This window comes from Streptomyces sp. NTD91 (assembly GCF_059510455.1).
Genome location: NZ_JCAJZW010000041.1, coordinates 1 through 55,646 on the forward strand (window position 1 = coordinate 1; position 55,646 = coordinate 55,646).

The following is a 55,646-nucleotide window of genomic DNA, read 5'->3' on the forward strand; positions in this document are numbered from 1 at the left end:
GGCGCCCGGCGAGGACTGAGGGGTTTCGTTCGGATCAGCCCGGGTCCCACCTGATCCGAACGAAACCCCCCTCGGCGCAACGGCGGCACAAGGGCGCCCGGTGTCACCACCGGGCGCCCTCCTTTCGTTCGGATTCCCCACGCTCCGCGTCAAAATCTGGTAAAGTGGCTGGTTCAGGGTGTGCCGGGAAGTCTGGTCGGCGACGCCGTCGACGACCGCGCGCGACGGCGTGATCATCGCCGTACCGACCCGGAGGTCCCCGCCGTGGCCGCGCCCAGCACCCGCAGAGCCCCCCGTAAGGCCCTCGGGCGCCTGTCCCTGCCCGAGCGTGCCTTCGTCGCGGACGCGCTGCGGACCGAGACCGTGGGCGGTGTCCTGCTGCTCCTCGCCACCGTGGCGGCGCTGGTCTGGGCGAACCTCCCCGCACTGCACGACAGCTACGAGTCCGTCAGCCACTTCCGCTTCGGCCCGGATGCGCTCGGCCTGCGACTGTCCGTGGCGCACTGGGCCGCCGACGGCCTGCTCGCGGTGTTCTTCTTCGTCGCCGGCATCGAGCTCAAGCGGGAGCTGGTCGCCGGTGATCTGCGCGAGCCCAGCGCGGCCGCCCTGCCCGTGGTGGCCGCGCTGTGCGGGATGGCCGTACCGGCGCTCGTCTACACGGTCACCAACCTCACCGGGCACGGCTCGGAGCAGGGCTGGGCGGTGCCCACCGCCACCGACATCGCGTTCGCGCTCGCCGTCCTCGCGGTCATCGGCACCTCTCTGCCCAGTGCGCTGCGGGCCTTCCTGCTCACCCTCGCGGTGGTCGACGACCTCTTCGCCATCCTGATCATCGCGATCTTCTTCACCGGCCGACTGAACTTCGTCGCACTCGGCGGGGCCGCCGCCGCTCTGATGGTGTTCTGGCTGCTGCTGCGCAAGGGCGTAAAGGGCTGGTACGTGTACCTGCCGCTCGCGGTGGTGATCTGGGCGCTGATGTACAACAGCGGCGTGCACGCCACCATCGCCGGTGTGGCGATGGGCCTGATGCTGCGCTGCACCACTCGGGAGGGTGAGCAGCACTCGCCGGGCGAGCACGTCGAGCACCTGGTGCGGCCCCTGTCCGCCGGGCTCGCCGTGCCGATGTTCGCGCTGTTCAGCGCGGGGGTCGCGATCTCCGGTGGGGCGCTCGGAGACGTGTTCACCACACCGCAGACGCTGGGCGTGGTGCTGGGGCTCGTGCTCGGCAAGACGATCGGCATCTTCGGCGGCGCCTGGCTGACCGTCCGCTTCACCCGCGCCTCCCTCAGCGAGGACCTCGCGTGGGCGGACGTCTTCGCGGTGGCCTGCCTCGCCGGCATCGGCTTCACCGTCTCCCTGCTCATCGGCGAACTCGCCTTCGCCGGCGACGCCGTCCTCACCGACGAGGTCAAGGCGTCCGTCCTCGTCGGCTCGCTCGTCGCGGCGACGTGCGCGGCGGTGCTGCTGAAGATGCGCAACGCCAAGTACCGCAGGCTGTGCGAGGAGGAGGAGCGCGACGAGGACCTCGACGGCATCCCGGACGTCTACGAACGGGACGACCCCGCCCGTCACCTCCGCATGGCCGAGATCCACGAGCGCAAGGCCGCCGAACACCGCCGGATCGCCGCCGAGAAGGCCGCGGCGGCGCGCCACGGGCTTCAGGAAGTACCGGGCGGGGCAGGCGAGGAGGACGACCGTCCGGCATGATCTGACGAGACGGTACAAAACAAGACGGCCACACCGGCGGGCCCGCCGGCCGCGTACGACGGCACGCGCACGACGTCACGACGGCTCGGCACGGGTACGCCACGGCACAACAGACCTCTGAGGGAGAACGCGATGAGCGCACCCGACGGCAGCCCGGTCGGCGCCGAACGCAGCATCGGCCAGCTGTTCGCCTCGGCGACGACCGAATTGTCGGCGCTGGTGCACGACGAGATCGCCCTGGCCAAGGCGCAGCTGAAGCAGGACGTCAAGCGCGGTGCGACCAGCGGCGGCGCGTTCACGGCGGCCCTGGTACTGATCGTCTTCTCGCTCCCGATGCTCAACTTCGCCCTCGCCTACGGCATCCGGACCTGGAGTGGCTGGAACCTGGCGATCTGCTTCGTGCTCTCCTTCGCCGCGAACGTGCTCGTCGCCGGCCTCCTCGCCCTGATCGGCGTGGTGTTCGCGAAGAAGGCCAAGAAGGGCAAGGGCACGCAGAAGGTGGCCGCCTCGATGAAGGAGACGGCGAACGTCCTGCAGCACGCCAAGCCGCACCCGCGCGCGGCACTGCCCGAGGACCGGGCCCCCGCGGCCATCGAGGCTGTGGCACGCTCACAGTCATGACGGAACCCGCCCCCTCGGCCGTACGGATCGAAGGCCCCTGGCTGCACAGGGACGTCGCCGCCAACGGCGCCCGCTTCCACATCGCCGAACTCGGCGACGGTCCGCTGGTGCTGCTGCTGCACGGCTTCCCGCAGTTCTGGTGGGCCTGGCGGCACCAGTTGGTCGCGCTCGCGGACGCGGGCTACCGGGCGGTGGCGATGGACCTGCGGGGCGTCGGTGGCAGCGACCGCACGCCCCGCGGATACGACCCCGCGAACCTCGCGCTCGACGTCACCGGCGTGATCCGCTCGCTCGGGGAGCCGGACGCGGCGGTGGTCGGCCACGACCTGGGCGGCTACCTGGCCTGGACGGCAGCGGCGATGCGGCCCAAGCTCGTCCGGCGGCTCGCCGTGGTGTCCATGCCACATCCCCGGCGCTGGCGGGCGGCGATGCTGCGGGACGCCCGGCAGACGGCCGCCAACTCCTACATCTGGGGCTTCCAGCGGCCGTGGATTCCGGAGCGCCAACTCACCGCGGACGGCGGTGCGCTGGTGGCCCGGCTCATCCGGGACTGGTCCGGGCCGCGGCAGCCGGAGGACAAGGCGCTGGAGACCTACCAGCGCGCCATGTGCATCCCGTCCACCGCGCACTGTGCGATCGAGCCGTACCGCTGGCTGGTGCGCTCGCTGGCCCGCCCGGACGGCATCCAGTTCAACCGCCGGATGAAGCGCCCGGTACGGGTGCCCACGCTGCATCTGCACGGCTCACTGGACCCCGTGACGCGCACGCGCAGCGCGGCCGGTTCGGGTGAGTACGTCGAAGCGCCGTACCGCTGGCGGCTGTTCGACGGCCTCGGTCACTTCCCGCACGAGGAGGACCCGGCGGCGTTCTCCACGGAACTGGTCAACTGGCTGAAGGATCCCGAGCCGGACCGGTGACGAACACCGGAGGGGACACACGCCGGTGAGCGACACCCGGATCCGGCGAAGTTCACCCGTACCGGTGACGTGTGCCGGTGACCGTACGATGCCGGTTCGACGCGAGGAGTATCCGGTTCCTGAACAGTTGTCCCCCGAACGGCCACATGCCCGCCGCATAGGCCAATTGGACGGCGCTCAGGCGGTTATCGACCTTCGGTCAGGGGCACACGTCCGGGTATGGGCTGGACGCACGACTACAGTGACGCACCCCGCAACCGCCGCTCCGCCGGGGGTCTGAGCACGTCGCGGCGCGGCAACGCGCAACTCGCGGAAGGAGACCTCCGCGTGGGCATTCCGCGCATTCTGCGCCGCCGGGCCCGCTGGGTCTCGGTGCGTCTGCGTCACCCGCGCGGCTGAGTCCCCCTCCGGACATTCCCCTCCGGACGCTCCCCTCCTGAGGAGCCGCCTCCCCAGGTCGCCGGGCTCACCGGTCACAGGGCGCAGCTGTCCGTACCCACCTGCTCGTTCGCCGCCCGCCCCTGGGCGATGTCGGGCCGGATCTCGTCCGCCGTGAGGGCGTAACCGGTCTCGGCGTCGTCGAGGGACTTGGCGAACACCACGCCGTAGACCCGGCCGTCGGGGGTGAGCAGCGGGCCACCCGAGTTGCCCTGGCGCACGGTCGTGTAGAGCGAGTAGACGTCGCGGCGCACGGTGCCTCGGTGGTAGATGTCCGGTCCGTTGGCCGTGATGCGCCCGCGCACGCGCGCGGCACGCACGTCGTACGAGCCGTTCTCCGGGAAGCCCGCGACGATCGCCCCGTCCCCGCCGGCCGCGTCCTGGCCGGAGAACCGCAGGGCCTTCGCCTTCAGGTCCGGTACGTCCAGTACGGCGATGTCACGCTTCCAGTCGTACAGGACGACCTTGGCCTCGTACTTGCGGCCCTCGCCGCCTATCTGCACCGTGGGCGCGTCGACGCCGCCGACGACATGCGCGTTGGTCATGACCCTGCGGTCGGCGAACACGAAGCCGGTGCCCTCCAGCACCTTGCCGCAGCTCTGGGCGGTGCCGGTGACCTTGACGATGGAACGCTCGGCGCGCACGGCGACCGGGCTGTTCGCGAGCGCCGGGTCGGGCGGCTGGACGTCCTTGATCGGCTCGTTGGCGAACGGGCTGAAGACCTGCGGGAAGCCGTTCTGCGCGAGGACGGAGGAGAAGTCCGCGAACCAGGTGTCGGCCTGCGCGGGCAGCGCCCGGGAGACGCCGAGGAGCACCTTGGAGCCGCGGACCTCCCGGCCGAGCGTCGGCAGGGTGGTGCCGGCGAGGGCGGAACCGATCAGCCAGGCCACCAGCAGCATGGCGACGACGTTGACCAGGGCGCCGCCGGTGGCGTCCAGGGCGCGGGCCGGGGACCAGGTGATGTACCGGCGCAGCTTGTTGCCGAGATGGGTGGTCAGGGCCTGGCCGACGGAGGCGCAGACGATGACGACGACCACGGCGACCACGGCTGCGGTGGTGCCGACGTCCGCGTTACCGGTCACGGCGTCCCAGATCACGGGCAGCGTGTAGACGGCGACGAGGCCGCCGCCCAGGAACCCGATCACCGACAGGATGCCGACGACGAAGCCCTGGCGGTAGCCGACGACCGCGAACCACACGGCCGCGACCAGCAACAGGATGTCCAGCACGTTCACGGAGGACACCCTGTCATGCGCGCCAGTCCAGCGGGACCTGCTTCTCTCTGTCCCAGGGACGCTCCCAGCCCGCGTAGTGCAGCAGGCGGTCGATCACCCCGGCCGTGAAACCCCAGACCAGAGCCGATTCGACCAGAAATGCCGGGCCCCTGTGGCCGCTGGGGTGCACGGTGGTCGCGCGGTTGGCGGGATCCGTGAGATCCGCCACGGGGACCGTGAACACCCGCGCCGTCTCGTTCGGGTCGACGACGCCGACCGGGCTGGGCTCGCGCCACCAGCCGAGCACCGGCGTGACGACGAAACCGCTGACCGGGATGTACAGGGCGGGCAGCACACCGAAGAGCTGCACGCCGGACGGATCGAGGCCGGTCTCCTCCTGGGCCTCGCGCAGCGCGGCTCTGAGCGGTCCGTCGGTGTGCGGGTCACCGTCCTCGGGGTCGAGCGCGCCGCCCGGGAAGGACGGCTGCCCCGCGTGCGAGCGCAGGGAACCGGCCCGCTCCATCAGCAGCAGCTCCGGGCCGCGCGCGCCCTCGCCGAACAGGATCAGCACGGCCGACTTGCGGCCCGAGCCGTTCTTCGGCGGCAGGAAGCGGCTCAGCTGGAGCGGCTCGACCGTCTCGGCGGCCCGGACCACCGGCGCCAGCCACTGCGGCAGTCCCTCCTGGCTCAACATCACCTGCCCACGCGCCGCCCCACGCGCCACCGCACCGCCCCGCGTCTCACTGGCCCTCGTCATCGCCACCCCCGTCGCTCTGTCCGTCCAACGTCCGAGGACCCCGAGATCGTTCCGTCACGCGGCCCCCAGGGGCGGGGCCGGCCTGCCACCCGCGTCGAGATAGTCCTGCGGGGGCTTGAGCCGCTGGCCGGGGAAGCCGCCCTTCTCGTACTTCAGCAGCTTCTTCGCCTTCTCCGGGTCGGTCTCTCCCTCGCCGTAGGCCGGGCACAGCGGGGCGATCGGGCAGGCGCCGCAGGCGGGCCTGCGGGCGTGGCAGATGCGGCGGCCGTGCCAGATCACGTGGTGGGACAGGTCGGTCCACTCGCTCTTCGGGAACAGCGCGCCGACGGCGGCCTCGATCTTGTCCGGGTCGCTCTCGTCGGTCCACTTCCAGCGCCTGACCAGCCGCTGGAAGTGGGTGTCCACGGTGATTCCGGGCCGGCCGAAGGCGTTGCCGAGCACGACGAACGCGGTCTTGCGGCCGACGCCGGGCAGCTTGACCAGGTCCTCCAGCCTGCCGGGCACCTCGCCGCCGAAGTCCTCCACGAGGGCCTTGGAGAGCCCTGTGACCGACTTGGTCTTGGCGCGGAAGAACCCGCAGGGACGCAGGATCTCCTCGACCTCCTCCGGGTTGGCGGCGGCCAGGTCCTCGGGGGCCGGGTACTTCGCGAAGAGCGCCGGGGTCGTCTGGTTGACCCGCAGGTCGGTCGTCTGGGCCGACAGCACGGTGGCGACCAGCAGCTGGAAGGGGTTCTCGAAGTCCAGCTCGGGGTGGGCGTACGGGTACACCTCGGCGAGCTCGCGGTTGATGCGGCGGGCCCTGCGGACCAGGGCGGTACGGGACTCGTCACCCGGCGGCCGCACGGTGATCTTCTTGGCCGGCGCCGCCTTCGTCACGGCCACGCTCTCCCCGGTCGCCACGACCTTCTTGACCGGGGAGACCTTCTTCGCGGAGGTGGCCTTCTTCGCCGGGGCCGTTCTCTTGGCGGTGGCGGCCTTCTTCGCCGGGGCAGCCTTCCTGCCCTGGGCCGACTCGGCCGAGGCGGTCCTCCTGGCCGGCTTTGCCTTCTCGGCCGCCGTGGACTTCTTGGCCGCCGCCGTCTTCTCGACCGAACCCGAGGTTGCCTTTTTTGCCGTTTTTCCGGTTTTCCCATCACCGCCGGAGCTGTGTTCGCCCACAGCGGAATCGCGACGTACAACCACGCGCTAAGCCCCCTTGGCCTGTGCTCTCACCGGCGATTTGGACACCCGGCCAGCCTAGAGCCCGACACCGACATCCGCCCCGGACCCCGGGGATCGGTCCCCGATTGGACCCCTGACGCTTACCTCGGGACACCTGTGCGGCATCCTTGTGACAGATCACACTGTTTGGACCGTCCGGCAAAATGGGGAACACGGTCCCCTGGCACTCGGGGGAGCAAGATCCCCTGAGCAGGTCGACAAGGAGAGAACTCAGTGGACGACGTTCTGCGGCGCAACCCGCTCTTCGCGGCTCTCGACGACGAGCAGGCCGCGGAGCTTCGCGCCTCCATGAGCGAGGTGACCCTCGCACGCGGCGACTCCCTCTTCCACGAGGGCGATCCCGGCGACCGGCTGTACGTCGTCACCGAGGGCAAGGTCAAGCTGCACCGCACCTCCCCCGACGGCCGCGAGAACATGCTCGCCGTCGTCGGCCCCAGTGAGCTGATCGGCGAGCTGTCGCTGTTCGACCCGGGCCCGCGTACGGCGACCGCGACCGCGCTGACCGAGGTCAAGCTGCTCGGCCTCGGCCACGGCGACCTCCAGCCCTGGCTGAACGCCCGGCCCGAGGTGGCCGGTGCCCTGCTGCGCGCCGTCGCGCGCCGTCTGCGCAAGACCAACGACGCCATGTCCGACCTGGTCTTCTCCGATGTCCCCGGCCGTGTGGCCCGCGCCCTGCTGGACCTGTCGCGCCGCTTCGGCGTGCAGTCCGAGGAGGGCATCCACGTCGTCCACGACCTCACCCAGGAGGAGCTGGCCCAGCTGGTCGGCGCCTCGCGCGAGACCGTGAACAAGGCGCTGGCGGACTTCGCGCAGCGCGGTTGGCTGCGCCTCGAGGCGCGGGCGGTCATCCTGCTGGACGTGGAGAGGCTGGCCAAGCGGTCGCGCTGACGCCCGCCTCCGCCGCACGTCGCCGTCCGACCCCGGGGTCCGCTTCTCGCGAGCGTGCCCCGCTGTCGTCGCCGCCGCCCCGGTGCCGGCGCCGCGCCGAAAATGTGCCGCATCCCGGCCTCACAACGGTCACAGTTGGCCCATGGCTGAGACGATCCGCCGTCCCGGGCTCGACGACCAGGGCTTCATCGCGCGCGAAGGCTCCCTCGCGCGCGTGCCCGGCGTGTTCCGTCCGGTCGTGGCCGCGGCGCGCGACCGGCTGCTGGACGCCTTCGGGCCACGGCTGCACAGCGCCTACCTCTACGGCTCGGTCCCGCGCGGTACCGCGCGCGTGGGCCGCAGCGACCTGGACCTGCTGGTCGCTCTCCGGGACGAGCCGGCCGACGCCGACCGCGACGCCGCAAGGGCGCTCGGTGCGGCCGTCGACCGGGAGTTCGGGCAGATCGACGGCGTCGGCACGCTGCTGTACGGACGGGACCGGCTGCTGAGCGAGCGGGAGCGGTACGACCTTGGGTGGTTCGTGGCCTGTCTGTGCACCCCACTGCTCGGCGAGGACCTCGCCGAGTACCTGCCGCGCTACCGCCCCGACTCCCTGCTCGCCCGCGAGACCAACGGCGACCTGGCGCTGTGGCTGCTCCGCTGGCGGGAGCGGATCGCGGACGCCGAGGACACCGAGGAGGCCCGGCGGCCGCTGGTGCGCTTCATGTCCCGGCACCTCGTCCGCACGGGCTTCACCCTCGTCATGCCCCGCTGGAACGGCTGGACGAGCGACCTGCGCGAGATGGCCGAGGTCTGCGGCTCCTACTACCCCGAGCGGGCCGAACAGCTGCGTACGGCGGCACGGTACGGCCGTGAGCCCGTCGGCGACGCCGGGGTGCTGCGGTCGTACGTGGACGACCTGGGGCCCTGGCTCGCCGGCGAGTACGCGCGCGTGCACGGCGTGAAGGCTCCCAGACCGAGTGGGCCGTGCTAGGGCGTGTTTCGAAAGTAGCGTCGTCCGCCCGGAGGGCGGGGTCCGCGGCGTCTGGTGCGGTGCATCGCAAGGCGGAGGGTCGTCCTCGTACCGGGCGTACGCGGACGATCCCGACAACGCGGCGAGGTGCCGTGCCAGGCGTCGCGGACCAGACGGGACTTTCGAAACACGCCCTAGTGCCGCAACAGGCAACGTTCGCCCCGTCGCGACGCCCGGCCCTTGACGGGCAAACGTTGCCTGCCGCGGCACTAGATCAGCCCGTGCTCGCTCAGGTAGTCCAGCTGGGCCCGTACCGACAGTTCCGCCGCAGGCCACAGGGAGCGGTCCACATCGGCGTAGACGTGGGCGACCACCTCCGTGGGGGTGCGGTAGCCGTCCTCCACCGCCGTCTCCACCTGGGCGAGCCGGTGGGCGCGGTGGGCGAGGTAGAACTCGACGGCGCCCTGGGCGTCCTCCAGGACCGGCCCGTGGCCCGGCAGCACCGTGTGCACGCCGTCGTCCACCGTCAGGGACCGCAGGCGGCGCAGGGAGTCCAGATAGTCGCCCAGGCGGCCGTCGGGGTGTGCCACGACGGTGGTGCCGCGTCCGAGGATGGTGTCACCGGTCAGCACCGCCCGGTCGGCCGGGAGGTGGAAGCACAGCGAGTCCGCGGTGTGCCCGGGCGTCGGTACGACCCGCAGCTCCAGGCCGCCGACGGTGATCACGTCCCCGGCTGCCAGGCCCTCGTCGCCCAGGCGCAGCGCCGGATCGAGGGCACGCACGCGCGTGCCGGTCAGTTCCGCGAAGCGGGCCGCGCCCTCGGCGTGGTCGGGGTGGCCGTGGGTGAGCAGGGTCAGGGCTATGCGCCGGCCCGCCTTCTCGGCGGTGTCCACGACGGTGCGCAGATGGCCGTCGTCCAGTGGGCCCGGGTCGATCACCACGGCGAGATCGGAGTCGGGCTCGGCGACGATCCAGGTGTTGGTGCCGTCCAGGGTCATCGCGGAGGCGTTGGGGGCGAGGACGTTCACGGCCCGTTCGGTGGCCGGGCCGGAGAGCACCTGGCCGCGCGGCTGGCCGGGCAGCGTGCTGGCTTCCGTCATGCGGGGCCTCCGCCCGTCGTCTCGGCGCCCGTCGGAACCGTCGGGATGTGCTTGGTGAACTCCTCGTGCCCCGGCCAGGACAGGACGATCTGGCCGTCCTGGAGGCGGGCGCGGGCCAGCACCGGCGTCATGTCGCGCCCGGGAGCGGCCGCGAGCGTCTCGTCGGCGGAGGCGTACGGGAGCAGCTGGCGCAGGGTGGCGACGGTGGGCGGCATCATGAGCAGCTCGCCCTTGTCGTACCGGGCGGCAGCCTCGGCGGGGCGGATCCACACCGTGCGGTCGGCCTCCGTGGAGGCGTTCCGGGTGCGCTGGCCCCGGGGCAGCGCGGCCACGAAGAACCAGGTGTCGTAGCGGCGGGACTCGAACTCAGGGGTGATCCAGCGGGTCCAGGCGCCCAGCAGGTCGGAGCGCAGCACCAGCCCGCGCCGGTGGAGGAACTCGGCGAAGGACAGCTCGCGCGCGACCAGTGCCGCACGGTCGGCCTCCCAGTCCTGCCCGGTGGTGTCGCCCACGACCGAGTCCGCGTCGGGCCCGGCGAGCAGCACGCCGGCCTCCTCGTACGTCTCTCGTACGGCCGCGCAGACGACGGCCTGGGCGCCGGGCTCGTCGACGCCGAGCCGCTCGGCCCACCACGTGCGCGTGGGACCCGCCCAGCGCACCAGACGGTCGTCGTCGCGCGGGTCGACGCCGCCTCCGGGATACGCGTACGCGCCTCCGGCGAAGGCCATGGAGGCCCGTCTGCGCAGCATGTGGACCGCGGGACCGTCCGGCGTGTCCTTCAGGAGCAGCACCGTGGCCGCGCGCCGGGGGGACACCGGGGTGAGGGTGCCGGCCGCGAGCGCGCGGATGCGGTCGGGCCACTCCGGGGGGTACCACTGACCGTTCGCCATGGCCGGAGGCTATCCCGCGCAGGGCGAATGTTCGAGAGGTGGCCGAGATCAGCGCGGCATGGGCGGGTGCAGCGGCCTCGGTGGTCTACGGGGCGAGTTCCACCTGGATCTCGACCTCGACCGGCGCGTCCAGCGGCAGCACCGCGACACCGACGGCACTGCGCGCGTGCACGCCCTTGTCCCCGAGGACCTCGCCGAGCAGTTCGCTGGCGCCGTTGACGACACCCGGCTGACCGGTGAAGTCGGCCGCGGAGGCGACGAAGCCGACGACCTTCACCACGCGCGCGATGCGGTCCAGGTCGCCGGTGACGGACTTCACCGCGGCGAGCGCGTTCAGCGCGCAGATCCGGGCCAGGTCCTTGGCCTCTTCGGCGGTGACCTCGGCACCCACCTTGCCGGTGACCGGCAGCCTGCCCTCGACCATGGGGAGCTGGCCGGCGGTGTAGACGTAGGCGCCGGACTGCACGGCCGGCTGGTACGCGGCCAACGGCGGTACGACCTCCGGCAGGGTCAGCCCCAGCTCGGCCAGCTTGGCCTCCACCGCGCTCATGCCTGCTTCTCCCGCTTCAGGTAGGCCACGAGCTGCTCGGGGTTGTTGGGCCCGGGCACGACCTGGACGAGTTCCCAGCCGTCCTCGCCCCAGGTGTCCAGGATCTGCTTCGTGGCGTGGACGAGCAGCGGCACGGTGGCGTATTCCCACTTCTTGGTCATGGGGCCGACTGTATCCGCTGTGGCCGGTGGGGCCTGCGGCCGACCGGCGGGGAGGTTGTCCACAGGCCGCGCGGCCGGTTGTGACCCTCGTTATCCACAGCCTCCCGCGTGAGTGTCGAGCGGACTGGTTAGTCTCGAAGATGTGAGCAGGCTCCAGGTCGTCAGCGGCAAGGGCGGGACCGGAAAGACGACGGTCGCCGCCGCACTGGCGCTGGCCCTCGCGACCGAGGGGAAGCGGGCGCTTCTCGTGGAGGTCGAGGGCCGGCAGGGCATCGCCCAGCTCTTCGAGACGGAGGCGTTGCCGTACGAAGAGCGGAAGATCGCGGTCGCTCCGGGCGGTGGCGAGGTGTACGCCCTGGCCATAGACGCCGAACTGGCCCTTCTGGACTACCTCCAGATGTTCTACAAGCTCGGGGGCGCGGGCCGGGCCCTGAAGAAGCTGGGCGCGATCGACTTCGCCACCACGATCGCACCGGGCATCCGGGACGTCCTGCTGACCGGCAAGGCGTGCGAGGCCGTGCGCCGCAAGGACCGCTCCGGCAGGTTCGTGTACGACTACGTCGTCATGGACGCCCCGCCGACGGGCCGCATCACCCGCTTCCTGAACGTGAACGACGAGGTGGCGGGCCTGGCGAAGATCGGTCCGATACACAATCAGGCACAGGCCGTGATGCGGGTGCTGAAGTCGCCGGAGACGGCGGTGCACCTGGTGACGCTGCTGGAGGAGATGCCGGTCCAGGAGACCGCCGACGGCATCGCCGAACTGCGGGCGGCACGGCTGCCGGTGGGCCGCGTCATCGTGAACATGGTGCGGCCCGAGGTGTTGGACGCGGCCGACCTGGAACTCGTACGGACCGTGGACCGTTCCTCCGTCGCACAGGCGCTCTCGGCCGCGGGGCTCGGCGGGGCCCGGCGCGGCGGTAACGCGGAGAAGCTGGTGGACCCGCTGCTGGAGGAGGCGGCGGAGTACGCCGAGCGGTACGCGCTGGAGCAGGAGCAGCGCGCGGTCCTCGGCGAGCTGGGCCTGCCGCTGGGCGAACTGCCCCTGCTCGCCGAGGGCATGGACCTGGCGGGCCTGTACGAACTCGCCACCGAGCTGCGGAAGCAGGGGTTGACATGAGTCCGAACCCGGCCGAGGCATCCGAGACGGCAGTGACGGCCGAGGGACGGGAGAAGCCCCACGGCCTCTCCCCCGCGCGCGTGCTGGACGTCGATCCGCTGCTGGACGACCCCGAGACCCGGATCGTGGTGTGCTGCGGCTCGGGCGGCGTCGGCAAGACGACCACCGCCGCGGCTCTCGGACTCCGGGCGGCCGAGCGGGGCCGCAAGGTGGTCGTGCTCACCATCGACCCGGCCCGTCGGCTGGCCCAGTCGATGGGCATCGACTCCCTCGACAACGTCCCGCGCCGGGTGAAGGGCACCGAGGGCGAGGGCGAACTGCACGCCATGATGCTCGACATGAAGCGCACCTTCGACGAGGTCGTGGAGGCGCACGCGGATCCGGAGCGGGCGGCCGCGATCCTGGCGAATCCCTTCTACCAGTCGCTCTCGGCGGGCTTCGCGGGCACGCAGGAGTACATGGCGATGGAGAAGCTCGGCCAGCTGCGGGCCAGGGACGAGTGGGACCTGATCGTCGTCGACACCCCGCCGTCCCGCTCGGCGCTGGACTTCCTGGACGCGCCGAAGCGCCTGGGCTCCTTCCTGGACGGACGGCTGATCCGCCTGCTGACCGCTCCGGCCAAGCTCGGCGGGCGCGCGGGCATGGCCTTCCTCAACGTCGGCATGTCGATGATGACCGGCACACTCGGCAAGCTGCTGGGCGGCCAGTTGCTGAAGGACGTCCAGACGTTCGTGGCCGCCATGGACACCACCTTCGGCGGCTTCCGTACACGCGCGGACGCCACCTACAAGCTCCTCCAGGCGCCCGGTACGGCGTTTCTGGTGGTCGCGGCGCCGGAGCGGGACGCGCTGCGGGAGGCCGCGTACTTCGTGGAGCGGCTGGCCGCGGAGAAGATGCCGCTGGTGGGCCTGGTGCTGAACCGGGTCCACGGCAGCGGCGCCGGGCGGCTGTCGGCCGAGCGGTCCCTCGCCGCCGCCGAAAATCTTGAGGACCCCCGCATTGTGGATCAGGGGGGCGGGAAAGCTGGACTTCGTAACTCTCCCGACACATACGGCAGTTCGCGATCTCCCGCATCCGAGACCGCAACCGACGCCCCTGCTTCCGACGAAGGCTCCCCCGCCGACACGAAGCGCCCCGTCGACCGGCTCACCGCGGGACTGCTGCGACTGCACGCCGATCGCATGCAGCTGCTCTGGCGCGAGCGGCGCACGCGTGACCGTTTCACCGCCCGTCACCCCGAGGTGGCGGTCGTGGAAGTACCCGCGCTGCCCGGCGACGTACACGACCTCACGGGCCTGCGCGACATCGGTGCCCGTCTGGCAGCGGGTGCGACAGGGCGGACGGAACTGCCGTAGCGCGGGCATGGGCCGATGCCGGGGCGGCCGGCAGGCGGCGGCTGCGCGTGGCTGCCGCCGACGGCTACCGGAGGGCGTGCGGGACGGTTTGCGCGGTCCGGGACGGGCCGGGCGGCCGTGGGCGCCACGGGCTTGCGCGGCGCCGCGTGTGATGAAGTCGTCCGCGCCCCGAGGTAAGTCGTACACGCCGGGGTGATGGCGACACACTCGCGGCGATCGTCTGCGCGCGGTGACGGTCCTGGGTGGGGGGTGGCAGGTGCGGGCGGCGACGCCGGCATGTGCTCGAGCCGTGGTCGCCGCAGACGGCTGGACGAACCCCTCGGCCTCCGGGGCGCCCTTCGCCGCTGTGCGGCCGCGCGCCGCAGCCTGAGCGCAGGCGCAGACCGAACCGCGAGCGGCACTGTCAGTCGACGGTGCGCCGATCAACCGAGCGTTGCAAGGCCGGTCACGACGTCCCCAGGCGTGGGCCAGACCGGCGCTTCTCTCACCTCACCGCGTCGCGCGCCTCGGCGATCGTCCGCTCGGCGTCCCCGGATCCGTTTCTGCCCGGCCCGCTTGCCGTGGCCCACGCCCGAATCTTCACGGTGGCGTGGCCGGGCCGGGGTCCTGTGTCCGGGGAATGTGCCGGAGGGAACGCCCGCAAGTCCCTCAGCTCACGGCCGCGTAGTTCTCGTACACCTCGTCGTTGTCGAGAGGCACGATGCCCGCTCCGCGCTCGTACTCCGAGCGAGCGGTCTCCAGCAGCCTGCGCCAGGAGGTAACGGTGGGCCGACGGCGCAGCAGTGCGCGGCGCTCCCGCTCCGTCATGCCTCCCCACACGCCGAACTCGACGCGGTTGTCCAGCGCGTCGGCGAGGCACTCGGTGCGTACCGGGCATCCGGTGCACACCGCCTTGGCCCTGTTCTGCGCTGCTCCCTGAACGAACAGTTCATCCGGATCGGTAGTGCGGCAGGCAGCCTGCGCACTCCAGTCGGTAACCCAGCCCATACCGGCGCCGTCCTCTCCCGAATCGAGGCTCCCCCACGGCGGCAGCGGCATATTCACCGCCGCCAGTTGAGGACGTTACGGAAGGTGGGCACAGCGCAACACCCCCTTCGGGCCCAATCTTGAATGGCCCGAACGGACTATGGGTTAACGGCAGATCACCCGCGGGAGTGAGCTGACGACATGCGCGACCATCCCGGCAAACCGGGACAGCTGTGGTGCGCCACAACGGGCGCCGGGTGACACACGAGGCGGATTCGGACACGCCGCCCTCGGAGGTCGGCCACGCCCCCGCGTGAGAAAACGGGGTACACCCGGAACGATTCGGGGTCGCCGGACGTATTGATACGTGACCGCACTGCTGTGACAGTTGAGAGCAGCTTAGGCCAAGGCCTGTGTGCGTGTCCGGCGAATGGGAACGCGGGCATCCCGCTTTGCCGTGCTGTGACGCGGCCGCCCTTCGGAACGCTCAGACGTACGGATTAGGCTGCCCCCATGGCAAAGAAGCGCTCGGGTGGTGGTCTGTCGCCAACGCAGCAGGCCGCCAAGTTCCTCGGTGTCAGTGTGCTCGCCGGAGCCGTGATGGCGGGCATCGCGCTGCCCGCGGCCGGCGCGCTGGGCCTTGCCGCCAAGGGGTCGGTCCAGAGCTTCGACGAGATCCCGGCCAACCTCAAGAGCCCTCAGCTCAGTCAGCGCACGACAATCCTGGACAACCAGGGCAATCAGATCGCGAGCGTCTACTCCCGCGACCGTACGGTGGTGAACCTCAAGGACATCTCGCCGTACATGCAGAAGGCGATCGTCGCGATCGAGGACGCGCGCTTCTACCAGCACGGCGCGATCGACCTCAAGGGGGTGCTGCGCGCCCTGAACAAGAACGCGCAGGAAGGCGGCGTCGCCCAGGGCGCCTCCACGCTCACCCAGCAGTTGGTGAAGAACTACTTCATCGAGGAGGCCGGCGACGACCCGACGAAGGTCGCCGAGGCCACCCAGCAGACCCTGGGCCGCAAGATCAAGGAACTGAAGTACGCGATCCAGATCGAGGAGAAGCTCGGCAAGAAGAAGATCCTCGAGAACTACCTGAACATCACCTTCTTCGGCGAGCAGGCCTACGGCGTCGAGGCCGCCTCCCAGCGCTACTTCTCCAAGCACGCCAAGGACCTGAACCTCCAGGAAGCGGCGCTGCTGGCCGGCATAGTGCAGTCCCCGAGCCGGTACGACCCGGTCAACGACGAGGCGGAGGCCCTCAAGCGGCGCAACGTCGTGCTCCAGCGGATGGCGGACGTCGGTGACATCTCGCAGCAGGAGGCCGACCAGGCCAAGGAGAAGCCCCTCGGGCTGCACCCGAGCCAGCCCAAGAACGGCTGCATCACCGCGGTCAAGGGCGCCGGCTTCTTCTGCGACTACGTCCGCGACGTCGTCCTGAACGACCCGGTCTTCGGCAAGACCAAGGAGGCCCGGGCGAAGCTGTGGAACCAGGGCGGTCTGACGATCCGCACGACGCTGGACCCGCAGGCGCAGGAATCGGTGGAAGCGTCCATCAGGCAGCACGTCTACAAGTCCGACCCCGTGGCGACGGCCGCGACCGTCGTCGAGCCCGGCACCGGCAAGATCCTCGCCATGGGCCAGTCCCGCCCGTACGGCTTCGGCAAGGACGAGACGCAGATAAACCTCTCCGTCAACTCGGACATGGGCGGCGGCGCGGGCTACCAGCCCGGTTCGACGTTCAAGCCGATCGTCGCCGCGGCCGCGATCGAGGGCGGCAAGCCCGCGACGCAGCAGTACCCGTCGCCGTACGAGATGACCTACCCGAGTCCCGTGCAGGCGTGCGACGGCAAGGTCTGGCGCAACGACCCGAACAACCCGGCCAAGGTGGCGAACGAGAACCAGTCCGAGCGCGGCCCGATGGGCATGAAGGAGGCGACCGCCAAGTCGGTCAACACCTACTACGTGCAGCTCATCAGCGACATCGGCATCTGCCCGGTCATCGACATGGCCAAGAAGATGGGCGTGCAGCGCGCGGACGGCCGGACGATGGACCAGTCCCCCTCCCTCGCGCTCGGCGCCCAGGAGATGTCGCCGCTGACGATGGCGAACGCGTACGCCACCTTCGCCTCGCGCGGCATGTACTGCACCCCGATCGCCATCGAGTCGATCACTCGGAGGACCGGCACCGAGGAGAAGTCCCTGGACGTGCCGCGCTCGACCTGCTCGCGCGCGATGTCGCAGAAGACGGCGGACACCGTCACCACCCTGCTCAAGGGCGTGGTCGAGGACGGTACGGGCCGGCAGGCCGGTCTCGGCGACCGCCCGAGCGCGGGCAAGACGGGCACGACCGACGAGCGCTTCGCGGCCTGGTTCGTCGGCTTCACCCCGAACATGGCCGGCGCGGTCTGGGTCGGCGACCCGCAGCACAAGCGGCACATGGTCAACATCACGATCGGCGGCGTCCCGCACGACAAGGTCTACGGCGGCGAGGTCCCCGGCCCGATCTGGCGCGACATGATGACCGGCGCGCTGAGCGGCAAGCCCGTCGAGGACTTCCACCTGGTCGACATCCCCGACGCCAAGAACAAGGGGGACGGCCGGGGAAAAGGCCCAGGCGGGGTCAACGGCGGGACAAACGGGGGTAACACGGGATGGATCGGCGGACTGACGGGCGGGGGAACGACAGCCGGCGGCACAACGGGTGACACGACCGGCGGCGCCTTCCCGACCCCGACCATCTCCCTCCCGGGCAACTTCATCCAGGGACAGAGCAACGGCGGGAACAAGGGGACCGGGGGCCGGTGGGGCTAGGGGGTTTCGTTCGGATCAGCCCGGGTCCGCGACGCCGGGCTAGGGGTTTCGCCTCCCGGCCACGTGAGTACGGCGGCGGGGCCGCACCCGGGTTCAGGGTGCGGCCCCGCCGCCGTACGTTCCTGATGTGCGCGGCCGGAGCTCAGCCCTGGAGCAGCTTCTTGACCGCGGCGGCGACGCGACCGCCCTCGGCCTGGCCGGCCACCTTCGGGTTCACGATCTTCATGACGGCGCCCATGGCCTTCGGCCCCTCGGCACCGGCCGCCTTCGCCTCTTCCACGGCCTGGGCGACGATCGCGTTCAGCTCGTCGTCGGACAGTTGCTTGGGCAGGTAGTGGGCGAGCACCTCGCCCTCCGCCTTCTCCCGCTCGGCCTGCTCGGCGCGGCCGCCCTGTGCGAAGGCATCGGCCGCCTCACGGCGCTTCTTCGCCTCGCGGGTGATCACCTTGAGGACCTCGTCGTCGGAGAGTTCCCGCTTCTCCTTGCCCGCGACCTCCTCCTTGGTGATCGCGGCGAGCGTCAGCCGGAGCGTCGAGGAGCGGAGCTCGTCGCGCTCCTTGATCGCGGCGTTGAGGTCGTCGTGCAGCTTCGACTTGAGCGTGGTGGTCATGCCGTCGATTGTCGCAGGTGTGCCGGTGTGAACGCCCGCTGATTTGAAGGAGGCCGGCGATTCGGGAAGGGTCGGCCGGTCTCGCCGTACCGCCGGGGTCTGACACGATGGAGGCATGCGCGCGCGATACGGAGTACCCCTGGGAATCATGGCGGCAGGCGCCGCCGGTCTGGCGTACGCGGCGGGCTTCGAGGTCCGCTCCTTCCGCCTCCGACGGGTGACGGTCCCGGTCCTGCCGCCTGGCATGCGGCCGCTGCGCGTGCTCCAGGTCTCCGACATCCACATGGTGAGCGGCCACCGCAAGAAGCAGCGGTGGCTGCAGTCGCTGGCAGGCCTGCGCCCGGACTTCGTGATCAACACGGGCGACAACCTCTCGGACCCCGAGGGCGTCCCCGACGTCCTCGACGCGCTCGGCCCGCTGATGGAGTTCCCGGGCGCCTACGTCTTCGGCTCCAACGACTACTACGGCCCCCGACTGCGCAACCCCGCCCGCTACTTGCTGGAGAGGACGAGCGGCCGCCACGGCCTGAACGGCAACCCGCCGGCCGTCGGCGTCGTCCACAACCCGTGGGAGGACCTGCGTGACGGTTTCGACGCGGCCGGCTGGCTGAACCTGACGAACACGCGGGGCGTCCTGAAGGTCGAGGGCGCCTCGATCGAGCTGACGGGCCTCGACGACCCGCACATCAAGCGCGACCGCTACGCCCGGGTGGCGGGCGGTCCGTCGAAGACCTACGACTTCTCGATAGGCGTGGTGCACGCACCGTACCTGCGGGTGCTGGACGCGTACACGGCGGACGGCTACCCCCTGATCCTGGCCGGCCACACCCATGGCGGCCAGCTGTGCATTCCCTTCTACGGCGCGCTGGTCACCAACTGCGACCTGGACACGGACCGCGTGAAGGGCCTGTCCGCGCACACGTCGGCCGGCCGAACCTCCTACCTCCACGTCTCGGCGGGCTGCGGCACGAACCGCTACACGCCGGTGCGGTTCGCCTGCCCGCCGGAGGCGACCTTGTTGACGTTGGTGGGGAGGGAATAGGGAACGAGGGGGGACTCAGGGGGCAGGCCTGGACGCCCCGGGCGGGGCCGGAGGCGGGACCTGTACCGGGGCGGACAGAGGCCGGCGCGCGGAGGCCGGGGCCAGGGGCACCGGGCCCTGGGAACCGGACCGGGGAGTCATGAAGACCTCGGGCGACATCGGGGCCGGGACCGGCGGCGGGAGCCAGGCGTTCGGGCCAGGACCGGCGGCCGAAGCCAGGCATTCGGGCCAGGACCGGCGGCCGAAGCCGACCTGGGGACCGGTGCCGTAACCCACCCGGACTAGGCCGGATAGCCGCTCTCCTCGCCCGCTCCTAGCGTGAGGACATGACCGCCTCGATGCCGCCGATACCCCCGCTACCCAGGGAAATCCCCGACCTGCCCGCGGTCCCGGGCCCGCCCCTCCTGGTGCCCTCCCCCGTCCCGGCCACGGCGGTGGTGGCGCCGGTCCGCCGCCCCGTGGTCGCCCTGTTCCGCCTCCTGACCGCCCTGGTCGCCGCAGCCGGCGTGGCCCTGGAACTCCTGCTCGGCGCCCCGTCCCGTGTCCTGAGCTACTTCGGTGTCCAGACCGGCATCCTGCTGGCCGTCGTCATGCTCATGTCGGCGTCGAGGGCCTGGCGTGCCCGCCGCCCCGTTCCCTCGACCGTGGCAGGCGCCACACTCCTCTACGTCGTGGTCTCGGCGCTCACCTACCACCTGCTCCTGGCCCACACGACACCGCCGTTCTCCATGACCGGCGCGACGACGGTCCCGGAGCGCTGGCACGGCTCGTGGGCGACCCTGCAGATCCTGCACACGCTGACGCCGGCGGCAGCCGTCCTGGACTGGCTGCTCCTCACCCCCGCGGCCCGCCTGCACCTGAGCCAGGCGGCCACCTGGCTCCTCTACCCCCTGGCCTACCTGGCCTTCTACCTGATCCGAGCCGCGCTCCTCGCCCCCACGAACCCCGCCCGCTACCTCTATCCCTTCCTGGACGCCGCCACCCACGGCTACCGCAGCACCCTGGCGAACGCCCTCCTCCTGGGCCTCGCCATGTACGCCCTGGCCGTCCTCCTCGTGGCCCTGGACCACACCCGCCCAACCCCGGTCCGCCGCCGCGTCTAAACCGGATTTCGTCTACAGCCACCAGTGGGCTAAAGTAAACGTCGTCGCCGCGAGAGCAGCGACATCGGGGTGTAGCGCAGCTTGGCAGCGCGCTTCGTTCGGGACGAAGAGGTCGTGGGTTCAAATCCCGCCACCCCGACGCCGTAGTACCAGGTCAGGGCCACCTACTAGTCACTAGTAGGTGGCCCTGACGGGTTTCTGGAGATCGTTTGGGAGAAACCTGGGAGAAGATCTTGGTCGGCTTCTCCCAGAGGGTGCCCGGTGAGGCTGCATGGAGTGCGACAGCTGAGGGCACTCGGACCTGCGCGTTCGCGAATCCGGCCCTGTGACTGGCCGGGAACACCATGCCCGCCCGCCTCAACCGCCATTAGGATCACGACACATGGCAGGCCATCACTCAGCGCGTCCTCACGACCACGCTCGCGCGCTCGCCCAGCGAGTGCGGGCTCTGCGGGAAGCCCGTGGGTGGTCGCGGGAGCGGCTCGCCAAGGAAGCCTGCATCAACACCAGGACGCTGGCCCGCCTGGAGGGCGAGGGAGCGATCCAGCCAGGTTTCTTCACCGTCGGCGCGGTCGCAGAGGCCCTTGAGGTCTCCCTGGATGATCTGTTCCGCGAGACCCACGTCACCCCCGGCCTGTGGTCCGCCGGATACGAAGGCCGGGACATCGACTCATTCGTCGCCTCACTCCTCGATAGCCGTATCGATGTAGTGGCGGACGTCCGGCTGACGCCGATCAGCCGCAAGAAAGGCTTCAGCAAGACCCGCCTCGGACAGGCACTTGCCGAGGCCGGCATCGAGTACACCCACCTTCGCGGCCTGGGGAATCCCAAGGAGAACCGGGCGCCGTTCTGGGACGGCCGCTTGGACGTGGGCCGGGCCCGCTTCCGTGATGTGCTGCGGTCCGAGGAGGCGCAGGCCGATCTCGGCCGCCTGGCAGAGCACGCTCAGCAGTCACGGGTCGCGGTGTTGTGCTTCGAGAAGGACGAGAGCCGCTGCCACCGGCAGGTCGTCCTGGAGACGGTCCGCGAGCGGGCCGCCGTGCCCGTGATCCCCCTGGCCTGACTTCACCCCTCGACCCTGCACGCGCCCTTGCCAGTGGCGCATGCCTCTCCTCCAATCGGATCGGGGAGATCTGTGGAGGGGGCAACCATGGGATCGGGGAATCGTCAGCGCGCACGGATCATGATCACGGTCAAGACCTATCCGGAGCTGTCCAACAAATACCGCGAGACAAGCTGCGTGGCAGGCATACGACTGGACCAGGGCGCACCACAGCACGTACGGCTCTTCCCGGTGCCGTTTCGGCTCCTCGCGGAGGAGGCTCAGTTCGCCAAGTACTCGATCATCGAGGTCGACGTCGAGCCGCACGGCAAGCGTGACTCGCGGCCCGAAAGTCTGCGGCCAGACCTCGGCACCCTCAAGATCGTGGGCGAGGTGCCGGCGGACGGCGACTGGAAGCAGCGGTACAAGTACGTCGAGCCGCTCGTCTCGCCGTCCCTGTGCGCGATCAAGAGTGACCAGGAGGAACACGGGACCTCACTCGGCGTGTTCCGGCCCACGGAGGTCAGCTTCCGGCTGACGGCGGCAGACCCCTGGCCTGAGTCCAAGGCCGCGCTGGCCGACCAACTCGACCTATTCGAACAGGACCTGGTCCGGCTTGAGTGGGTACCTCTGGAATTCCGCTACAAGTTCCGCTGCGCGGGCGACGACTGCCCCACGCACGACATGGCGCTGAAGGACTGGGAGGCCGGCGCGTCGTACCGCAAGTTCCTGCGCAAGTACGGCGAGCACGCCGTGCAGGACAAGCTGCGGGAGCGCTGGTACGAGTCGATGTTCACTCCCGACCGTGCCGTCCACTTCTTCGTCGGCAACATCGCGGCCCACCCCAAGACCTTCATGCTGCTGGGCCTGTTCCGCCCGAAGGCGAATGTCGTCGAGTACGTCCAGGAGAGCCTGTTTGGTGACTGACTGGCGCGGCTGACGGCCACCACGCGCCGCCGGATTGCCAAGATCGGCGAGCAGGCTGCGTAAGCGTCGCTCGATAGCGTCCCGGACCGGTCGGACGGCTTCGACACCCTGACCAGCAGGGTCGTCGAGCTGCCAATCCAGGTACCGCTGCTGGAGCCGATGGGGCAGTGGCCGTCAGGACGGTCGGGAAGCAGCCCCGCCTTCACGTTTCAGGTGTTCGTTGATGTGTCGCAGGCGTTGCCAGGCGACGGGGTCGGTGCCGTCGCCGAGCGGGTAGTGCAGGGCGGGGCGACCGGCCGGGCCGAGTTCGGTGCAGGTGCGGTCCGGCAGGGCATTGCGGGCATGACTAATGCCGAGATCGGCCACGGCGTCCGGGCCGAGAGTAAGAGAGACCGGGATCGACGGCGGTTCGTAGTGGGCCGGAGTGGTCAGGTCGGCGCGCGCCGCACGCAGTTCGCTGATCATTGTGGCGAGGTTGTGCCGGGCCGCGAGGGACTCGGCGAGCTTGGGCAGCAGCCCGGTCGGTGCTTTCTCGTCGGCGGCATAGCCGAGGGCCAGGGTGATCTGCTCCTCTACGCCTTCTCGCGTGTGAGCGATGTGCAAGGTGGCGATCGCAGGGCGGTCGGCGGTGCCTACGGCGACAGTCCAGGTGGGCTGGGCCTGGCGGGCGCGGCTGCGGGCCAGGTCGGTCAGTTGCCTTGGCGACCAAGGGACGTTGACGGGCTCGGCGGTGGCCCATCCGGCCGGCGGCAGTCCGGTGAGGGTCTGCCAGGCGTCCTCCAGAGCGCCACCGAGTAGCAGGTGCTCCTGGACGGGGTGGATGGTGCGGATGGACAGCAGCAACTGCCGTTCACCCCCCTTGCCGGGCGGGGGTTGGAAGGCGTCCGCGATCTGGAGGCCGTTGTCGGCAGCGGGGGTGAAACGTCCGTCGTGCCAGCGCAGTACGGCTCCGGAGAGGCCGTCGTAGTAGCCGTTCTCGGGGTGGCGTACGACCCAGCGTGCGGGCATGCGCTCCAGCACGGTGCGGGTGGGCAGGCTCAGCCGGGTATTGGGGGATGTGACGAGATACAGCTCCCGTCGGCTCTGTGCCACCGTTCGCACCGCCTCGGTCAGCCATGTCGTGGCGGCGACGACCGGGCGGTCGTAGATGACGATGATGCTTTGGTCGGTCAGCACATCCGCATCGGTCAGTACGTCCACGTCAGCGGGCGGGACCGTCACCTCGCCCGTGGCCGGAACGTTCACGACGTCGGTACGGGCGGCTTCCGGCGGCCATGTGATGCCGCCGAGCAGCGTGGTCAGCCGTCCCGCGACCGAGCCCGCGAGCAGCCTGGCTTCTGCGATGGCGGTGGACGCCCGCACCTCGGTCCACCACACCGGTCCCTCTGTCTGAACGCCAGGTCCCAGCAGCCGCTCCGTCTCGCCCGGCACTTGCAGGTAGCGGGGGGCCTCCACGGAGACCAGGAGCTTTCCGTCGTCCGTGCACAACTGGGCCACGGATCCCCCAGCTGCTCGGTTCACGCGCAGGTCCGGGCCGCCGGCGTGCAGTGCGGCCAGCAGCGTCTTGATGTCCGGCATCTGCGGGGTGAGGGCGATGACGTCCTGGGGCATGTGCTGCTTTCTGTCAGAGAGGACGGCACTACGGCTCTCAGTACCGGCCCGAGAGTTCTTCGAGGGCGTCCAGGGAGGGGGCTTCTTGAGGGGCGTCCTCGACGACCAAGCCGATCTCCGGATGCGGCGGACTCTGCACTACCCACGACAGCCAGGTGAGCGCACTGAGCCCTTGGCCGTGAGCGACCCGCAGGCGTAGCAGCCATGCGGTGTCCGCTTCGAACGCCGTCTCACCAGCAGCTGTTGCGTGTGCGGCCAGGACGTTCCAGACCGCTACAGCGGTTTCCGCTACACAAATGAGGCGGACCCCTTCAGCGCCCGGCGGGACTTCCCAAGTCCAGTCGCCAACGGGGTTGGAGGTGATCACACCATGTCCTTGGGGTAGACCCCCTGTCGAAGCTACGCCGCGCGGACTTCCGCGTCGTCGAGAGGTAGCTATTGAAGCCTGGTCGGGATTTGCTGGGCCCTGGCTACCCTGCTGATATTCGCGCCTTGCTCATTCCTCGTCGCCGACCTGTGCCGCGAGGTTCAAGGTGAGCTCTGCACTGGCCAGCATCCGGACGATTTCGATGGGACGGTTAGCGAATTCCTTGGCCACCACATCGATGGGGTCAACCCGACGGGTCTGTCCGTCGAGCCCGGTTGCCTCGATGACATAGCGGAATCCAACCGGCCCAGTGGGATCATCCGCGACGATCCAGCGCGCACCGTACTTATGGATGAGGAAGTCGGCGACGTAGGATGCCAAGTCCAAGTGCAGAGTGACCCAGTCGGACTCCTCGAATTCACTCAGCGGAGCGCGGGACACGTAGTCGTCCAAGGCGGGGATGAGGCCCGTTGGGTCACTCGCGTAAATTTCGGGGGGCACTCCGAGCATATCCGCAATGTCGATGGCGTTCCGATGCCTCTCCTCGCTCCAGCCCTGGAGGTCGGGTTCATCTGCGTTTACCACGCTACGTTCCTTTCACGGCTTTCGCGGTTACTTGGGGGCCGGCCCGAACTCGATGAAGATGATGCGAGCATGTATGAGGTAGTTTCTCAGCGCTTGCGACGGAGGTGCATGCAGGAAGACCCAGCGTGGATCGAACCTTGGGTCCAGCCGTCTTAGCGTGAGGTCCTTGTTGATTTGCTCAATGATACCTTCGTTCAGCGGGACTTCGCCCCTCACCCGACGGGTGCCGCCACCCTTGAGTTTGATCGTCCTCCATTCTAGGTAATGCTTTACCTCCACAGCCAGAGTACGGCCGTCAGGCATGTCCACTGGGACATCGACATTGCGGCCTCCTGGCGCCTTTACAGGGTGGTAAGGGTGGTCATGCGTCGGCACGCGATAGTGCCGCTCAGGCGCGCCGCCCGCAATCTTGCGAACGTAGTCCTCTGCCCCCTTGTACCTTTCCCGACTGTGACGCATGCGCCGCATCTCGCGCAGAGTTCTGTCAGCGGTACCCGGCGGGAGCGCGCGGCGTGTGTAATCCGGTTCTGCGCCGGAGGCGTTGTGATGGTGTGGATCGGACGAGTGGCTGCCCGGGTCAGCGGGTGAATCATGGCCAGTGTGCTCATCGCCAGCGTCATGGTGGGCGGAGCCGTTGTCGGATGCCGAGCCGTGAGGGCCAGGTCCCGTTCCTCCGGAGCCATGTCCCCCTGCTCCGCTACCCGCTCCACGCCGGCTGACCGGTTCTGCACCGGCACCTCTGGTGGAAGAGCCTTCGGATGATGCAGCGTGACCACTGGCGTATCCGCCTGCCTGTCCCGGTGTCCGCTCACTGGTGTGCGCGGAGCCAGCGGCGTGTTCTGCCCGGGCACCGGCTCCGACCAACTCGTGTGATCGGTTGGAGTGGGCGGACGTATCCGTTGCGCCGCGCGACGAATCCGAGGCCGCGTGGCTCAGTGGCGCCTCACCGCCACGGTCGGCGGCGGCAGGCTCGTGCGGGGCCTCGGCAAGGTTGGGCGTGCCGTCGGCGTTGATCGGAATGAGCTGGCCGTTCTTGTCGACCCTGTAGCGGTTGCTGAGGTCGTCCAGGGCGCCGTCGGGGAACCTCGTCTTCGGCAGCCGCAGGTGTTCGCTGACGTTGGTCAGTACCTCAGAGACCTTCGGCAGATCGGACAGGGCTCTCGCCGCCCTCGCGGCGCCGGAGATCGGATCCAGGGCACCTCCGACCTTGGCCACCGTGCTGGCGGCTTCCACGAATCTGCCTGCCTTGCCCAGCCTGGCGAGCGCCCCGCCGGCACCCCCCAACACGGTGAGAAGGTTGAAGCTGGTGACAGCGTGGGCCCGAGCCGGGTCCTTGTGCCACTCGTCGTAGGCGATGAACTGCTTGCCGAACTCCTTGGCGTACGCCTCGCTGCCCCGCTGCCAGTCCGAGAGGTGGTCGCCCTCGCCGACCGCATCCATGCCGTAGGCGTAGGCGCCGACGACGGTGCGTTTGAGGCCGTCCCAGGTCTGGTGCTGTGCGTCGGAGCCGTTGATGCCCAGGATGTTGTCCTCGAAGGTGCCCAGCCCGACGAAGCCGCCCCAGAGGCTGTCTTTGACGAGGCCGTCCCACGCCCAGCTCTTGATGCCGTGGCCCCACCAGTCCATGCTCCAGCGGTCGTAGGTGCGGGCAACGGGAGTACCCCACGGCAGGTCGGGCATGGACTCGAGCTTGTCGACGCTGACGCCGTACGTGCTGCCCTCGTCGCCGACGGGGCGGCACAGCGCCGGGCTGATGGCACCGATCTTGACCGCCGCGTTGTGCTCCGCCTTCTGAAAGCCCACGACGGCTTCCGCCACGCCATGCATGAGGGCGTTGTGCTCGTCCACCTTGTGCTGGTCCTTGGTCCAGCCGTCGTCGCCTTCGACGCTGTCGACGAAGGCGATCGCCTTCTCCTTCAGATGCCTCAAGCGGTCCGCGTACGGCTTCGCTTCGCCGACGAAGGTGTCCAGGGCGTCGGCGAGGGACTCGATGTGACCGGCGAACTCGTCCGCCGTGTCCATCACCGGCTGGGTGGAGGAGAAGAGCTGGTCCGCCTCCGGCGCCTTGTAGAACGCGGCCGTCGCCTGGAAGCGCGAATGGACGTCCTTGCCGGCGTCACGGATGCCGATCGCGTGTTTACGCAGTTCGGTGACTGCTTTGGACAACGCGCCGAAGTCGCCGGTGTACTGGAATATCCCCCCCGGCTCGATCATGTCCACTACGCCCCGCCCCCGTGGTGCTTCGTCTGCTCGCCCACGGCCTGTAGCTCGGCCGGGGTGGGCGCCTTGGCCGCGTCACGCTGGGCCCGGGCGGCCATCGCCAGGTCCCCATCGATGTACGCACCGGTCGCCTTGACCGTCCCGTCCATCGTCTTCTTGATACGGGCCGCCATGAACTTGATCGAGCTCTCGGTATCGGACACGAAGTTCGCGACCGCAGCACCCACCGGCCCCACCGGCGGACCACCGCAGTACGGGCCGCTGATCGTGCCCGCGGACTCCGCCGCGTCCTGGACGCTCGTCCCGTAGCCCTTGATGTCCTTGCTCAGGTCGTCGGCCGCAAGCCCCACCAACGACAGAATGGACTCCACCCCGCTGGGACTGATGTCCCACCCCGTCACGTCAACCCCCGCTGTGTCACCTGCAGATACGTTCCATCAGCGCTGCTCAGCATCGCACGCGCCACTGACAACAGGACATTCATCCCTATCAGATCGGTTGTCGCAGCAGCCACACGCTTCTAGCCAAAGGCGCAGCCAACCCATCAATTGGTCATTTCGGGGCCTGCGTTGGCTCGGTCTCGGGTGCGAGGGCGGTCTGGATCAGCTGGTGGCGGCGGCCGCGGCGGACCAGGGTGCCGCGGCCGGGCGGCTGGGTGGAGGCGTATAGGCCGGGGAAGAGCTGGCCTTCGGTGCGGTCGCCTGTCATCACCAGTGCTGTGGTTCCGGTTTCACGCAGTGCCGTCAGGAACGGTTCGTACAGGGCTCGTGAGGCTCCGGCGACTCGGCGGGTGACGACGAAGTGGAGGCCGATGTCGCGGGCCGAGGAGATGTACGGCAGGAACGGGGTGAGGGGCTGCTGTCCGGCCGCGGTGAGGATGTCGTAGTCGTCGACGACGATCACGATCCGCGGGCCGGTGAACGACGGCTCATCGGTCAGGGCGTCAGGGTCGGGAGCTTCCGGAAGGCGTTTTTCCAGTTCGGTGGCGATGCCGGTGGCGAGCGCCTGGGAGAGGGCGGCGTTGTGCGCATAGCCGCCGCGGTACGGCTCCGGAATCACTCCCCGCAGGCCGCGCCGCGGGTCGAACACACCGAAGACCAGCTCGTCCTTGTCATAGCGGTCGATGAGGGAGCGGGAGACGAGCCTGAGCAGGTTCGTCTTGCCGCACTCGTTGTCGCCGAGGACCAGCAGGTGCTGGTCGGCGCCGAACAGGTCCAGGACGGTCGTGGAGAGGGTCTCCTGGTCGACACCGATCGGGATCGCGCGCGGTTCCGCCACGGTGGAGGGCAGGCGCTGCGCGAGCAGCCTGGTCGGCAGCACCCGCACAGGAGCGGCGGTCTCACCGTGCCAGGCTGCGCGCAGCGTGGCCGCTGCCTGCTCCAGGGCCGGGCCGAGGCCGTCCGTCATGGCGTGCGCGTCGATGCGAGGAAGTGCCGCCTGGGCGAACAGCTTGCCGTCCGTCAGGGCCCGGCCGGGGGTGTCCGCCGAGAGAGTCTCGGAGAGCTTACGGTCGACGGAGGAGTCTGCCGGGTCATTGAGGCGCAGTTCGATGCGGCTGCCGAACAGGGACTGGGTGGCGATGCGTACGTCGTTCCAGCGGAGCATCCCCGCCACGACATGAATGCCGTAGCCGCTGCCTCGTTTAAGGAGGTCGGTCACATCGTCGTCGAGGTGGGCGAACTCGTCGCGCAGGGCGCCGAATCCGTCGATGAGCAAAACCACGTCGGTGGATCCGAGCTGAGGAAGTTCACCTCGTCCGCGCAAGGCCCGCAGCTGCTCGACCGAGTCGATGCCCAGTTCACGGAAGATCTCCTCGCGCTCAGCGAGCATGGCGCGCACTTCTGCGACGGTACGGGCGGCGCGCTCGTGGTCAGCGCGGGTCGCGATGCCGCCGACGTGCGGGAGGTCCGCGAGGGCGCTCAGTCCGCCGCCGGCCAGGTCCAGGCCGTAGACGGCGACGTCGCGCGGGGTGTGGGTGAGGGCGAGGGAGAGCGCCAGGGTGCGCAGCAGGGTCGTCTTGCCGGAGGCGGGGCCGCCGATGACGGCAGTGTGCCCGCCGGCAGTGTTCAGGTCGTGTACCCATGGGCCCTGCCACTGCCGGGCCGGATCGTCGAGTACACCCAGCGGCACCTGCAACGGACCGCCGGGATTGGCGAGCCGGAGGCCGTCGGCGGATACCTGTACGGGACCCGCGGCCACGTCGAGAGTGAGCGCTTCGGGCAGCGGCGGCAGCCAAATCCGGCGCACCGGTTCGGCGGCTTCGGTGAGCCGGCCGACCGCGACGCCCAGGACCGTCGGACCGGTCTCGCGCTCACGCGGCGCCGGGGCGTCCTCCCCCGTCGTGGGTATCTGTGCCGGGGCGTTGAACGCCGGGTACGGCCAGGCGAGCGGCTCGGCGTCGGCGGTGCTCGCGTGTACGACGGGGCCGCGGTACGCACCGGAGACGAAGCCGGCCTTGAAGCGGGTGTATGTGGAGGTGTCGACCTTCAGGTAGCCGAAGCCGGGCAGGGGCGGCAGGTGGAAGGCGTCGGTGGTCTCCAGGACCGTGCGGGACTCGTCCGCCGAGAAGGTGCGCAGACCGAGCCGGTACGACAGGTACGTCTCCAGGCCCTTGAGCTTGCCGCCCTCGATGCGCTGGCTGGACAGCAGCAGATGGACACCAATGGAGCGGCCGATGCGGCCGATCGACAGGAATAGGTCGATGAAGTCCGGTTTGGCAGTGAGGAGTTCGCCGAACTCGTCGATGACGACGAACAGATGCGGCAGCGGCTCGAGGTCGGGCCGGGCCGTGGCGCGCAAGGTGCGGTAGTGCCCGATGTCGGCGACGTTACCCGCGTCCTTGAGGACCTGCTGGCGTCGTTTGATCTCACCAGCCAGCGAGGTGTGTACGCGCTCGACCAGTCCGGCCTGGTTCTCCAGGTTCGTGATGACGCCCGCCACGTGCGGCAGGCCGGCGAACGGGGCGAAAGTGGCACCGCCCTTGTAGTCGACCAGGACCATCGCCAGATCGTCCGGCGCGTGCGTCGTGACGAGAGCGAGTACGAGGGTGCGCAGCAGTTCGCTCTTGCCGGAGCCGGTTGCGCCGACGCACAGCCCGTGCGGGCCCATGCCGAGTTCGGAGGACTCTTTCAGGTCGAGCAGCACCGGCTGGTGCCGGTCGTCCAGGCCGATCGGCACGCGCAGGAAGTCCCGCTCGCCGCGCGGCGCCCACTGCCGGACGGGGTCGAGGGCGGCCATGTCGTCGATGCCGAGCAGCTGCGGGAAGTCGACCGGGCCGGAGACGGGCGTGCCCTCGGCAGCGGACTCCGCGGACAGCCGCAGCGGCGCGAGAGCCCGGGCGAGGCCCTCGGCCTCGGGGAGCCCTGTGCGGTCGACGACCCCCTCCGTCCGTACGACCTGCTCTCCGCGCAGATCCTCCACCGTGATCTGGTCGCCGTCGACGGTGATGCGCACGGACACCTGATCGGGCTCGTGGATCCGTTCGGCGAGCAGGTGCAGGACCGTGACACCCATGTCGTCCAGGGCGACGGCTGCGTCCGGACGCGGAAGGTCGACCGCGTTCTCCCCGTACGCGTCGCTGAGCACGAGCAGCCGGTCGGTCAGCGCGAGCGCCTTCCTGTCGGACAGCCCACGGCGCACCTCGGCCGCGTACGAGGCACGCCGCCCCAGATCCGTGCCGATCACCTGAGCCAGCTGAGCCATGCCGGGGGCGATACGGCGCGCTGCGAGGGTGCCGTCATTGCTTTGCGGGTCGAGGACATGCGGGAGCCACTTCGCCCACTCCCACTCCTCGACACGGTCCCCGGGCATCGCGAGCGAAACGGCCACGTCGTCCGGCGCGTGGTTCACGGCCACCTGCACGAGCAGGGACCGCGCGACGCGCAGCACCCCCGCACGGTCGCCAACGATGCTGACGTTGCCGGACCGGTCCAGCGGAACGGTCAGCGGATGGTCCGACACCGTGCTGAAGCGGGCCTGCAGGGCGCGCGCCTCGTTCAGCATGAACGGGTCGGGCGGGGTGAGCACGCCTCCGACTGCCTGCTGGCCGATGGTCAGCTCCTGCACGGGGACGTCGCCGACACCGACCCGCACGTGAAGGAAGTCTGTGTCCGTGCGGCGCCGCTCCCACAGCCGCGCGGGATCACGTAGCACGTCGTACAGGGCCGCGGGCGCGGAGTGCAGCAGCCGGGCGGCACGACGACGCTCGCGCTCGGCCGCGCCCAACTCAGCTCGCAGTTCCTCCAGATACTCCAGATACCGCTCACGCTGAACGCGCCGCTGCCGCTGTGCCTTGCCGCGCTGCGACAGGAACAGAGCGACCGCACCGAGCAGCGCGATTACGAGCACGACAGCGCCCAGGCCCGCGAACTGGCTGGAGCGGATCACCGTCATCATCACGACCGAGCTCATGACGCCGGCCATCGGCAACAGCGCGGTCGCCGGGCTGCCGGTCTTGCCTTCGGGCAGGTTCGGCGGAGGCTCGATCGTGCGGGCCGCCGGCGGGAGCAGTGGGCGCGTCGAGCGGGCGGGACGATGGACCTGTTGCTGGGTCAACGCACCCGCACCGCCCTCTGCAGTGTCTCGGCGGCGAGCTGGGTGGCCGCGCGACGCGTGGCCTCGCCGAGCCGATCGGGCATGATCGGTCCGCCACCGGCCAGATGCCGGTCGTAGGGCAGATGCACGAGGGTGACTCCGGTTTCCCGCAGATGGGCCGTGGCGGCCTTCAGATCGAGATGAGCGTCGGGCGTGTTCGAGGTGAGCGCCACGACGGTGGAGGTGAGCGCGGCATGCGGCAGCCCGCCGAGCCAGTCCAGGACGATGCGGGTACCGCCCACCCCTTCGGCGGTGAGCGGGGCGACGACCACACGCGCGTGCGCGGTGTCCATCGCGGTGCGGGCCACCTCGCCGGGCAGCGTCTCGCAGTCCACGACCGTGACGGCGAAGTAGCGGCGCAGCGCGTGGGTGACAGTGCGGTAGGTGCGCACGTCCAGCGGGGCCCCCACCCGCCCCTGGCTCGCGGGCAGTAGCCAGCCACCGTCCGCAACGGGCACCAGGTACCCGGTGACGTCGGTCAGTTGCATCGACGGAGTGAGGATCTGGGCGAGTTCGACGCACGACCAGCGTACGGACTGAGCGCCCATCCGCACCGGCAGCGTTCCCAGAGCGGCGTCCGCCTCTAGGGCGAGTACCGGGTCGTGCCGGTAGTGGCTGAACGTCCGCGCGAGCAGTCCGGCGGTCGTGGTCTTGCCGACACCACCTCGGATCGACGTCACCGCGATCACCCGGCCCGTGGTCACCGGCTGCTGCAGCATGCTGCCCAGCCGGCTCTCCTCGGCGACCTCCTGCGCAGCGGACGAGGTCAGCTTGCGCAGCGACCGGCCCGAGCGCCGGGCCAGCGAGTCGCCGTGCTGGGGGGAACCAAGCGCTATGGCGAGGCGCGGGTCGAGCGTCGGCACAGGCTCGGGCGTCGCCATGGGCAGCCGGGCCTGGCGGGGCGGCCGTACGGCGGGGGATGCGTTCGGTGGCGTCGCCGGCGTCTGCGAGGCTGCCTCGACGCCGGGAGCGGAGGAGCCGGTACCGGCGTGGGCCTGGGCCGGCGGTGCCGGCGGAACCTCGTTCGCCATGCGCGGGGGCGCTTGAGCCGGGGTGTGCGGGGCGGACTGCTGCTCGTTCTCACGCGAGACCGGACCCGTGGTGTGCTGTTCGCGGGACGGCCGACCCGGGTTGGGGCGCTCCTCGTCCGGGAGGCGCACGGGCAAGGGCTGCCGGGCTTCACCCGGCGCAGGCTGCTCGCGCACCTCGGCGGCCGGCCCCGCGGTCAGCTCACGCAGCACGTCGTCCTGCCAGCGGCCGGAAGTCGTCATCACCGCCACCTCACGCGAAGGTGCCCAGGAGCCGCCCGTACACCCCGAACACCCCGAGGACCAGCGGGAACAGAGCGACCACACCAGCCGACTCCAGCACGTCGCCGGCCTTGCGCAGCCGTACTCGGACATGCTCGGCGGGCTGCACGGCTAGCACACCCAGGGACAGCACGACCAGCACGCCGAGAGCGGCGAGCGGTGCCGGGGCTCCCGAGTGCTCCCGCCACAACCAGGCCAACCGCAGCGCCACCACCATGGATGCCGCGAGCAGTGCGACTACCTCCGCCACCAGCGGGTAGGCGCGCGCCCGCAGCGCGAGGACGAACGCCGCGGCGACGGCCAGCAGCACCGTCCATACCGTCACGGTACGCACCGCCAGCACTCCGGCAACGGCACCGCAGACCGCGGTGACGAGCGTCGCCAGCGCCAGCCCCCGATGCGTGGCGGCCAACGCGGTGGCCACCTGGTAGCGGCTGACGGACGAGCCCGCGGAACGCCGGTCGTCCAGCCCGGACAGGCCCGACGCCGCCAGCGCCAACCGGGGCAGCACGCCCAGCGCGACAACGGACACCACGGCGAGCAGCGCCCCGGCACGTGCCGAACCGGCTCCGCCGGACTGAAACGCGAGCGCCACCTCCCAGCACGCTCCGGCTCCGGCCAGTGCCCCTGCCCCGACCAGTGCACCCCGCCCGAACGGCGAGAACCACCCAAGCAGCAACAGCGCCACCACCAGGACCGAGAGCACGGCGGCCAACCGCACCGCTCCCGGCCAGCCCTGTGCGTCGGCAACCGACCAGGCGCCCTGCACGCCCACAGCGGCGCTCACCACGACCAGAGCGGCGGCAAGCCCCTTGTGCCCGGCCCGCCCCAGCAGCGCACCAGCCGCCGCGGCTACCACTGCGGTCACGAGGAGCGCCCATCCGGCGGCCTTGGCCTCGAATCCCTGGCGCGCCATGAAGCCGACGGCCAACGCCCAGACCACACCCGCGCCCGCGGCCGTGATCCGCCGCGCCCTCGCGTCCCACCGCCAGGCCCGCACATCCAGATCGCCGGCAGCCTCGTCACTCACGTCATGGACTACCGGAGCGGACGGCGCGTCCTCGACCCGGACCAGCCGGAGTACGGCACCGTCGGGCACTCCCGCCGACTCCAGCGTGGCATCCGGCTCCAGAGCACTTCCGTCGGCCGTCACCAGGTGCCGGGCCTGCGGATGCTCGGCCACCCGGTCGTCGAGCAGACGCATCACCTCGGGCAACAGCAGCCCGACAGGCTCCCGGGCCGGCAGCACCAGATCCACCCGACGCCGCTCGCCGACCAATGTGACTCGACTCAGTGCCGTACGGCTCACAGTCCCCCGGGATATCACGCGTTCGAACCTATCATCGGGCCGAATTCGCAGGCTGCGAAGGAGCGGTGGGCTGGCCGGAGGGCGTGGACACAGGCACAGAGGTCCCGTAGGGAGCCTTTCCGATCACGCGATGTGCGATGAAGGACCACCCCACACACCCGGCACACACCACGGCGGCGATCACCACCCCCGCGAACGCCTTCCCGAGCCGCTCGTCCACGGTCCGCCGCTGCCGCTGCGCCCCGAACAACACGGCATCACGCAACCGCCGACGCCGCACCGCCACGGACTCAAGAAGCTGACTGTCGTAATCCTGAGCTGACATCACTCAATCCGGTTCACTGGACATGCGGGTGGTCGTAGAACATCTTCTCGCCGTGCGGATTCCGAACGCACCGAGGCAGGGGATGGGCAGCGGTCAGCGGCGCAGGCCGACAATGCCCCAGCCACGGCGCTCTGCCTCCGTGACCAGCTCGCCCCGACATCCCGGACCTATGACGGCCAGACGACTGCGCAGTCACGCACTACCAAAGGCGCGGGCAGGCGCTCTTCGTGGAACCGAATCCAGCCCAGATGGACCTCGCCGTCGGAGCCTCCGTGCCGCTCACTGGCCCTGGCCGCGAGCCAGCTGAGGAGTTCACCAGTGCGCTCGAAATCGTCCGGATGGATCTCCTGCCGGCTGGTCAGCGCCCAGCCCTCCTGCCCCGGGTCCTGCAGACGCAGCAGCACGGAGACAAGTGCACCCCCAACCTTGTAGCCACCACCCTGCTGGCCGAGAAGGGGCTCGGGATGATCCTCGATGACGAACTCTCCGTCTTCGTCATCCACCACGACCGGAAATTCGGTGACGATACGGAATGTTTCCGGCTGGGGGCCTGCTCCCAGATGCCATCGCAGCTCCGTGAGTTCCCCCGCCGACAACTCGTCACGCAAGTCCAACGCAAGCATCAGCTCGAACATGTCAGCCATGGTCGCGCAGGCTACAGATGCATGGCCTGTTCGGGCGAGCGGCCGACGGGAGCGGAGAGGGGGCACCGTCAACCGCCGGTCACCCGATGTTGTCGACTGCTGCCTTCGCCTTGGCGAGGGTGGCCTGAGCGGTGCCGTCGTTCTGCTCCAGCGTGTTGCGCACCAGACGGATGATCTCGCGCACCTCGGCCGCGGCTTTGTGCCAGCGGACCTCCTTGCCGTGGTACTCGTCCGAGACACCATCGGCCTGGAAGTTGGCCATCGCCGCCTTGACCGCCCGGTCGCGGTCGGTCAGCACGCGCTCCAGATGACCGATGATGCCGGCCAGGCTGGTCTGTACGTCGGCGGAGGCGCCGGTGTCGTACGAGCGGCGGTCTTGGTTCTGAGCCATGATCGAGTCCCCCTTGAAGACGGTGACGACAGCGGTGACTTGCTCTTCGAGGACGGTTATCGCGCGCCGAAACGGGCCGCGTCGAAGTTGGCCATCCCCATGTTCTGGTGCGCGTTGTCACCCAACTCCACGTCACCACTGCCGAACGCCGTGTCCATACCGGACTGACCGCCGAGGATCGCGCCCAGCGAGCTGTTCAGGTCCGCCGTGATCTCGTCGGCATGCACCTTGAACGTGTCGAACGCGGCCTTGCCGGCACCGTTGAACTTCCCCTCCAACGGTTCGGCCGCCTGGATCAGCAACCTGATCAGCGTTCCCAGGTCGTCGCTTGAGCCGACGGTGCTCTTCCCGAGCTGCGACAGGGTCGTCGACCCCATGTCGAACTTCATCCACCCACCCCGTAAGCGTGTTGTGTGCTGGGACTACTCAATCGCCGCTGCTTCACCTCGCGACGCCAGAGCCCACAGTGCGTCGAACATCCTCTCGCATCTCAAGTTGCAGGCGCAACGCGAAAGGGACCGAAGTGGCGTGATCTGGTGCATGCGACAGGGCGAGCCTGAGGGCAATCTGGCCATCCGGGACGGGCTCGTGTCGCCGAATCGGCCGATGCAACCTGGATGAGCGTTGAATCGCCGACCTCGTACGGGGAAACGGCGGTGCCCCGCAACAGTGTTGCGGGGCACCGTGCGGCTACCGGAGGGCGACCGCGCGTGCACGCAGGAGGTTGTTGAGCACACGCACCGGTGAAGTCGGGCACAGGGCCAGGCGGGCGTCGAGGGATGCCTCCCACTGCGCGGTGAGACCGAGCATGAGGCGCCGACGCATGCCAGGGGTGACGTGGGCGTAGCGTGCGGAGACCGAACCGTCGAGGTGGCCCATACGCTCGTCCATGAGCACCTTCTCCGTGCCCAGGTCCTCCATCATCGTCCGGTGGGTGTGACGGAGGCCGTGGGGTGTGAGGCCCTTGGCGATCGGAAGCCAGCAGGCATCGGCGCGATCGGTGGCGCCCCGCCCTCGTGCCGGGATGCCGGGCCACGGCTCGCCGAGGATGGGCACGGGGCGGGCCTCCTGCGGTGCCTTCTTCGGGTACCAGCCGGAGACCGCCGGCGTGAACAACCAGGTCGCAAAACCGTTCCTGCGCCAGTGGGCTGCATGCCTTGAGACAGCGCCACCTCGCACGAATCCGAGGTCGGCTACGGCCTTCTCGACCCGCACCCGCGTAGCTTCGGCGACGCGGTGTGGGTGGTTGAGGACATTGGACACGGTCCCCGTGGAGACTCCGGCCAGGCGGGCTACGTCGGCGAGCTTGGCGCCGTGGTGGCCGCCGGTCCGCGCTGCCCCCTGGCCTCGGAAGACGTACGCCCTCCCGTGGCATGGGCAGGGTGTCGGCTTCGTGCGAGCGATGTGATCGAAGACCAGGGCCGACAGCCAGTCCATCGCGTCGATGGTCCGGTAGCTGTCGTCCTTGGGCGGGCAGCGCACCAGCTCGCCGGTGTCCAGTTCGTACAGCTGCCACTCGACGCGGAACGCATCAGGTCGGACGAACTCCGTCTCCAAGCCGACGATTTCGCCCCAGCGCTTGCCCGTGTAGCCCTTGAGGACGACGGCGACGAACTCGTCGTCGCGGCCGGAGAGCAGGGCAGCTCGCTCTGCGGTCAGCAGGATGCCGAGCGCGTCAGTGACGACCTTCTCCGGGCCGCGGTTGCGGGAGCGGCCGGCGCGTTTGCCGCGCCCGCGCCGCCTGGCGGCCGGGTTGGACGTGATCAGGCCCTCGTCGATCGCGTCCTCGAAGATCAGGTGGAGGGTCGAGCGCCAGGTCTTGACGCTGGAGGCCGCGTACAGGGCCTTCTCCTTCTTCTCCCAGGCGTCGACGTTCGTGCGCAGGATGCCGGCGAGCGCCTTGTCCTCGAACTCGGGGAGCAGGTGCTCCTCGATGTGGCGCTTGTAATTCTGCATGGTCGAAGCGGCCAGGTCCTGGGCCTCGTACCAGCGGCTGGCGTACTCGCCGAAGGTCTCCTGCCCAAGCCCTGGGTCGCGCCACTGACCGCGCCGAACGGTCACCTCTTCGGCGTCCGCGGCCTGCTTGGCCTCGCGCTTGGTGGCGAACTTGATCACGGCACCCGTGGAATCGGCGACCGTGCCGTACTTGCCGTCCTCGATCTTGTACCGGCCGCGCCAGTAGCCGCCGCGCTTCTCTGCGTACCCCATGAGTTCCCTCCCTTCTCTCGTGTGGGGTGCGTTAAGCGGCGGCTCCGAACTGGGACTTGGTCATGCGGCGAGGCGGCCGGGCCTTGAGACGGACCGTGGGCACGGCTGCCTCGGTACGCTCTCGCACAGCAGGCTGCCGAGCTGGCACAGCAATGCCACCGGGACGCTGCGGGCTTCGGGTCGGGCGCTCTTCGTGCATGCGCACGATCTCGGCGAGGTGATCGGACGAGAAGCGATAGGCGCGGCCGACGCGGGTGAACGGGATGAGCCGCCGGCGGGCGCGGTCCTTGACCCACCAGGCGGAGCAGCCGAGGACTGCGGCGACTTCCTCGGGGAGGTAGAGGCGCGGCAGAACGGCGTCGGGGTGCGCAGTCGGCGCGGCGGCAGGGGGTATTGCGGGTCGGTTCAAGGGGTGAGTCCTCTTCTGGCGGGCGTGGGTGCGGCAACACCGGCCTGCCGGTCGATCGCTAGGGATGGCGTGAGGGGTATCCCGTGCTGGGGGTTTGCAGGCCCAGGACGGGAGCGGGAGCCGAGCTACGTCTCGTTGGTGGGGTCAGCGTCGCGGCTCTCGCCAGGTGGCGGGCCGTACGTCTCCAGCAGGTGCTTGGTGGACGCCTCGGCGATGGCGTTGGAGACCATCACGTCGGCCTCCTCGCGGAGGTCGGGGTGCTCGACGAGGTAGGCATCGAGGTCGTCGCGCGCCTTGGTGTAGGCGGCGTTGGCGCGCTGGGTCTCGCGGAACGCGTCCACGACCGCGTCGATGAGCTCCATGGCGCGGGCCTGGGCGGCAAGCTGCGGGGGCCCGACGAGGTTGCGCAGGTCGAGGCCGAAGACCTCGGCGAAGCCGATGGCCTCGTCGAGGTTGATGCGGCGTTTGCCGTTCTCAATGCGCCAGACCGCGGACGGGTTCATCTCGAAGCCGGCCTCGTTCAGGCGGTCGGACAGAGCATTGGTGCTCCACCCGCGCGCCTCGCGTTCCAGCTTGATGCGCACCGCGACGTTCGCCTCGCCGCTGAGCAGCACGCCCTGCGGGGAGTCGTCGTCTACCACGGCCACCTCCTTCCGTTCGTAGCAGTCCACTGCCATTTGCAGCGACCCCTAAACCATAGCACGCCTTCTGCGAGATGCAGAACACTTCTGCGATCGGCAATCCGTGTGGCATACTAATAGCCCCACCCTGACCAACCCGAGGAATCGCCGCGACCCACCCCACGTAGCACCGCACGCAAAAAGCCCCCGGCTGTCACCGGGGGCCAAGCGCAAACCTCTCAACCGCCATCCCTAGCGATCGACCCGCGAGGCCGGGATTGCCGTCCCGTATGGCCCGCGAGCAGAGGAGCTGATGCCCAGTATGACCGACGCCCAACCGAATACGCCATCCCGCTTCAAGTACGGCTACGCGTCATCTCCGGACGAGCCTGGGCAGGCTCCCTTCAACCTGGACGCCGAGAGCGCGGTGCTCGGCGCCTGCATGCACCACAGCCACGTCATCGACACCGTGCGGCCCATCCTGGGCGACAACGCCTTCTACCGACCCGCCCACGAGACCATCTGGCGCGCGATGCTCGCCCAGCACCGCGAGGACAAACTCACCGACCCGATCGTCCTGACCGAGCTGCTCCAACAGCAGGGGGACCTGAAGCGTGTCGGCGGCGCCTCGTATCTGCACCGGCTCGCCAGTGCGCTCTACGACGCCGCCAGCGCGGAGCACCACGCGGAGATCATCCGCGCGAAGGCCGACCTGCGCCGTCTGCTGGCCTCCGCCGTTCGCACCGTTCAGCGTGTGCAGGAGCCGGGCGCCGACCCTGATGCGATACGCAGCGAGGTCGAGGCGGAGATGCGGGCCGAGCGCGAGCGGGCACTCGCCTCGGGACAGGGACGCCTGAACCGCTTCGCCAAGGACGGGTGGTCCTTCGTCAAGGAGACCGGCGCGGACGCCGAGCCGTTGTGGGGCACGCGCGAGAAGACCGTCTGGGCACCGGGTGAGAGCCTGATGATCGTCGGCGCACCCGGAGTCGGCAAGACCACCCTGGCCCATCAGGTGGTCTTCGCCCGCCTGGGGCTGCAGGAGACGGTCCTGGAGATGCCGGTCGCGCCGAGCAGGCGGGTGCTCTACCTGGCCATGGACCGGCCCCGGCAGATCGCCAGGGCCATGGACCGGCGCGTCTTCCCCACGGACGAGAAGATTCTGCGGGAGCGGCTCGTGGTCTGGGAAGGCCCGCTGCCCGCCACCCTCGACAAGGAGCCCGACCTTCTTGCCGATCTTGCCGCGGCCCACCGGGCGGACACCATCGTGATCGACAGCCTCAAGGACGCGGTGAGCACGATGGTCGACGACGGCCTCGCGGTCGCCTTCCACAATGCCCGCATGCGCGCCCTGCGAGGCGGCGTGGAGATCCTGGAGCTGCACCACCAGCGCAAGGCCACCGCCGACGCACCGCGCGGCCAGCGCCCCAGCCTGGACCAGGTCTACGGCTCCGCCTGGATCACCGCCGGGGCGGGCAGCGTCCTGTTCATCAGCGGCCGGGCAGGCGACCCGGCCGTGACCCTGCACCATCTCAAGACGCCCACCGGGGAGATCGGCCCGCTGGATGTCACGCACGACCACGTGCGCGGCACCACCACGGTCGACCCCAGCAAGGACCCCGCCGTCCTGCTACGCAACGCCCCAGGCGGGCTGACCGCACGCGATCTGGCGGCAGTCCTGGTCGGCGGCGAGCCCGAACGTGCTGATGTGGAGAAGGCACGCCGCCACCTGGCCCGCCTCGTCGACAGCGGCCTGGCCACCAAGGCCGACGGCATCGCCGGAGGAGCCGGGGGCGGGCAGCAGACCCGCTACTACGCCTCCGCACGCCACCTCACCGCCGTCGGCTGACCCCTCGCCGGTACCGCGTGAAGCGTTCACGCGACCGTGCACGCGGCCCTCACGCGAACACCCCGCCGTGAACCGCTCACAGCGTCCACGCTCACCGCAAAACCGCAGGTCAAGCGCTCACGCGAGCGTCCACGCCGTACACGCGCCCGAGCGATCACGCGCGGGGCCCCCTTTAGAAGGGGGCCCGCGTGAACGCCCCCTGCGTGAACGCCCCTCACCCCTGCACCACAAGCCCCACCGCACCGCCCCTGGAGAGACCTGACGTGCCCTCCCCTGCCCCGATAGCCCCGGCCACCGAAGGCGGCACTGCCTCGCTCCTGCCGCACTGGGCTCCCACCCCCGCGATGACCGTGGCGCTTCTTGCCCTGCTCGGCCTGTTCACCCTGTTCCCCGCGTGGATGAAGCGCCGGCAGCACCGCCGGCCGTCCGGCACCAACCGCTGGCGCGGGACCGTCGCAGTGCCCGTCGCGGCCATGGCCGCGCTCGGCTGCACCGCGTACAGCGCGGACACCAGCTGGCGGTTCGCCGCCGACTACCTCGACATGGGCGGCACCGCCGAGCGCGTCGCGATGTTCGCCGCCGCCGAGCTGGCCCTGTTCGCCACCGCCCTGATGGCCCGGCAGAACCTCAACGGCCCGAAGCAGGCACCCGGCCTGCCCGGCACCCTCACCTGGGTCATCACCGCAGTCCAGGTTCTGCCCGCCTACGCCGAGTCCGGGCTGGTCGGCGGCACCGTGCGAGCCTTCGTCGGCCCGGTCATGGCCGCGATGCTGTGGCACCTGGCCATGGGCATCGAGCTGCGCCACCGCGCCCCCGATGCCGCTTCACGCGGCCTGGCCGCCGTCCTCGTCCGCCAGGCTCGCGAACGCCTCCTGGCTCGCCTCGGCATCGCCGACCAGGACGCCGATGCCGCTCGCCTCATCCGCGAGCGCGCGCTGAGCGAAGCCGTCGCCCTCATCCTGCGCGCCGAGTCGATGGCCGACCAGAAGCGCGGCAAGCGGCGGCAGCGACGCCTGACCGAGCGCCTGCACGAGGCTCTGGAGCGGGCCGGCGTCGACGGGGATCCGCTCCAGGACGAGCTGCTGCTGCGCAAGCTCGCCACCCGCAAGCAGGCCCTCGGCCTCGCCTCCCTCACACTGCCGCCGCGCTGGGAGGTCCCGGCCTCCAACCCCGCCCGGGAATCCAGGCGCAGCCGCCCGCGCGCCACCCGCCCGGCACCACTGCCACGGGCAGAGGACGCTGCCCGCCCACACCCATCAGACACGGGCGACGACGAGGTGCCTCCGGCTGCCCGCCCGCAGCCCGCCCACCCGGGGCCCGGGCTGCCCGCACGGGCAGAAGCTGAGGACAGCCCGGCGCTCACGGCCAACAGCTCGGGCAGCGTGTCGGGCAGGCGCGAGCGGAAACCGGCTGCCCGGAAGAAGCGCGATGACGGCAAAGCCCGTGCCTCCGACGAGGTCATCCTCAAGCACGCTCGCCGCATCTACGAGGAGACCGGCAGCGTCGGACGCGACCGGGTCGAGGACGCCCTGCGCGCGGTCGGCTACACCGTCTCCAGCGACGGCGTCGGACGAGTCGTCCGCGAGTTCAAGGCGCAGCTCAAGGCCACGGCCGGCGATCCACTCCGCTGATCCCCGCAGCACCAGCACTCCCAACCAGACCCCGACCCGAAGGGCCCCATGCACACCCCGCACCACGAAGACCCCACGCCCCACGAGGAATCCCTGCCGACCACCCCTGCCCCGTCGGGAGCAAGTTGGAGGTTCGGACACTCCCCCGTCGGGGGAGCGCCCGAACCCGACCCCGCCCCGGGGGTGGCGGGGCCCGTCCAGCGCCAGGGGGCGCTGGACGGGAAGGCTGCGACCGGGGGCGGACCGCAGCCAGGCAAGGCCAGCCGCAAGGGCAAGGCCAAAAAGGGGAAAGCGCGCCCGCGCGACAAGAGGCAGCGCCCCGCCCACAGCGTCCGCCTCAACGACCACGAACTCGCCATCATCCAGTCCGGTGCCGAGCACGTCGGCATGAGCATGGCCGGGTTCCTGGCCTACTCCGCCCTCGCCGCCGCCCGCGACCAGTCCCGCACCGCGGCAGCCATCGCCACCGAGCGGGACGTGCTGACTGCCCTGTTCGGTGTGCGCCGTCAGCTCGGCTGGGCGGGCAGCAACGTCAACCAGGCGGTCAAGGCACTCAACTCGGGTGTCGCCGCGCCGCACTTCGCAGCCGCCCTCGCCGATCTGCAGCGTGCCGCACAGGCGGTCCAACGGGCAGCCGACAGGGTCGCCAACGGGCAGGAGGATGAGGCGGCTTGATCCCCCGGATCCACCAGCAGGGCAGCAACACCCTCGGGCTCCTGCACTACCTGTACGGCAAGGGCACCCACGAGGAGCACATCGACCCGCACCTGGTCGCTTCCTTCGACGGCATGGCCCCCGACCCCGGCCGCGACCCCTCGGCGACGAAGGAGGACCTCCAGCGCCTCCTCGACCAACCCCTCGCCCTCCTCGACCCGGACCAGCGCCCCGAGAAGCACGTCTGGCACTGCTCGGTGCGCGCCGCGCCCGACGACCCGATCCTGTCCGACGAGCAGTGGGGCGACATCGCCCGCCGCATGGTCGCCGCCACCGGCATCGACCCCGGCGACGGCGCGGGCTGCCGCTGGGCCGCCGTCCGCCACGCGGACGACCACATCCACATCATCGCCACCCTCGTCCGCGAAGACGGCCGCCGCCCCGACCACCACCGCTCCGGCAAACGCGCCCAGGCCGAAGCCCGCCTCATCGAAGCCGATTACGACCTCCATCGTGTTGCCCCCGGCGACGGCACTGCGGCGAAGCGCACCACCAGCGCCGAGCGGCACAAGGCCAATCGCCTGGGCTGGGACCGCGCTGCGCGCGAGGAACTGCGCGAGACCGTGCGCCGCGCGGTCGCCGGCGCCGCCTCCACCGACGAGTTCCTCGACCACCTCAAGGACGCCGGGCTGCTCGTACGCACCAAAGTGCTCCCCTCCGGCGACCTGAAGGGCTACACGGTCGCCTTGCCCGGTGACCGCAACGGGGAAAAGAAGCCGATCTTCTACGCCGGTTCCACGCTCGCCCCCGACCTGTCCCTGCCCCGCATCCAGGCACGCTTCACCACCGACTCCGCCTCACCGAAGACCACCGACAGCCAGCGGCAGGAACGCCCCACCGCGCCCTCGGCACCCGCCGTGGCACGGCGCACCACCGCTCACGCAGCCTGGGCAGCACTGCTCGTCCTCGACCACAGCGGCGACGATGGCGCGGCTGCCGCCCAGATTTCCGCCACCGGCGAGGTTCTCGACGCTCTCGCTAAGACCTCGGCACTGCACACCCGCGACGAACTACGCCGGGCAGCCTGGGCATTCGAGCGGGCCTCCCGCTCCCATGCCCGAGCCGAGTTCCGCCACGCGCAGGCCCTGCGCCGGGCGGCCCGCGACCTGGTCTACAGCGGGCCCGCGTTCGGCCGGGGCGAGGACGGGGCCGGCACCGCCATGGTCCTGGACACGCTGGTCTTCCTCGCCATCGCCGCCGCCCGCTGGCACGCCCAGCGTCAACACGCCCAGCAGGCCGAGGCCGCGCACCGGGCAGCCGCGCACCTGCGGGCCGCCTACCAGGAGGCAGCCGCCGAGCCCCTCGCCGTGCTGCGCGAACGTGGCCGCCGTATCGCCCCGTCCTTGCGCCGCCACCACGCCACCACTGTGCGCGCCGCCCTGCCCGAGCTCGCCGAGACCATCCTGGCCGAGTCCGGCTGGGACGCCTTGGCCGCAACCCTCGCCGACGCCGAGCGCGTCGGCCACAATCCCCGCGCCCTGCTCGCCGAGGCCGCCGCCGGCCGGGAACTGGACACCGCTGATTCCGTCAGCGACGTTCTCGTCTGGCGTCTGCGCCGCACCGCGGATCTCCCGTTGTACGCCCCAACCCAAGAAGCCACCCGGGCCAACCGCCCCAACGATCACATGTCTGCCGCGCAGACAATGCCGGCATCACCGGCATCGCGGGCACGGCGCCGTTGATCACAGCACGACGAACGCGTTGAGGGTGCCTGAATAGCTCCCCGTAAACAGATGACGGGCCCGACCGCACCATGGTCGGCCCTGTCACCACCTGCGCACTCCGCTCCTTGCTGCCGCCTCCAGCCGGGCGTCAACGGCGGGTGCGTCGGGCTTCTCGGATGCGGTTGATGAGAGCAGCGTCCTTCTGGCACACGCACCCAGGGGTGGGAAGCCGGTGGTCGATCATCTGGTCGGGCCGGGGGCCGAAGCGGGTGTCGTATTCGATGCGTCGCGGAGGCCCGCTGAACAGGCCCGTGCTGCGTGCGATCCAGGCGCCGACGACGAGGCAGGCGGCCTGCTGGGCCACGAACGCGGCCGAAGGACGGAACCCGTCATCCGTTCCACCGGACAGCTCAGGCGAGTTGATCAGCCCGCACACCGGCCGTCCGAGGAATTGCCCGACGAGTTCCCGCTGTTGATTGTCCAGGCTTTCCAGGTCTCGTTCGGTCAGCGGCTCCTGCCCGCGGGCGATTCGGGATAGCGGGAGCCCGGTCAGTTCATGCAGTCGCTGCTCCGCGCTCTTCCCGGTGTGGTTGGCCTTGAAGTAGCAGCGCAGGCAGGCGCCGGTGGGCAGTGCCTCGTGCAGGGCGACGGTTGTGCCGACCGGGCCGCCGGTGCTGCCGTCCAGGGTGAGATCGGCCTGCAGCCGCTGCAGGTCGTGCCGGGCCTGGACGCTGTCCAGTCCGCCGAGGACGATCCGGGGCCACGGCAGGGTGCCCGCATCGACGGCCTCGATGGAAGCCTGGATCGTCCCGTGGAACGGGGTCACCTCGATCCGCCGTAGGCGTGCGTCGATCAACCGCACCTTCGGCAGGCCCGCAGCCGCGTCGGCCAGGGTACCGATGCTGTACGAGGTGACGTTGGGTTTCTCGAAGACCTCCCTGTCCACCACCGTCAACTCGCCGGAGACCTGCAGCAGGTCCAGGACCAGGGCGATGCCGGTGCCGATCGCGCCGCCCCCGCCCAGCAGCACCTGCTCCAGCGCAGGCAGCGGGGCGACGACGATCCCGGGTTGCTTACTGGGGAGGACGGGGCAGAAGTCCACCCCCGGGGTCACCTGGAACTTCCCCTCCGGCAGCCCGGCAACGACCTTGAACGCCTCGCCGGCCAGCATCGCCGCCGTGAGGACCGCGCCCAGCCCGGTGCCGGGCGCGTTGAGCCGGGGGAAAGGATGACCGGTGTGCCGCAGACGGACCCCGTGCCCGTCCGGCGCACCGGCCACCGCAGCACCCAGGGGTGGTGCGGTTCCCACGTGCAGATGCAGCGGCGCCTTGCCCTTGGCCTCGCCGATGCGAAGCGGCCGGTCCGGATCGATCCCGGTCGCCGTTTCCACCAGCCTGCGGATGAGTTCGTCGTCAAGCCGCCCCGGTCCGCGGCCGGGGTCCAGACTCAGCCGGACCGGCCACCGGCGAAGGTCCGCCACCAGTACTTCGAGAGTCTCGGCGGCAGCGGGAAGGTGCCCGTCCCCGGTCAGGTGGATCAGGATGCCCTCCATCCGCTCCCGCAGGGTGGCCTCTTCCACGCCGGCGGCCAGGCCGCCCAGGCGTACGCTGCGGCTGTAGTCAGTACTCACGGACACCCTCCTCGTCGAACACCACCGTGCGCACCGGGGGCAGCGCCGAGTCGACAACCGGAGCGGTGCAGGGCACCCAGTCCTGCTCGAAACGCCACCACCCCCACGATTCCGGGTCGGCGGGCGGCGCTGCGTAGGTGGGGACGACAGCGCTGACGAACTTCGGCACCCGCAACGAGTACGCGCGGTCGGTCCGCGACAGGAAAGCCTCCTCGGGGTGCGAGTGGATCATTGCCCGCACCCGGTAGGACCGTTCCTCGGCGAAGGTGAACAGTCGGTCGTACGCGACCGCGCTCACCGTGAACAGACCCGGACCCCGCACGATCCCCGCCGTCCCGGCCACCGCCACAACCAGCACGTACATGTCCGACTGCCCGGTCAGCAGCAGCGCGCCGGTCTCCTGGTCGGCCAGCCCGTGGCGCCGAATCTCCTGGAGCACTGGGTCGACCGCGCCGGCCGGCAGCACCAGCTTCCTCGTGTCGGTGGTCATCCGGCACGCCTCCCGTCAACGCGATCGATGTCGTCCTGCACGTTCTCCACCACGTGCAGGAAGGGATTGCCGGTGCTCCTCCAGGAGTGCGGCCCGCTGCTCCACTCGGGGTGGAGCCTCTGGCCTTCGGCGGTGAACGGCTTGCACACGTCGTTGGAGCCGTAGCGGTAGCCATCCGCTTCCGGCCAGGCACTGGGCGCTCCGACTCCGGAGGCGCCGATCGACTCGACGAAGACAAGGGAGGGCGGCCGGTCCGGGTAGACCGTCCACTCGATCCGGGCGATGAACGCTGCGCGCTCACCGTTGTTCGGTTGCACCTCGGCCCAGTACAAGCCCTCGGGGTCCTCGTCGCGGTGGTGGAGGCGGCCGGCGGTCGAGGAGAGGAACTCCTCGACCGCCGGGACGTCGCCCGCCAGCCGCAGACGGCTCTCGAGATCCACGACTGACTCCCCGGCTCTAGCCGTTGGTGGTTTCGGTGCGCAGCTTCAGGTGCAGGGCCTTGGCGTGCCCGGCCAGCTCGCCCACCGTTGCCTCGGGCGGGACCTCGTGCCCGTCGTGGAAGAGGTAGTAGCGGGTGGTGCCGTCGCTGGTGAAGCCGAAGGCAGTGAGGCTGTCGGACAGAACGCTCGTGGCGGTTACCTGCGGGTCGTAGTGGTTTTGGTACGGGTGCTCGGCGAGGGCGGAGGTCACCGTGATCTTGATCTCGTGGGGCTGGGGCATACCGATCTCCTAAGGCGTTCGGGGGTGGTAAAGGGGCATCGCACTGATTCAGCAAAGCGTCAGTGAGTCCAGTGTGATCACCTCGCGCCGATGCAGTCAAGCTTCATCGCCGTATCGCTGCGCGCTACGCTGCCCGTATGAGCCCCGACCGGAGCCAGCTCCCCCTCCCGGACCCCGAAATGACCGGACCGGACGCTGTCGAGCAGTTCGACATCGCCGAACTCGGACGCCTACTGAAGGAACACCGCGGCCCCCTCTCTCTCCGGCAGGCCGCCGCCGAAGCGGGCGTCAGCTTCAGCACGCTCACCCGGGTCGAAGCCGGCGCTCAGCCTGACCTCGCCACCTTCACTCGCCTCTGCGCCTGGCTCGGCGTCTCCCCGAGCCGCTTCTTCACCCCGACCGCCACCCGCCAGGTGTCGCCCCTCGACCAGGCCATCACCCACCTCCACGCAGACCCTCGGCTCACCGACGACGCGGCGAACAAGATCAGCTCTGTTCTGCGCGACCTTTACGACGCCCTCGCGAAGGAGGCGGTCCCCGCCGTACCCGCCCTCGCCTGCCACCTCCGGGCTGCCCCGGTGCTGCGTCCTGGCGTCCCCCAGCGGCTCGCCGACCTACTCACCGACATGAACACCGAACTCGAACGACTCGTCGAAGCAGGCGAACTGTGACCCTCCCTCGAGGCTTCAAGGCCAACGCCGAACGAGAAGCCCTCCGACTGCGCCGCGAACTCGACCTCAGCGACACCGATGCCCTGAACGTCGACGACCTCGCCGCCCACCTCAAGGTCAAGATCGTCAGCGCCGAGAAGCTCGTGAGCCGTACCCGCCTCGAAGAACTCGAACGAGTCCAGGCGTACGCTTTCTCCGCCGCGACCTTCCAGGTCTCCGGCAGGAACATCGTCGTCACCAACCCGCTCCGAACCCCGGGCCGCAGGGCCAGCGACGTGGCCCACGAGCTCTCCCACCTCGTTCTGAAGCATGACCTCACCGAGATCCGCGAAGTCAATGGCATGCCCTTCAGGACCTGCCGCCCCGACGAGGAAGAACAAGCCACTGCCTTTGGCGGAACACTCATGCTTCCCCGCCCCCTGCTGCTCGGCGCAGTCCGCCGCCAGTGGGGGCCAGCGCAGATCGCCGAGCACTACGGAGTGACCGAAGAGATGGCCCGATACCGGTACAACACCACTGGGGTGGCCAAACAGGTCCGAGGCCGCTGACGGCGCCGGAGGTAGGCGCTGTCAGTCTGCCGCTTGCCGCCGGGACGTGGCGCGGGAGCAGGCAAGTACTTCGGTTCGCGGACTCTGCGCATGGCGGGCCGCCGCCAGCACTGAATGACGCACGCGTACGAGGGTGTGACGGTACGTCGATACGCGATCACCGACCTTCTCGACGACCTTGCGGGAGCATCTGCCGCATCGGCACGTTCGTCAGGTCTGACCGCCTCGGTTAGCCATCACAGCCGAAGCCTCGGCCAGCACCACCCAGGCCGCCTTGGTCCCGCAGTTCGTGACCTGAAACCCCCACTGTCCCTGGGTCAGCTCGTTCACGATGTGCAGGCCCCGTCCGCGCTCAGTGTGCAGCCCGCTCACTGCCTCCGACGCGGTGGCTTCCGGCGAGGACACGGCAGCCAGGTAGAGGTCCGTAGGGAGAAGAGGATTCCCGTCGTGGATCTCGCAGATGTATCTTCCGGCAACAGAGCGAAGGTGTACCTCGTACGGGCCGCGCGCGTGCTCGTGCGCGTTCGCCACGAGCTCCGAGACGGCCAGGACTCCGTCGCTGATGACGTCTCCTGACAGGCCCAGATCCTTGAGGACACGTCGCAGAACTGCGCGGGCTTCGCCGGTCGGGTTGATGGTGTGGTCGGTCCAGCGGTACACGAGGCCGAGAGCGGCGGACGGCGCGCTGATCATCGGGCGGCGGACCTCCTGTGGGTGACGTCGGTGGCCGTCTCCCGGAGCTGCGACGTGGTCGCGGAAGCGCGTCAGGCACGCCGCTGAGAGGCGTACGGCCGCAGGAAGCACCCCGGCTTCGGGCGCGCGACCCCGGGAGGATCGTGGCTCAGGCACCAGCCATGAGACCGGTCGCGAGTCACGCACTCAACGATGGCCGCCGGTGCCCCTGATGCTCATGGGCGTTTATGAGCGCGAGGGCCAGCGAGCGAAGAGGCACTCCAGCGAGACCGCCGACCCGCCGTCGGCCTGCGCTTCCGCCCGTCTGGTCACTGGGAGTATGGGCGGGTGAGTGCTGACGTGTTGGGACGCTGGGTGCCGGATCGCCCCGAAGATGTGGCCACAGTCTTCGCCAAGGCGGACTTCCCCTGGTGGATCGCCGGTGGCTACGCGATCGAACTCGCGGTCGGCCGCGAGCTGCGTGCACACGGCGATCTCGACGTCCTCGTCCTCCGGCGTGACCAGGCCCTCGTACATGAACTGCTGGCCGACTGGGACCTGTACGTGGCGGATCCGCCTGGCCAGGGGGAGTTGCGACCGTGGCGTCCTGGAGAGGTCCTTCGACCGCCGCTCCACGACATCTGGTGCCGCCGCACATCCAAGGCGCCCTGGTCGGTGCAGCTCATGCTGGACGAGGCCGAGGGAACCCAGTGGGTCTCGCGGCGCACCCCGGAGATCCGGCTCCCGATCGACATGCTCGGGCGGACGAGCAAGGCCGGCATCCCATATCTCGCGCCCGAAGTGCAGCTCTTCTACAAGGCCAAGACGACCCGGGACAAGGACGAGACCGACTTCGAAGCGGTACTGCCGCTGCTCGACGCTCCGGCACGCGCCTGGCTGACGGACGCGATCAAGGTGATCGCGCCCGGCCACCCCTGGATTCGCCGGCTCCTGCCGGTCAGCCAAACGTAAGCAGCGGAACGTCGTAGAGGTCGGGGTTCCGGGGCCGGGTCATGGTGGGCGACGTGACTTCCACGATCAGCAGCTCGCTGAGGAACTGGACCTTGGCGCTGAGAAGATGGCTCGTCCTGCCGTCGGCCGACTGGGCCTTCAGACCGGCGGAGACGTGGATGTGCGGGAGTATTCCGCCGGTGGCGGGGTCCTGGGCGAGGGTGCCAGCGCCGAACGCCTCGACGTTGGTTACGTGCGCCTTCGCCCAGACCGGTGCGTCCGGGTCCGCGAGCTTCTCGCAAGCACCCACGATCTCGGCCTCCGCGAAGGCTCCGATGAACGAGGGGATGTAGCCCTGCCGGACGCCGTTGTCCCGGCAGAAGGTGGACAGCGCCTCAAAGAAGTCCTCCCCGTGGTCGAAGGTGACGCCGAAGGTACGGCCGACGGTCAGCTCGTGAGCACGCATGTGGCGGGAGTCTCCTGATGAGGTGGGATCAGCGGGCGGAGGCGGTGGTGAAGGTCTCGCGGACCGTCGCTCCGTCGGCGCCCTGGGCGAGCAGAGCGTGCAGGAGGAGCCGCGCCTGATACGGGCCGAGGTCTCCAGCGCCGATGAGCCCACGGCCGAGGAGGTCCTTCTCGGAGCCGGCGAAGCCGTACGTGTCGGACAGGACGGGGCCGTTGCCGATGCGGGAGGCGAGGACCACGGGGATACGGGACGCGAGCTTGGTGAGCCCTTCGACGAGACGCTCCGGGACGTGGCCGACACCGAAGGCCGCGACCACGAGTCCGTCGCAGTTGCCGTCCCACAGGTCGAGCAGGGTGCCGTCGTCGCCGAGGGTGACGGTGTAGAGCCCGACGCGCGCCCCACGGTCGGGGGTGCCGACCAGCGGTCCGCGGGACGGCAGGCCGCCCACCATCCGCACCCGGTTCTCCGCGATCCGCGCGATCGGGCCGCTTGCTGGTGAGGTGAAGGCGGCGGGGCTGGTGGTGTGGGACTTGCGGACGGTCCGGGCCGAGTGGATCTCGTCGCCGAGTACGACGAGGCAGCCGACTCCGCTGAGTCCAGGGTCGGCGGCGGCCAGGACGGCGGCATGGAGGTTGGCCGGGCCGTCGGCGCCGGGCAGAGTGGGGTTGCGCATCGCGCCGGTGACGACGACCGGCTGTTCGTGGCCGTGGTAGAGGTCGAGGAGGAAGGCGGTCTCCTCGATGGTGTCGGTGCCCTGCGTGATGACGACGCCGTTGACCTCTCCGGTCTCCAGCTCCGCCGCGATCTCGGCCGACAGTGCGGTGAGGTCCTCGAAGGTCAGGGAGGCGCCGGGCAAACGTCGGAAGTCTCGCACCTTGAGACCGATGCCACTCGTGGCCAACGCGGGTACTGCAGCGAGGAGTTCGTGGGCCGAAAGCGCCGGTACGACGCCTCCGGTGGTGGGATCCGTGGTCATGGCGATCGTGCCGCCGAGGGAGAAGACCGCCACGTTCCTGACCGACTCCGTCATTCCCCTGCTCCCCTGTCCGGACGCCGCCAAGCGCTGCCTCACGAGTGGTTCAGGCAGGCTATCGGGTCGGCGCCGTCCGGGTACGCGGAATGATCACCATCTGCTCGGCCACGAACCGGCAGGCGGCCTCCAGCCCTTCGAGGCCGAGCAACCGGCTGCGCGGCCGGGCAAGCCGCTCCGTACCGGCCGCCGACAACTGTGCGCACCGGCGACCGAGCCAGGAGGCGTCGAGGCCGAGGTACTCCGCCGTTGCCGCAAGGCGCTGCCCTGCCTGCTCGGCCGCCGTGGCCGAGTGTTGGCTGACGTGGCCCGTGACATCGGCGAACGTCCGCAGGGCTCCCGGCCGCGCGGTGACCGCGAGGCGAGACGCCCCCTCGGTTCGTACCCATGAGGCGATAACAGCCCGGCGCCCGTGGGAGAGCGCGAAGCCGTCGGTGTAAGCGAAGCCTCCGTCGTCGGTCACCCAGGTACGGATGCCGAAGGACTCCATGAGCGCGATGGCGAGGAAGAGCAGAACGCGCTCGTACGCGGGCGAGGAGGCGACAGCAGTCTCGGGGACGCAGAACCCCCGGCCGCTGGTACCGCCCGGACTCCGGGGTGCCAATCGTTCGAGGTAGCGGTATTTGTGCCGAAAGAACAGCCACGTGGCAGCCTCTTCACCGCGCTGCTCCCTGGTCCAGAAGACGGGCGCGTCGCCCAGGTGGTCACGGTGGCCCAGGATGTACCGGGCGGCGGTCTCCGAGCCGATCAGCATCCGGGAGACTTCCGTCAGGCTCTGGTCGGAGGCAACTGGCGAGCCTGGGGAAACGGTGAGCGACGCCAGCGATGTGTACAGGGCTTGGTCGTCGCCGAGAAGTGCCGCCTCGAAGCCGGACACGGCCCAGAGGATGCCGTAGGTCAGATCGTCCAGTTCGTACGCGGCGGGGATGTCGACCGGAGTGGAGGCGGTAGCGCGTATGCCGCTCGACCGGGCGTCGGCGACGAACTGCCGGACCGCCCCGTCCACCGTGCGGTTCGCGACGACGAGCGCGCGCATCGGCATGGCGCGCCAGGCATCCAGCTCCGGGCGGGAGTCGAGCCTCAGGCTGTCCCCGAGGAAGGAGGCCGCGGGAAGGGTCAACACAGGAAGCGCTGTCGTCGGGACGGACCGGCCGGCAGGTAACAGAAGCTGGCCCGGCCCTTCGGGCAGCGTCGCGTACCCACGGGCTCCGGTACCCGCCGTTCCCGGTCGGCCCGTGGAGTCCGGGATGTGCGGATCGGCCGTGGGCAGGAGCCCGAGCAGCTCCTCCGGGACTCCGAGCGCATCGGTCCACTGGACGAACTGCCGTCGGTCACGGATCTGTTTGAGCCCTCGTTCCAGTCTGCTGACCTCGGCCTGGTCGATGCTGACCATCCGCGCCACGCCGGCCTGGGAGAGGCCCGTGTGCTTCCTGAACAGCTTGACGACGGTGCCGAGTTCCCATGCAGCCACGGCTCGCCGGACCGTCGGATCACGCCAGAAGGCCGGGTCGGCCCGTCGGGCGGCCGGCCCGTCCTGGCACGAGGCGCATCGTGTACCGGCATTGAAGCGGCTGAGAAGGGCACCGCAGCGCGTACACCGCCGCTGTCCGCTGTCGACCATGGTCGGCATTCTCCCTCGCTCTGTGATCACCCGGGCACGTTCCGCTGATGGGGCTCATAAACACTCATAGGCGTGGGCCTTCGTGGCGGCCATCGTGGTGGAGCACCGCCGACCGGAGCCGCGTGCCGCGACTCCCCGGACGTGAGGATCCGACCTGTGACCTCCTTGACCCTGCCACCCCGGCCCCCCGGTTCGCCGCCGCTCGCCCATGCCTGGCAGACGCTGGCGGACGGGCTGCTGACCCAGCGGCTCCATCTTCATCTCGACGAATGGCGGGCTGCTGTCGCCGAGGAGAAGGCGCTGCCGGACGTGCCGGGCGCCGATGTCTCCGTGCTGGCCCGACGCCCGTCGCCGCTGCCAGCAAGCGGCGAGTCCGCGATGGCGCTGCTGGGGGACGCCGGGCTCGGCTTCTGGTGGGAGCTGCCCCAGCGGCACGGAACGGAGTCGCGGAACCAGCGCGGGGAACTTCACCGCGCCGCCGACACCGCTGCCCAGAATCTCCTCGTCGAGCAGTCCGGGGCGTCCTGGTCCGACGCTGTGATCGCCGTCAGCGGCGCCGCCGCGTGGTGGGTGGGCTTCTTCGCGGTCATCCGCCACCGCGGGGTGCACCACCTCACGCTGGAGCCGCACCCGAGCCCGGTCCATGAGCAGGCCCTGGGCACCGCCGTGAGCGTCGTGGCCCACGGCATGGCCACGCGGGTGCTGGAGACAGCGCTGCGCGACTCCGCCGACGACCCGGCCCTCCGCGCCGCGTACTGCCGGGCCATCGAGGCCGGCATCTGCGCCGAGCCCGAGCTGCCCCGCCTCATCGACGAGTTGGCGGAGCTGCGGCTGGTGGACCTGGTATCCACCGCGGCCCGCTGGCGGGGCCGCTTCACCAAGTACGCCGGCGGCACGGGGGCAGGGCAGGTCGAATGAAACACCGCTATCCGTTCATCGTCATCGAGGGGCTCGACGGCACCGGCAAGACGACGCTACGCAAGGGCCTGTTCCGGCTCTGGGAGGGGCTCTACGGCGTCACCCCGCTGTGCGTGCTCACCACCAACTTCCTCGCGGCCGACCAGGCCGCCGCCATCGTCACCGGCAAGTACCAGCCGAACGCCGGGAACCGTGACGCCTACCTGTCCGCGATCGCGGCGGACAAGCGGGCCACGCTGGATCGCCTCGTGCTCCCTCAGCGACCGGCCCGGCCCGTGATCGCGGATCGCTGGCTGCTCAGCGAGCTGGCCTTCTTCGCCGTGAAGCACCGCATGAGGGCGTCGGAGACGTACGAGACGCTGGCCGCGCACCTCACCGTGGCCCCCGATCTCACGCTCGTCCTGGACCTGGAGACCGACGCCTCGATGAGCCGGGCGCAGGCCCGCCAGGGAGACGCCGTCCGAGCCGACTGGGACGTGCACGACGTCCAGAGCCGGGTTCGGGAGACCTATGAGGCCGTGGTCACGAAGCCCGACCAGTTCCCGCTCCTCGGCGACGTGGTCCGCCTGGATGCCCGCCGCCCCCGGTCCGAGGTGCTGCTCGCCGCCTGGGACGTACTGCGCGATCGACAGCTGGTACCGCCCATCGGCGCCCACGCGGAAGGAGGAGAGACCTGTGACTGACGGCACGAAGGCGAGGCGTCTGCGCGAGGCCCTCGACGACAGCGAGCGGAAGCACCCGCTCCTGGCGATCGGTGCGGTGAACGCGCTCGCCGCGCACGTCGCGGCGGAGGCGGGCTTCGACGCCCTGTGGGTGAGCGGTCTGGAGGTGTCCGCGGCCTCCGGGCTGCCGGACGCCAACGTTCTGGGCCCCCGGGACCTGTCCGACGTGGTCGCCTCGCTCGGCCGTGTCACCGAACTGCCTGTCATCGTGGACATCGACAACGCGGGCGGCTCGGGGCGCACGGCGGAGCGGTTCGCGTACGACCTGATGCGCGCCGGAGCCGCGGCAGTGTGTGTCGAGGACAGCGCGTACCCCAAGTGCAACAGCTTCGCGGCCCACCGTGCCCAGGGCCTCGCCGACC

55 protein-coding genes, 1 tRNA gene and 1 pseudogene (1 of these 57 running past the window's edge) are annotated in these 55,646 nt (G+C 70.2%); 24 read left to right on the plus strand and 33 right to left on the minus strand.

Annotated features, from left to right (window positions below; all coding sequences use genetic code 11):
• The first annotated feature begins 264 nt into the window (after positions 1 to 264).
• The 4 genes from nhaA to AC5WRT_RS30760 all read left to right on the plus strand — a co-directional run bounded on the left by nhaA (position 265) and on the right by AC5WRT_RS30760 (position 3,644).
• The gene (nhaA, locus tag AC5WRT_RS30745; protein ID WP_496098836.1) at positions 265 to 1,707 is read left to right on the plus strand and encodes a Na+/H+ antiporter NhaA; all 1,443 of its coding nucleotides are present in this window, start codon (positions 265 to 267) and stop codon (positions 1,705 to 1,707) included.
• 132 nt (positions 1,708 to 1,839) lie between these two features.
• Positions 1,840 to 2,328: a phage holin family protein gene (locus AC5WRT_RS30750; RefSeq protein ID WP_496098835.1), complete on the plus strand. Its 489-nt coding sequence runs from the start codon at positions 1,840 to 1,842 to the stop codon at positions 2,326 to 2,328.
• A complete protein-coding gene (locus AC5WRT_RS30755) occupies positions 2,325 to 3,245 on the plus strand; it encodes an alpha/beta fold hydrolase (RefSeq protein WP_496098834.1) in 921 nt (306 codons plus the stop codon). The genes AC5WRT_RS30750 and AC5WRT_RS30755 overlap by 4 nt, the downstream gene beginning before the upstream one ends.
• A 219-nt stretch (positions 3,246 to 3,464) precedes the next feature.
• Positions 3,465 to 3,644 carry a hypothetical protein gene (locus AC5WRT_RS30760; RefSeq protein WP_496098833.1) on the plus strand — a complete coding sequence of 60 codons (180 nt, stop codon included), beginning with the start codon at positions 3,465 to 3,467 and terminating at the stop codon, positions 3,642 to 3,644.
• Positions 3,645 to 3,718: 74 nt separating this feature from the next.
• Here the strand turns inward: AC5WRT_RS30760 and AC5WRT_RS30765 are convergent, their stop codons facing one another.
• Genes AC5WRT_RS30765 through nth form a run of 3 tightly spaced genes read right to left on the minus strand, consistent with a single transcriptional unit; the run spans position 3,719 to position 6,836 of the window.
• Positions 3,719 to 4,918 carry a MarP family serine protease gene (locus AC5WRT_RS30765; protein ID WP_496098832.1) on the minus strand — a complete coding sequence of 400 codons (1,200 nt, stop codon included), beginning with the start codon at positions 4,916 to 4,918 and terminating at the stop codon, positions 3,719 to 3,721.
• Positions 4,919 to 4,931: 13 nt separating this feature from the next.
• Entirely contained in the window at positions 4,932 to 5,654 is a 723-nt protein-coding gene (locus tag AC5WRT_RS30770; RefSeq protein ID WP_496098831.1) for an NUDIX hydrolase, read from the minus strand.
• Positions 5,655 to 5,708: 54 nt separating this feature from the next.
• On the minus strand, positions 5,709 to 6,836 hold the full coding sequence (gene nth / locus AC5WRT_RS30775) for an endonuclease III (protein ID WP_496098830.1): 1,128 nt from the start codon (positions 6,834 to 6,836) through the stop codon (positions 5,709 to 5,711).
• A gap of 252 nt (positions 6,837 to 7,088) precedes the next feature.
• Between nth and AC5WRT_RS30780 the strand changes: the two genes are divergently transcribed.
• Complete coding sequence (locus AC5WRT_RS30780; RefSeq protein WP_023547771.1) at positions 7,089 to 7,763, plus strand: Crp/Fnr family transcriptional regulator; 675 nt, start codon at positions 7,089 to 7,091, stop codon at positions 7,761 to 7,763.
• Between the two features lie 142 nt (positions 7,764 to 7,905).
• Positions 7,906 to 8,736, plus strand: a complete 831-nt coding sequence (locus tag AC5WRT_RS30785) for a nucleotidyltransferase domain-containing protein (RefSeq protein ID WP_496098829.1) — start codon at positions 7,906 to 7,908, stop codon at positions 8,734 to 8,736.
• Between the two features lie 248 nt (positions 8,737 to 8,984).
• Here the strand turns inward: AC5WRT_RS30785 and AC5WRT_RS30790 are convergent, their stop codons facing one another.
• The 4 genes from AC5WRT_RS30790 to sp36 all read right to left on the minus strand — a co-directional run bounded on the left by AC5WRT_RS30790 (position 8,985) and on the right by sp36 (position 11,416).
• Positions 8,985 to 9,815, minus strand: a complete 831-nt coding sequence (locus AC5WRT_RS30790; RefSeq protein ID WP_496095721.1) for an MBL fold metallo-hydrolase — start codon at positions 9,813 to 9,815, stop codon at positions 8,985 to 8,987.
• Complete coding sequence (locus AC5WRT_RS30795; protein WP_496095720.1) at positions 9,812 to 10,705, minus strand: NUDIX hydrolase; 894 nt, start codon at positions 10,703 to 10,705, stop codon at positions 9,812 to 9,814. Before AC5WRT_RS30795 ends, AC5WRT_RS30790 begins: the two co-directional genes overlap by 4 nt.
• 85 nt (positions 10,706 to 10,790) lie before the next feature.
• The gene (locus tag AC5WRT_RS30800) at positions 10,791 to 11,255 is read right to left on the minus strand and encodes a RidA family protein (RefSeq protein WP_496095719.1); all 465 of its coding nucleotides are present in this window, start codon (positions 11,253 to 11,255) and stop codon (positions 10,791 to 10,793) included.
• Entirely contained in the window at positions 11,252 to 11,416 is a 165-nt protein-coding gene (gene sp36 / locus AC5WRT_RS30805; RefSeq protein ID WP_136744038.1) for a Sp36 family protein, read from the minus strand. The genes AC5WRT_RS30800 and sp36 overlap by 4 nt, the downstream gene beginning before the upstream one ends.
• A 142-nt stretch (positions 11,417 to 11,558) precedes the next feature.
• On the opposite strand from sp36, the gene bagA reads away from it, so the two are divergent.
• Positions 11,559 to 12,536: an ATPase BagA gene (gene bagA, locus AC5WRT_RS30810; RefSeq protein ID WP_496095718.1), complete on the plus strand. Its 978-nt coding sequence runs from the start codon at positions 11,559 to 11,561 to the stop codon at positions 12,534 to 12,536.
• Positions 12,533 to 13,891, plus strand: coding sequence for an ATPase BagB (gene bagB, locus AC5WRT_RS30815; RefSeq protein WP_496095717.1), 1,359 nt, complete (start codon positions 12,533 to 12,535; stop codon positions 13,889 to 13,891). The genes bagA and bagB overlap by 4 nt, the downstream gene beginning before the upstream one ends.
• 648 nt (positions 13,892 to 14,539) lie before the next feature.
• On the opposite strand, the gene wblA is transcribed toward bagB, so the two are convergent.
• The gene (wblA, locus tag AC5WRT_RS30820) at positions 14,540 to 14,878 is read right to left on the minus strand and encodes a transcriptional regulator WblA (protein ID WP_018547931.1); all 339 of its coding nucleotides are present in this window, start codon (positions 14,876 to 14,878) and stop codon (positions 14,540 to 14,542) included.
• 492 nt (positions 14,879 to 15,370) lie between these two features.
• Between wblA and AC5WRT_RS30825 the strand changes: the two genes are divergently transcribed.
• Positions 15,371 to 17,674 (plus strand): transglycosylase domain-containing protein, encoded by a 2,304-nt coding sequence (locus AC5WRT_RS30825; protein WP_496095716.1) that lies wholly within the window; start codon positions 15,371 to 15,373, stop codon positions 17,672 to 17,674.
• Positions 17,675 to 17,816: 142 nt separating this feature from the next.
• Here the strand turns inward: AC5WRT_RS30825 and AC5WRT_RS30830 are convergent, their stop codons facing one another.
• Complete coding sequence (locus AC5WRT_RS30830) at positions 17,817 to 18,284, minus strand: GatB/YqeY domain-containing protein (RefSeq protein WP_496095715.1); 468 nt, start codon at positions 18,282 to 18,284, stop codon at positions 17,817 to 17,819.
• A 115-nt stretch (positions 18,285 to 18,399) separates the two neighbouring features.
• Here AC5WRT_RS30830 and AC5WRT_RS30835 point away from each other — a divergent pair, with 115 nt between their 5' ends.
• The 5 genes from AC5WRT_RS30835 (at position 18,400) to AC5WRT_RS30855 (ending at position 22,398) form a co-directional block, all read left to right on the plus strand.
• A complete protein-coding gene (locus tag AC5WRT_RS30835) occupies positions 18,400 to 19,326 on the plus strand; it encodes a metallophosphoesterase (protein ID WP_496095714.1) in 927 nt (308 codons plus the stop codon).
• Positions 19,327 to 19,652: 326 nt separating this feature from the next.
• Positions 19,653 to 20,429, plus strand: coding sequence for a Pr6Pr family membrane protein (locus AC5WRT_RS30840; protein WP_496095713.1), 777 nt, complete (start codon positions 19,653 to 19,655; stop codon positions 20,427 to 20,429).
• A gap of 65 nt (positions 20,430 to 20,494) precedes the next feature.
• A tRNA-Pro gene (locus tag AC5WRT_RS30845) sits at positions 20,495 to 20,568 on the plus strand.
• 243 nt (positions 20,569 to 20,811) lie between these two features.
• Entirely contained in the window at positions 20,812 to 21,492 is a 681-nt protein-coding gene (locus tag AC5WRT_RS30850; protein ID WP_496095666.1) for a DUF488 family protein, N3 subclade, read from the plus strand.
• A gap of 87 nt (positions 21,493 to 21,579) precedes the next feature.
• Positions 21,580 to 22,398: a DUF8757 domain-containing protein gene (locus AC5WRT_RS30855; protein WP_496095665.1), complete on the plus strand. Its 819-nt coding sequence runs from the start codon at positions 21,580 to 21,582 to the stop codon at positions 22,396 to 22,398.
• A gap of 36 nt (positions 22,399 to 22,434) precedes the next feature.
• Here AC5WRT_RS30855 and AC5WRT_RS30860 read toward each other — a convergent pair.
• The 16 genes and pseudogenes from AC5WRT_RS30860 to AC5WRT_RS30935 all read right to left on the minus strand — a co-directional run.
• Positions 22,435 to 22,548, minus strand: a pseudogene (locus tag AC5WRT_RS30860) (phosphotyrosine protein phosphatase); the annotation flags it as partial.
• Between the two features lie 24 nt (positions 22,549 to 22,572).
• On the minus strand, positions 22,573 to 24,009 hold the full coding sequence (locus AC5WRT_RS30865) for a DUF6177 family protein (RefSeq protein WP_496095664.1): 1,437 nt from the start codon (positions 24,007 to 24,009) through the stop codon (positions 22,573 to 22,575).
• Positions 24,010 to 24,046: 37 nt separating this feature from the next.
• Entirely contained in the window at positions 24,047 to 24,376 is a 330-nt protein-coding gene (locus AC5WRT_RS30870) for a hypothetical protein (RefSeq protein WP_496095663.1), read from the minus strand.
• A 129-nt stretch (positions 24,377 to 24,505) separates the two neighbouring features.
• Positions 24,506 to 24,961, minus strand: coding sequence for a hypothetical protein (locus AC5WRT_RS30875; protein ID WP_496095662.1), 456 nt, complete (start codon positions 24,959 to 24,961; stop codon positions 24,506 to 24,508).
• A gap of 27 nt (positions 24,962 to 24,988) precedes the next feature.
• Entirely contained in the window at positions 24,989 to 27,181 is a 2,193-nt protein-coding gene (locus AC5WRT_RS30880; protein ID WP_496095661.1) for a hypothetical protein, read from the minus strand.
• The gene (locus AC5WRT_RS30885) at positions 27,181 to 27,582 is read right to left on the minus strand and encodes a DUF6507 family protein (RefSeq protein ID WP_403917160.1); all 402 of its coding nucleotides are present in this window, start codon (positions 27,580 to 27,582) and stop codon (positions 27,181 to 27,183) included. The genes AC5WRT_RS30880 and AC5WRT_RS30885 overlap by 1 nt, the downstream gene beginning before the upstream one ends.
• 151 nt (positions 27,583 to 27,733) lie before the next feature.
• On the minus strand, positions 27,734 to 31,735 hold the full coding sequence (eccCa, locus tag AC5WRT_RS30890) for a type VII secretion protein EccCa (protein ID WP_496095660.1): 4,002 nt from the start codon (positions 31,733 to 31,735) through the stop codon (positions 27,734 to 27,736).
• Positions 31,732 to 33,045, minus strand: coding sequence for a CpaE/TadZ family protein (locus AC5WRT_RS30895; protein ID WP_496100810.1), 1,314 nt, complete (start codon positions 33,043 to 33,045; stop codon positions 31,732 to 31,734). Before AC5WRT_RS30895 ends, eccCa begins: the two co-directional genes overlap by 4 nt.
• A gap of 10 nt (positions 33,046 to 33,055) precedes the next feature.
• A complete protein-coding gene (gene eccD, locus AC5WRT_RS30900) occupies positions 33,056 to 34,411 on the minus strand; it encodes a type VII secretion integral membrane protein EccD (RefSeq protein ID WP_496095658.1) in 1,356 nt (451 codons plus the stop codon).
• Positions 34,412 to 34,424: 13 nt separating this feature from the next.
• On the minus strand, positions 34,425 to 34,718 hold the full coding sequence (locus tag AC5WRT_RS30905; protein WP_244189406.1) for a hypothetical protein: 294 nt from the start codon (positions 34,716 to 34,718) through the stop codon (positions 34,425 to 34,427).
• 167 nt (positions 34,719 to 34,885) lie between these two features.
• Entirely contained in the window at positions 34,886 to 35,362 is a 477-nt protein-coding gene (locus AC5WRT_RS30910) for a hypothetical protein (protein WP_496095657.1), read from the minus strand.
• A 79-nt stretch (positions 35,363 to 35,441) separates the two neighbouring features.
• A complete protein-coding gene (locus AC5WRT_RS30915; protein ID WP_069779575.1) occupies positions 35,442 to 35,753 on the minus strand; it encodes a pore-forming ESAT-6 family protein in 312 nt (103 codons plus the stop codon).
• A 56-nt stretch (positions 35,754 to 35,809) separates the two neighbouring features.
• Positions 35,810 to 36,142 (minus strand): hypothetical protein, encoded by a 333-nt coding sequence (locus tag AC5WRT_RS30920; protein ID WP_069779576.1) that lies wholly within the window; start codon positions 36,140 to 36,142, stop codon positions 35,810 to 35,812.
• A 301-nt stretch (positions 36,143 to 36,443) separates the two neighbouring features.
• On the minus strand, positions 36,444 to 37,961 hold the full coding sequence (locus tag AC5WRT_RS30925) for a LacI family DNA-binding transcriptional regulator (protein ID WP_496100811.1): 1,518 nt from the start codon (positions 37,959 to 37,961) through the stop codon (positions 36,444 to 36,446).
• A 31-nt stretch (positions 37,962 to 37,992) separates the two neighbouring features.
• The gene (locus AC5WRT_RS30930) at positions 37,993 to 38,370 is read right to left on the minus strand and encodes a helix-turn-helix domain-containing protein (protein ID WP_496095655.1); all 378 of its coding nucleotides are present in this window, start codon (positions 38,368 to 38,370) and stop codon (positions 37,993 to 37,995) included.
• Positions 38,371 to 38,495: 125 nt separating this feature from the next.
• Entirely contained in the window at positions 38,496 to 39,047 is a 552-nt protein-coding gene (locus AC5WRT_RS30935; RefSeq protein WP_496095654.1) for a helix-turn-helix domain-containing protein, read from the minus strand.
• 256 nt (positions 39,048 to 39,303) lie between these two features.
• Here AC5WRT_RS30935 and AC5WRT_RS30940 point away from each other — a divergent pair, with 256 nt between their 5' ends.
• The 4 genes from AC5WRT_RS30940 to AC5WRT_RS30955 all read left to right on the plus strand — a co-directional run bounded on the left by AC5WRT_RS30940 (position 39,304) and on the right by AC5WRT_RS30955 (position 44,863).
• Positions 39,304 to 40,836 carry a DnaB-like helicase N-terminal domain-containing protein gene (locus AC5WRT_RS30940; protein WP_496095653.1) on the plus strand — a complete coding sequence of 511 codons (1,533 nt, stop codon included), beginning with the start codon at positions 39,304 to 39,306 and terminating at the stop codon, positions 40,834 to 40,836.
• A gap of 344 nt (positions 40,837 to 41,180) precedes the next feature.
• Positions 41,181 to 42,467 carry a hypothetical protein gene (locus AC5WRT_RS30945; protein ID WP_496095723.1) on the plus strand — a complete coding sequence of 429 codons (1,287 nt, stop codon included), beginning with the start codon at positions 41,181 to 41,183 and terminating at the stop codon, positions 42,465 to 42,467.
• Between the two features lie 183 nt (positions 42,468 to 42,650).
• Positions 42,651 to 43,142, plus strand: a complete 492-nt coding sequence (locus tag AC5WRT_RS30950) for a mobilization protein (protein WP_496095652.1) — start codon at positions 42,651 to 42,653, stop codon at positions 43,140 to 43,142.
• Positions 43,139 to 44,863 carry a relaxase/mobilization nuclease domain-containing protein gene (locus AC5WRT_RS30955; protein WP_496095651.1) on the plus strand — a complete coding sequence of 575 codons (1,725 nt, stop codon included), beginning with the start codon at positions 43,139 to 43,141 and terminating at the stop codon, positions 44,861 to 44,863. Before AC5WRT_RS30950 ends, AC5WRT_RS30955 begins: the two co-directional genes overlap by 4 nt.
• Positions 44,864 to 44,993: 130 nt before the next feature.
• Here the strand turns inward: AC5WRT_RS30955 and AC5WRT_RS30960 are convergent, their stop codons facing one another.
• From AC5WRT_RS30960 to AC5WRT_RS30975, 4 genes are read right to left on the minus strand one after another with little or no spacing between them, the layout of a single operon-like run.
• Complete coding sequence (locus AC5WRT_RS30960; RefSeq protein WP_496095650.1) at positions 44,994 to 46,475, minus strand: ThiF family adenylyltransferase; 1,482 nt, start codon at positions 46,473 to 46,475, stop codon at positions 44,994 to 44,996.
• The gene (locus AC5WRT_RS30965; RefSeq protein WP_496095649.1) at positions 46,465 to 46,965 is read right to left on the minus strand and encodes a hypothetical protein; all 501 of its coding nucleotides are present in this window, start codon (positions 46,963 to 46,965) and stop codon (positions 46,465 to 46,467) included. The genes AC5WRT_RS30960 and AC5WRT_RS30965 overlap by 11 nt, the downstream gene beginning before the upstream one ends.
• Positions 46,962 to 47,405 carry a hypothetical protein gene (locus tag AC5WRT_RS30970; protein ID WP_496095648.1) on the minus strand — a complete coding sequence of 148 codons (444 nt, stop codon included), beginning with the start codon at positions 47,403 to 47,405 and terminating at the stop codon, positions 46,962 to 46,964. The genes AC5WRT_RS30965 and AC5WRT_RS30970 overlap by 4 nt, the downstream gene beginning before the upstream one ends.
• A gap of 16 nt (positions 47,406 to 47,421) precedes the next feature.
• Positions 47,422 to 47,685 carry a hypothetical protein gene (locus AC5WRT_RS30975; protein WP_496095647.1) on the minus strand — a complete coding sequence of 88 codons (264 nt, stop codon included), beginning with the start codon at positions 47,683 to 47,685 and terminating at the stop codon, positions 47,422 to 47,424.
• A 137-nt stretch (positions 47,686 to 47,822) separates the two neighbouring features.
• On the opposite strand from AC5WRT_RS30975, the gene AC5WRT_RS30980 reads away from it, so the two are divergent.
• Positions 47,823 to 48,356 (plus strand): helix-turn-helix domain-containing protein, encoded by a 534-nt coding sequence (locus AC5WRT_RS30980; RefSeq protein ID WP_199813394.1) that lies wholly within the window; start codon positions 47,823 to 47,825, stop codon positions 48,354 to 48,356.
• A complete protein-coding gene (locus tag AC5WRT_RS30985) occupies positions 48,353 to 48,904 on the plus strand; it encodes an ImmA/IrrE family metallo-endopeptidase (RefSeq protein WP_046913955.1) in 552 nt (183 codons plus the stop codon). The genes AC5WRT_RS30980 and AC5WRT_RS30985 overlap by 4 nt, the downstream gene beginning before the upstream one ends.
• A gap of 210 nt (positions 48,905 to 49,114) precedes the next feature.
• Here the strand turns inward: AC5WRT_RS30985 and AC5WRT_RS30990 are convergent, their stop codons facing one another.
• Complete coding sequence (locus tag AC5WRT_RS30990) at positions 49,115 to 49,597, minus strand: ATP-binding protein (protein ID WP_109454559.1); 483 nt, start codon at positions 49,595 to 49,597, stop codon at positions 49,115 to 49,117.
• A 375-nt stretch (positions 49,598 to 49,972) separates the two neighbouring features.
• On the opposite strand from AC5WRT_RS30990, the gene AC5WRT_RS30995 reads away from it, so the two are divergent.
• The gene (locus AC5WRT_RS30995) at positions 49,973 to 50,548 is read left to right on the plus strand and encodes a nucleotidyltransferase domain-containing protein (RefSeq protein WP_496095646.1); all 576 of its coding nucleotides are present in this window, start codon (positions 49,973 to 49,975) and stop codon (positions 50,546 to 50,548) included.
• On the opposite strand, the gene AC5WRT_RS31000 is transcribed toward AC5WRT_RS30995, so the two are convergent.
• The 3 genes from AC5WRT_RS31000 to AC5WRT_RS31010 are packed head-to-tail and all read right to left on the minus strand — an operon-like array spanning position 50,535 to position 53,494.
• A complete protein-coding gene (locus AC5WRT_RS31000) occupies positions 50,535 to 50,993 on the minus strand; it encodes a PPC domain-containing DNA-binding protein (protein ID WP_496095645.1) in 459 nt (152 codons plus the stop codon). The two genes, AC5WRT_RS30995 and AC5WRT_RS31000, sit on opposite strands and share 14 nt — an antisense overlap.
• Positions 50,994 to 51,021: 28 nt before the next feature.
• Positions 51,022 to 52,023 carry an asparaginase gene (locus AC5WRT_RS31005; protein WP_496095644.1) on the minus strand — a complete coding sequence of 334 codons (1,002 nt, stop codon included), beginning with the start codon at positions 52,021 to 52,023 and terminating at the stop codon, positions 51,022 to 51,024.
• Between the two features lie 58 nt (positions 52,024 to 52,081).
• Positions 52,082 to 53,494: a helix-turn-helix domain-containing protein gene (locus AC5WRT_RS31010; protein WP_496095643.1), complete on the minus strand. Its 1,413-nt coding sequence runs from the start codon at positions 53,492 to 53,494 to the stop codon at positions 52,082 to 52,084.
• A gap of 306 nt (positions 53,495 to 53,800) precedes the next feature.
• Between AC5WRT_RS31010 and AC5WRT_RS31015 the strand changes: the two genes are divergently transcribed.
• The 3 genes in view from AC5WRT_RS31015 to AC5WRT_RS31025 are tightly spaced (each overlapping or abutting the next) and all read left to right on the plus strand, a layout consistent with a single transcriptional unit that may run on beyond the window.
• Complete coding sequence (locus tag AC5WRT_RS31015) at positions 53,801 to 54,562, plus strand: hypothetical protein (protein WP_199239540.1); 762 nt, start codon at positions 53,801 to 53,803, stop codon at positions 54,560 to 54,562.
• The gene (locus AC5WRT_RS31020) at positions 54,559 to 55,245 is read left to right on the plus strand and encodes a dTMP kinase (RefSeq protein WP_496095642.1); all 687 of its coding nucleotides are present in this window, start codon (positions 54,559 to 54,561) and stop codon (positions 55,243 to 55,245) included. The genes AC5WRT_RS31015 and AC5WRT_RS31020 overlap by 4 nt, the downstream gene beginning before the upstream one ends.
• On the plus strand, positions 55,238 to 55,646 hold the beginning of the coding sequence (locus AC5WRT_RS31025) for an isocitrate lyase/phosphoenolpyruvate mutase family protein (protein ID WP_199239541.1). 461 nt of this gene lie beyond the right edge of the window; only the first 409 of its 870 coding nucleotides appear in the window; it begins with the start codon at positions 55,238 to 55,240; the stop codon falls past the right edge of the window. Before AC5WRT_RS31020 ends, AC5WRT_RS31025 begins: the two co-directional genes overlap by 8 nt.

Bases quoted from the DNA above. Each gene is read 5' to 3' on its own strand.
- AC5WRT_RS30750 (WP_496098835.1), top strand. From the start codon at position 1,840: ATGAGCGCACCCGACGGCAGCCCGGTCGGCGCCGAACGCAGCATCGGC.
- AC5WRT_RS30755 (WP_496098834.1), top strand. From the start codon at position 2,325: ATGACGGAACCCGCCCCCTCGGCCGTACGGATCGAAGGCCCCTGGCTG.
- AC5WRT_RS30760 (WP_496098833.1), top strand. From the start codon at position 3,465: ATGGGCTGGACGCACGACTACAGTGACGCACCCCGCAACCGCCGCTCC.
- AC5WRT_RS30770 (WP_496098831.1), bottom strand. From the start codon at position 5,654: ATGACGAGGGCCAGTGAGACGCGGGGCGGTGCGGTGGCGCGTGGGGCG.
- AC5WRT_RS30785 (WP_496098829.1), top strand. From the start codon at position 7,906: ATGGCTGAGACGATCCGCCGTCCCGGGCTCGACGACCAGGGCTTCATC.
- AC5WRT_RS30790 (WP_496095721.1), bottom strand. From the start codon at position 9,815: ATGACGGAAGCCAGCACGCTGCCCGGCCAGCCGCGCGGCCAGGTGCTC.
- AC5WRT_RS30795 (WP_496095720.1), bottom strand. From the start codon at position 10,705: ATGGCGAACGGTCAGTGGTACCCCCCGGAGTGGCCCGACCGCATCCGC.
- AC5WRT_RS30800 (WP_496095719.1), bottom strand. From the start codon at position 11,255: ATGAGCGCGGTGGAGGCCAAGCTGGCCGAGCTGGGGCTGACCCTGCCG.
- sp36 (WP_136744038.1), bottom strand. From the start codon at position 11,416: ATGACCAAGAAGTGGGAATACGCCACCGTGCCGCTGCTCGTCCACGCC.
- bagB (WP_496095717.1), top strand. From the start codon at position 12,533: ATGAGTCCGAACCCGGCCGAGGCATCCGAGACGGCAGTGACGGCCGAG.
- wblA (WP_018547931.1), bottom strand. From the start codon at position 14,878: ATGGGCTGGGTTACCGACTGGAGTGCGCAGGCTGCCTGCCGCACTACC.
- AC5WRT_RS30825 (WP_496095716.1), top strand. From the start codon at position 15,371: ATGGCAAAGAAGCGCTCGGGTGGTGGTCTGTCGCCAACGCAGCAGGCC.
- AC5WRT_RS30830 (WP_496095715.1), bottom strand. From the start codon at position 18,284: ATGACCACCACGCTCAAGTCGAAGCTGCACGACGACCTCAACGCCGCG.
- AC5WRT_RS30835 (WP_496095714.1), top strand. From the start codon at position 18,400: ATGCGCGCGCGATACGGAGTACCCCTGGGAATCATGGCGGCAGGCGCC.
- AC5WRT_RS30840 (WP_496095713.1), top strand. From the start codon at position 19,653: ATGACCGCCTCGATGCCGCCGATACCCCCGCTACCCAGGGAAATCCCC.
- AC5WRT_RS30850 (WP_496095666.1), top strand. From the start codon at position 20,812: ATGGCAGGCCATCACTCAGCGCGTCCTCACGACCACGCTCGCGCGCTC.
- AC5WRT_RS30855 (WP_496095665.1), top strand. From the start codon at position 21,580: ATGGGATCGGGGAATCGTCAGCGCGCACGGATCATGATCACGGTCAAG.
- AC5WRT_RS30865 (WP_496095664.1), bottom strand. From the start codon at position 24,009: ATGCCCCAGGACGTCATCGCCCTCACCCCGCAGATGCCGGACATCAAG.
- AC5WRT_RS30895 (WP_496100810.1), bottom strand. From the start codon at position 33,045: ATGACGACTTCCGGCCGCTGGCAGGACGACGTGCTGCGTGAGCTGACC.
- AC5WRT_RS30905 (WP_244189406.1), bottom strand. From the start codon at position 34,718: ATGTCAGCTCAGGATTACGACAGTCAGCTTCTTGAGTCCGTGGCGGTG.
- AC5WRT_RS30910 (WP_496095657.1), bottom strand. From the start codon at position 35,362: ATGGCTGACATGTTCGAGCTGATGCTTGCGTTGGACTTGCGTGACGAG.
- AC5WRT_RS30915 (WP_069779575.1), bottom strand. From the start codon at position 35,753: ATGGCTCAGAACCAAGACCGCCGCTCGTACGACACCGGCGCCTCCGCC.
- AC5WRT_RS30920 (WP_069779576.1), bottom strand. From the start codon at position 36,142: ATGAAGTTCGACATGGGGTCGACGACCCTGTCGCAGCTCGGGAAGAGC.
- AC5WRT_RS30925 (WP_496100811.1), bottom strand. From the start codon at position 37,961: ATGGGGTACGCAGAGAAGCGCGGCGGCTACTGGCGCGGCCGGTACAAG.
- AC5WRT_RS30935 (WP_496095654.1), bottom strand. From the start codon at position 39,047: ATGGCAGTGGACTGCTACGAACGGAAGGAGGTGGCCGTGGTAGACGAC.
- AC5WRT_RS30940 (WP_496095653.1), top strand. From the start codon at position 39,304: ATGCCCAGTATGACCGACGCCCAACCGAATACGCCATCCCGCTTCAAG.
- AC5WRT_RS30945 (WP_496095723.1), top strand. From the start codon at position 41,181: ATGACCGTGGCGCTTCTTGCCCTGCTCGGCCTGTTCACCCTGTTCCCC.
- AC5WRT_RS30965 (WP_496095649.1), bottom strand. From the start codon at position 46,965: ATGACCACCGACACGAGGAAGCTGGTGCTGCCGGCCGGCGCGGTCGAC.
- AC5WRT_RS30975 (WP_496095647.1), bottom strand. From the start codon at position 47,685: ATGCCCCAGCCCCACGAGATCAAGATCACGGTGACCTCCGCCCTCGCC.
- AC5WRT_RS30980 (WP_199813394.1), top strand. From the start codon at position 47,823: ATGAGCCCCGACCGGAGCCAGCTCCCCCTCCCGGACCCCGAAATGACC.
- AC5WRT_RS30990 (WP_109454559.1), bottom strand. From the start codon at position 49,597: ATGATCAGCGCGCCGTCCGCCGCTCTCGGCCTCGTGTACCGCTGGACC.
- AC5WRT_RS31000 (WP_496095645.1), bottom strand. From the start codon at position 50,993: ATGCGTGCTCACGAGCTGACCGTCGGCCGTACCTTCGGCGTCACCTTC.
- AC5WRT_RS31005 (WP_496095644.1), bottom strand. From the start codon at position 52,023: ATGACGGAGTCGGTCAGGAACGTGGCGGTCTTCTCCCTCGGCGGCACG.
- AC5WRT_RS31020 (WP_496095642.1), top strand. From the start codon at position 54,559: ATGAAACACCGCTATCCGTTCATCGTCATCGAGGGGCTCGACGGCACC.